A 56,386-nucleotide genomic window follows, 5' to 3' on the forward strand; every position below is an offset into this window, starting at 1 on the left:
TCGCCGCAGCCCTGACCGTGACCCTGCTGTGCACACCGCCCGTCCGACGGGTCTTCCGGTGTGTGACGGAGCCGAAGGCGGGGTGGGCGTTCAGGAGACAGGCCCCGGCGGGGGAGACGTAGATCACATTCTCCGGGGGGATGTCACACTCCGGGAGTCGGGATCCCTCTCAGTGCGGAATGCGTCCGCAACGGACCGCATCCGTGACGGGAGGCCCAGCGATGTCCCACTCTCCGCCAGATCCGCAGGCGGCTTTCGACGACCACCGTGAGCTGCTCTTCTCCATCGTGTACAACATGCTCGGCAGCGTCGCCGACACCGAGGACGTGCTGCAGGAGACATGGCTGGCGTGGGCGGCCAGGAACCGGGAGCCAGGCGCCGAGCCGACCGAGCACCCGCGCGCCGAGCCGATCGAGCACCCGCGCGCCTACCTGGTGCGGATCGCGGTGAACCGGGCCCTCGCCCACCGGGCTGCCGTCAGCCGCCGCCGTGAGACCTACGTCGGGCCGTGGCTGCCCGAGCCGCTCGTCGGTCCCCTCACGGACCCTCCCGTCGGCGCCGACGCGGCCGACGCGGCGGTGCACGCCGAGTCGGTGTCGATGGCGCTGCTGGTCGTCCTGGAGACGCTCACACCGCTGGAACGCGGAGTGTTCGTCCTGCACGAGGTCTTCGGCTACGCCCACACCGAGATCGCGGACATCCTCGGCCGCAGCCCCTCGGCGATCCGTCAGCTCGCCCACCGCGCCCGCGAGCACGTCCAGGCCCGGCGCCCCCGCTACGAGCCCGCCCCGCACGTCCGGCAGCAGGTGACCGAACGGTTCCTGGCCGCCGCGCTCGGCGGCGACCTGGACGCCCTCCTGCGGATCCTCGCGCCGGACGTGACCCTGTGGAGCGACGGCGGAGGGCGCACCCGGACGGCCAGCCTGCGTCCGGTCCACGGCCGGGACAAGGTCGCCCGCCTGTTCGCCGCGCTCGCCCCCCGCTCCGGCCAGAGCCTCGACGTCGTCTACCGCAAGGTCAACGGCGACCCGTCGGCGCTGCTGTTCGCCGGCGACACCCCTTACGCCGTCATGGTCCTCGACCTCACACCGGACGGCGATCAGGTGTGCGGGATCTACACCGTCGCCAACCCCGACAAGCTCGCTCACGTCAACTGAACACCGGGGGGATCCACATGATGCGGACAATGGCGTCCCTGCCCAGCGGCAGAGTGACGAAGTGGGTCGTCCTCGCCCTGTGGGCGGCCCTGCTGGTCCCGGCCGTCCTGCTGGCCGGCCGGCTCGGCGACGTCGAGGAGAACGACAACTCCGCCTGGCTGCCCGGCAACGCGGAGTCGACCGAGGTCGTCGAGCGGGCCGAGAGGTTCCGGCCCGACGACACCGTCCCCGCGATCGTGATCTACGACCGGCCCGGGGGCGTCACCCCGGCCGACCTGAGCAAGGCGCGGGCCGACGCCGAAGCCTTCAAGGGCGTCGAGAACGTCGTGGGGCAGCCGCAGGGCCCGGTGACGTCGCAGGACGGCGAGGCCGTCCAGACCGTGGTCCAGGTGCACAAGGACAGGACGGGCTGGGAAGGGATCGGCAAGGTCGTCGACGCGCTCACCGAGGTCGGTGAGAAGAACGCCGACGGCCTCGGGTTCCACGTCACCGGACCTGCCGGTCACGCCTCCGACTCGATCAAGGCCTTCAGCTCAGGAGGCAGCCTGACGGCGATCACCGCGTCCGTGGTGGTCGTCATCCTGCTGCTCACCTACCGCAGCCCGGTGCTGCCTCTGCTGCCGCTGCTGACCGTGGGCGGCGCTCTGGTCACCTCGGAGGCGGCGATCTACCTGCTGGCGAAGAACGCCGGACTCACCGTCAACAAACAGACCGGCTTCATCCTGACCGTGCTGGTGTTCGGCGCCGCCACCGACTACGCCCTGCTGCTCACCTCGCGCTACCGGGAGGAACTACGGCGGCACGCGGACCGGCACGAGGCGATGGCGCAGGCCCTGTACCGCTCCGGCCCGGCGATCCTCGCCAGCGCCGCGACCGTCGCCGTCAGCCTGACGCTGCTGATGCTGGCCACCCTCAACTCCACCCAGGGACTCGGTCCGGCCTGCGCCGTCGGCATCCTCGTCGGGTTCCTCGCCATGGTCACCCTGATGCCCGCCCTGCTGGTCATCTGCGGCCGTTGGATCTTCTGGCCCGTGAGACCGGCCCAAGGGGCGGCCGGCGAGGGCGCGGACGGCGCTGGCGGCGCGGACGGCGGTGTCTGGACCCGGGTCGGCACCGCTGTCTCCGGTCGGCCCCGACTCGTGTGGATCGGCGCCGCGCTCGCCCTGGGCGTCATGGCGGTCGGGGTGTTCGGGCTGAAGGCCGACGGGCTCTCCAGCAAGGACCAGTTCACCGGCACACCGCAGACGGCCGTCGGCGAGGAGATCCAGGCCAGGCACTTCCCGGCCGGGTCGGGCGACCCCGTTTACGTCGTGGCCAGGGCCGCGTCCGCGGAGCAGGCCGAGCGGGTGCGGGCCGCCCTCGCCGACGTCCCGGGAGTCGCCGCCGTCTCGACGCCGACGCTCAAGGACGGCGACGCCCTCATGCTGGGGGAGCTCGCGGACGATCCCAGCAGCACGGCCGCGATGCGCACCGTCGAGCAGGCCAGAACCGCCGTCCACGCGGTCGAGGGCGCGGACGCGCAGGTCGGCGGCACCACGGCGGTCGCGCTCGACACGCAGCAAGCGGCCGCCCGGGACTCCGAGGTGATCATCCCCATCGTGCTGCTCGTGGTGTTCCTGGTCCTGGCCCTGCTGTTGCGGGCGCTCGTCGCACCGCTGCTGCTCATGGCGACGGTGGTGCTGTCGTTCGGCGCGGCCCTCGGCGTCAGCAGCCTGATGTTCGACCACGTGTTCGGCTTCGCCGGGGCGGAAGCGTCGTTCCCGCTCCTGACGTTCGTGTTCCTGGTCGCCCTCGGCATCGACTACAACATCTTCCTCGTCACCCGGGTCCGCGAAGAGGCACTGCTGCACGGCACCCGGCGCGGCGCGCTGACCGGCCTGTCCGCGACCGGAGGCGTCATCACCTCGGCGGGGCTGGTCCTGGCCGGCACCTTCGCGGCGATGGCCTCACTCCCGCTGGTGTTCGCGGCCGAACTCGGCTTCGCGGTCGCGTTCGGAGTCCTGCTGGACACCTTGGTCGTCCGCTCGGTCCTGGTCACCGCGCTCACCCTGGACGTGGGCCGCTGGATGTGGTGGCCCAGCAGCCTGTTCCGCCGGCACGACGCCTACGCGGCGGAGCGCGCCACGAGCAGTGGCTGGAAAAAGCCCGTCTCCGACGGCGCCCGCCACTCGGGAGCCACGAATCCGGCCTCGGCCACGAGCCCGGCCAGCCGGTCCCGGCCGAGCGCCCAGTAGCTGGTCCGGCGGACCCGGACGCGCCAGTCCCCGTCCGCCGGCAACAGCTGGAAGTGCTCCAGGTCGTAGCGTTCGCCGTCCTCGTGCCAGTGCCAGAGCTGGAAGGTGACGGTTCGTTCCGTCCCGTCGGGGCTTCGGTGGACCTGCGGTGGCGTGGCAGCGGGGCGGTCGCGTAGCAGGTCGTCGTAGGGGCGGGTGCTGATCAGCAGCAGGCCGCCGGGGCGCAGCACCCGGCGCATCTCGGCCAGGGCGGTGCGGACGTCCCGCTCCGTGAGGAGGTGGGGCAGCGAGTTGTCCGCGCAGACGACGGCGTCGAACCCGGCGTCGGGAAAAGGGAGTTGACGCATGTCGGCGGCGGCCGTCGGCAGCGGGACATCGCGGTGGGCGGCCTCGCGGGCCGCGCGGGCGGCGGCGCGCGGGCTGAGGTCCGTGCCGGTGACGCGGTGCCCGTGCAGCGCCAGACCTACGGCCTGCGTGCCGATGCCGCAGGCGCAGTCCAGCACCGTCGCGCGGCCCGGGCCCAGCAGCGCGCCCAGGGCCGCGCCCTGCCGGCGCACGCTCGCGTCCCAGTCCGCGTAGACCAGGTGGTAGTCGTCGGCCAGCTCGTCGTAGAAACGCGTCACCGAGGTCTCGGACATGGACCGATGGTAGGGAGATCGGGCCGTGGCCGACGACGGTCCGTGGACGACGGCCTGTATACGGGGTCCGTCCACGACGGTCCGATGTCTACGGCGGTCCGATGTCTACGATGCTCTGACGCCGAGGACGTCGAGCATCGCGCGGGTGGCCGGGCTGGGGTTGAACCGGCTCCACGCCAGGTACTCGACGCGATGCGGCCCGTCGGTCACCGGGACCAGCGCCAGTTCGGGGTCGTCGGCGGCCAGCGGCCGGATGAACGCCGACGGCAGCAGTGCGATGCCGAGCCCGCGCGCGACCAGCCGGGTGATCAGCTCGACGACACCGGCCTCGTACGCGACGTCCCGGACCAGGCCCGCGGCGGCGAACGCCTGGTCGGACTGGGCCCGGGCCGGAGTCCCGCCCACGAAGTCCACGAACGTCTCCTCAGCGGTGTCCCGCAGCGCGACCCGGGCCGCGCCCGCCAGCCGATGCCCGGCCGGCACCACCAGGACGTGCTCGTCGTGATCGAGGACGACGGTCTCCACCCCGGGCGGCCGCCCGCCCTCCGGCAGGCCGAGGAAGGCGAGGTCCAGATCGCCGCTGCGGATCGCCGCCGCCAACTCGTCGCTGCGACCGGAGCGCAGCACCACCCGGACGTCCGGGTGCTGGGCGCGATACCGCTGCAGCAACTCGGGGACGTCGACGGCGGCCGTCGTCACGATCACGCCGACGGCGAGCCGGCCCCGCACCACGCCGGTCGCGGCAGCGGCGTCGGCGACCGCACGGTCGGCGGCGGCCAGACACTCCCGCGCGCCGACGAGGAACGCCGTTCCGGCGCTGGTCAGCTCGACGCGCCGGCTGGAGCGGGCGAACAGCCTCACCCCCAGCTCCCGTTCCAGGTCGGCGATCCGATGACTGAGCGACGACTGCACCACCGAGCAACGCTCCGCGGCGCGGGTGAAGTTGCTGGTCTCGGCCACGGCGACGACGTACCGCATCTGTTGAAGGTCCACGCGATCAATCGTTATGGTTCATGGCTGCCATGACAAGCATGCTTTGGATTCATGGCCGCGATTGCCGAGACTTCAGCACATGCCGAACACGCAGCGCATGCAGAAGATGCAGACCCTGACTCCGACCGGGAGTTCACCGCTGCGGGCCGCGTCCGGCCGGCGGGCGACGACCGTCGCGCTGACCGCACTCGCCCCCGCCTCCTGGGGCACCACGTACGCCGTGACCACCGAACTGCTGCCGGCCGGGCACCCGTTGTTCTCCGGGCTGATGCGTGCCCTGCCCGCCGGGCTGCTCGCCCTGGCGATCACCCGCGTCCTCCCGCGCGGGGACTGGTGGTGGAAGGCCGCCGTCCTCGGTGTGCTCAACATCGGTGCCCTGTACCCCCTGTTGTTCCTGGCGGCCGAACGACTCCCCGGCGGCGTCGCCGCCACCCTCGGCGCGGCCCAGCCGCTGCTGGTCGCCGGGCTGGCCGTCGCGGCGCTCCACGAGCGGCCGACGGTCTGGCGGCTCACCTGGGGTGTGATCGGCGTGGCCGGCGTCGGACTCGTGGTGCTCGGACCTCAGGCCCGGCTGGACGCAGTGGGGGTGCTGGCCGGCCTCGGCGGTACGGCGGCCATGGCCGCCGGCATCGTCCTCCTCAAACGCTGGGGGCGTCCCGCGGGGGTCGGACCCCTGACCCTGGCCGGCTGGCAACTGGCGTCCGGTGGGCTGCTGTTGCTCCCGCTGACCTTCGCGGTCGAGGGGGCGCCGCCGCGGCTCGACGCCGGAGCGGTCGGCGGCTACCTGTGGCTCGGCACCGTGGGAGGACTGATCGCGCACACCCTGTGGTCCCGGGGGATTGCCACGCTGCCGGTCGGCGCGTCCGCACCGCTGGTGCTGCTGTCGCCGCTGGTCGCCACGGTCGTGGGCATCGCGCTGGGCGAGTCGCTGAGCCTGCCGCAGAGCGTCGGTTTCGTTCTCGCCCTGGCCGCGTTGCTCGCGGCACAGCTCAACGCCCCGAATCTGAGAGGAACACGGAACCGATGAGGACAGGTACGGGTACGGGTACGGGTACGGGTACAGGTGCAGGTGCAGGGATGACGATCGCCGTGCTCGGCGCCACCGGGATGGTCGGCAGCCGGGTGGTCGCCGAGGCCCGCGCGCGCGGACACCGGGTGCAGGCCCTGTCCCGGAAGCCGGCGCGTGAGGACCCGGCCGTGACGCCGGTCGCGGTCGACGCCCGCGACCCACGCGCCGTACGCGAGGCGTTGTCGCGCCTTGCGGTGCATGCGCTGGAGAAAGGGGAAGGGGATGCGGTGGATGCGGTGGTGCTGACCGTGCGGACCGAGCCGGTCGACCAGGAGTTCCTGGTCGGCGTCACCCGTACCGTCCTGGACAGTGCGGCACGGCTCGGGACGCGCGTCCTCGTGGTCGGCGGCGCCGGCGCGTTGCGCAGCCCCGACGACCCCGACCTCCTGGTCGCCGACAATCCCGCTTACGTGCCCGCCGAGTTGAAGGCCGTGGCCGCCGCCGGGATGGCTCAGCTGCGGACCTGTCAGGCCCACCCCGACGCCGACTGGGTCTACGTCAGCCCGCCGGCCCTGCTCGAACCCGGTGAACGCACCGGCCGCTACCTGCGCGGTACGGACACCCTGCTCACGGCCGCCGACGGCCGCTCGTGGATCAGCGCCGAGGACCTGGCCGTCGCCGTCCTCGACGAACTGGAGACGCCCGCGCCCGGCCCCGACCGTCACATCACGGTCGTCCACGCGGATCCCGGGTCGCCGCGGCCTCGAACGCCCGGCATCTCGGCGGCCACCCGCTGACCGGCTCTGCCCACGCGAACGGCCCCGGACGGGGAGTCCGAGGCCGACAGATCAGCGGCTCAACGTCGAGACAACAGCTCAACTCGAGACAGCTGTTCAGCTCGAGACAGTGCTTCAGCTCGCGGTGCAGGAGACGGTGGGCCAGGTCCAGTTGCCGTTGGGCTGGATGGTGACGCCCCAGTTGTTGCCGCTGCCGTTGGGTTTGGCGGTGAGGACTTGGGTGTTGGGGTAGGCGGCGGTGATGTTCCAGGTGGAGAGGACTTTCGCGGGGGAGGGGAGGTTCATGGTGACGGTCCAGTTGCTGGAGCCGGTGACGGCGACGTTGAGGTTGTAGCGGTCGCCCCACTGCTGTCCCGCGGAAAGGGTCGCCGCACAACTGCTGCCGCCCCCGCCTCCGCCGCCGCCCCCACCTCCGCCGCCCCCGCTGTTGGGAGCCACCGCGCGGCCGGTCTGCGGGGAGATCATCCCGGCGCACAGGCCGCGGGCGGCCAGCCCCTGCGCGATGCGCGGGATCGCGGCGAGGGTGTTGGCGGGCCAGTCGTGCATGAGGATGACCTGGCCGTTGGTGAGCCGGCCGGCCGCCGCGACGATCGCGTCGGTGCCGGCGTTGTTCCAGTCCTGCGAGTCGACGTCCCAGATGATCTCGGTCAGCCCGTACTTGGCCTCGACCGACTTCACCGTCGCGTTGGTCTCGCCGTACGGCGGCCGGAACAGCACCGGGGTGCCGCCTCCCGCACCCGCGATGGCCTGCTGGGTCCGGGAGATCTCCGAGTCGATCGTGGCCTGGCTCTGCTGCGTCAGATGCGGATGGGTGTAGCTGTGGTTGCCCACCCACATGCCGGCGTTCACCTGGGCCCGCACGAGGGACGGGTTTGCGGCGGCGTACTGGCCCTCGTTGAACATCGTGGCCCGCAGCCCGTTCCGCGTGAGCGCGTTGAGCAGGGCGTTGGTGGTGCCGCCGGGGCCGTCGTCGAAGGTGAGACCGACGTACCCGTTGCAGACGGCGGCCTGAGCCGGGGCGGGGGCGCCGAGGGTGACGGTGCCCGCGGCGGCTGTGGCGACGGCCGCCAGGATCGTGAGACGCGGTCTGGCTTTCATGGGGGCGCTCCAGCCTGTGACTCGGGGTCAGGACGCGGTGCAGGAGACGGTGGGCCAGGTCCAGTTGCCGTTGGGCTGGATGGTGACGCCCCAGTTGTTGCCGCTGCCGTTGGGTTTGGCGGTGAGGACTTGGGTGTTGGGGTAGGCGGCGGTGATGTTCCAGGTGGAGAGGACTTTCGCGGGGGAGGGGATGTTCATGGTGACGGTCCAGTTGCTGGAGCCGGTGACGGCGACGTTGAGGTTGTAGCGGTCGCCCCACTGCTGTCCCGCGGAAAGGGTCGCCGCGCAACTGCTGCCGCCCCCGCCCCCACCTCCGCCGCCGCCTGAACCGGTCCCACCGACGGTGATGTTGGAGTTGCCGCTGCTCTGGTAGCCCTCCGTCGCCATGATCATGTAGTAGTTGAAGCTGCCCAGGGGCATCCCGGCCCGTGCCCACGCGTCGAAGTGGTTACCGGTGGTGATGGTTCCGCCGGTCCTCTTCGACTGCCGGACACTCCAGTACTGGTCGAAGGTGCGATTGCCCTCGACGGACGGGGCGTTGTACCGCGTCGTCTTGTAGATGTCGTACGTGCCGCCGTCGCTGGTGACGGTGCCCTTGTACGTTCCCGTGGGCCGGTAGGTGCCCCAGTTGTCGACGATGTAGTACTCGACGAGCGGGTTCGACGTCCACCCGTAGAGAGCCAGGTAGGCGTTGCCGGACGGGTTGAAGGTGCCCGAGTAGGTCACACTCCTGCGCCCGCCGTTGCTCCAGCCCTTGCCTGCGACGAAGTTCCCGGTGTTCCTCCAGGAGGTGCTGTAGTTGCCGCCGGAGCTCAGGTTCATGGAGACCGTGCCCGGTGAGTCCGTCCAGAACGAGTAGTAGTAGCCGTTGTCGGTGCCGGTCTGGTTCGTGGTGATGACCGTGTCGGCGTGGGCCGTGCCGGGCATGGTCATCGCGGCCACGGCGACCAGCACGGTGGCGCAGACACCGCTGACGAACAGCCTGAAACGGCTGAGCGGCCCGAAACGGGCGTGACTGCGGTTCGTGGGGTGTGTGGATGCGGGTGTGCGAGCGGATGCGGGTGCGTCGTTCATTTGCGTGCTTCCTCCTCGTCCTCGTGGGGCCGATGGGAGCCAACAGGCGCGACGGCACACAGTTTTGATATGGCCCTGCCAGCTGTCAATACTTTCGGCGATGATCCCGAAACATTCGCTTATTGAATGATCGACTTGGATGGGTGTATTGCCTGGTGGACAGGCCTGGGAGGGGAGCTGAATTGAGGATTGATCGCCAATGCCGCAGATATCGAGATCGCGTTTGAGGCTTTCCTATTCCGAATGTTTCGAAGGGTTTCCGATCGAATCGAATGGGAACGGGCGTGCCGGCAGGGCAGGAAGTCCCCAAGGGGCGAGAATGGATAGAGTGCTCCGGTTGCTACTTCGACCCCTCGGACCTGGTCCTGATCCACATGGCCAACCTCGGCGTCGTCAACGCCTGCCGCGACGCCGCTCCCGACGCCTGGCGCCGCGTCGTCGCCCTCCTGATCCAGTCCTTCGAGGCGCCGGCCCGCGGCCCCCTCCCCGCCTCACCCGAACACCACGCCCTCTACAAGGCCATGCTCCGGTCCAGTCCGACGAACGGAATGTGAGGAGGCGTTCCCGACCTCACACTTCGGTTCGCTGTTTCGTCGGACCGGTGAGGACACCTGCGACCGAGGGAGCCGTCCACGCCATGACCACCCCATCAGGGCCAGCAGCCAGTCCGTCCGACCCGGGCCTGAGTGTGCTCGAGAACGAGCGTCGTCAGCTGATCAGTCTCGCGTACCGGCTCCTCGGCTCGGTGGCCGAAGCCGAGGACGTCGTCCAGGAGACCTACGCCCGTTGGTACGCCATGACGCCACGACAGCGGGAGGACATCGCGTCCCCGGGCGGTTGGCTGACGACTGTCGCCAGTCGTATCTGCCTCGACCTGCTCGGCTCGGCACGGGCCAGGCGCGAGCGCTACGTCGGCGAATGGATCCCGGAACCGCTGCCCGACGGTACGGAGTGGATCAGTGGGCGGTGGGGCGGCGCCACCGTCGACCCGGCCGACCGGGTCACCCTCGACGAGTCGATCAACATGGCCTTCCTCGTCGTGCTCGACTCGATGACCCCGGCCGAGCGCGTGGCGTTCGTCCTGCACGACGTCTTCCGCTACTCCTTCGCCGAAGTGGCCGAGATCGTCGGCCGTACCCCGGCGGCATGCCGTCAACTCGCCTCGTCGGCCCGCCGCCGCCTTCACGCGTCGCAGCCCCGCACGACCCCGACGGCCCGACGCGCCGACCTCGTCAGAGCCTTCAAGCAGGCATGGGAGGCCCAGGACATCGACGCCCTCATCGGCCTGCTGGCACCCGACGCCACGGCGACCGGCGACGGCGGCGGACTCGTCCCCGCCTCACTCCGCCCGGTGGAGGGTGCCGAACAGATCGCACGCTTCCTCGCCGAACGCTCCCAAGCGGTCCCCGGCGTGACGATCCTGGAGACCACGGTCAACGGCCAACCCGGCCTGACGGCCCAACTGGACGGCAACATCATGTCGGTCCTGGCGTTCGACGTCGCGGACGACCGGATCACACGCATCTGGGCCGTACTGAACCCCGACAAACTCCGCCCTTGGACACGGACCTGACACCACACCCACTCCGGCAACTGCCGCCGACTGCCGGCAGCACATGGCCTTCTGCGCGTACCGTCAGCCGAACGAACTCGCGCAGGGGGCAAGGCCTTGGTGGGCTGAGGGGATGCGGGCCGGGGGCGGTCAGACATCTGCGGCTGCTGCAGGTGCCTGTTGGGCCTGACCCACGGGTGTGCCTGTTGGGCCGGGGCCTGGGCCTGACCCACGGGTGACCGTCGGCGTCAACTGCCGCCCTCAGCCACAGGCGTGGGCGTCCGACCACGCCCCTGACGCCGGCGCTGACCAGGCGAACGGCTTGTGCGGAGCGCGTGTCCCGCTCCTCGTCCACTGCCTCAGCTTCGCGGTGCGCTCGAGCCACTCCATGGCCCATGATCGTAGTGACGTTCTGCCGGCTGACCCCGAGCCGACCGCCTCAACTGCTTCCAGGGCCTGTTGCGAAGGTGGATCTTCTGTCAGACCTGCCTGGGATGCTCGGAGCATGGAGATGACAGTGCAGCTGACGATCGACTGTTCCGATCCGCAGGGGATGGTGACCTTCTGGGCCGAGGCCCTGGGCTATGTGCCTGAGCCTCCGCCGAGCGGGCACGCCACCTGGCGTGCCTACTGGGCGGCTATGGGAGTGCCCGAGGCAGAGCTGCCGGCCGGTGCGGGGGACATCCCGGAGTCGATCACCGATCCCGCGGGACGTGGACCGAGGGTGTGGTTCCAGGAGGTTCCGGAGCCGAAGATCGCCAAGAACCGGTGGCACTTCGACCTGAAGGTCGGTGGGGGCCGCGACGTCCCACTGGACGTCCGCACACAGCGGGTCAACGCTACGGTGGAGCGGCTGGTCAAAGCTGGTGCCACCGTGCTGCGGATCAAGGATGAGCCGAACATGGGGCTCTATGCCGCCGCCATGCAGGACCCCGAGGGCAACGAATTCGACGTCGTCTGAGGGCCGTTGCGCCGATGCTGGTCACAGCCACTCGTTCACGGCCGCGACCAGCGCAGTCGTCGCCGTCGATGTCACTTCTGAACCGGTGCCCCCGGCAGGATTCGAACCTGCGACGCCCGCTTCAGGAGTGGGCTCGAATCCTTGCACGGCGCTGCCCAGCCGGAGGCGATCAGGCCGTGACCGGCTGTACCTCCTGGGCGGCCCGCGCGTCGTAGGTGTCGCGGGCGTCCAGGACGGCATTGATGTTTGTCTCGGACCACGCGCGGATCGCGTGCATCAGCGCGGTGACGCTCTCGCCCAGCCCGGTGGCCGCGTATTCGACCTTTGGCGGAATGGTCGGGTACACCGTGCGGGTGACCAGGCCGTCCCGCTCCAGGGTGCGCAGGGTCTGCGTGAGCATCTTCTGGGTGATGCCGTCCAGGCGGCGCCGCAGCTCGCCAAAGCGCATCGGGCCGCCGGCCAGCGCGCCCATGACCAGCATCGTCCACTTGTTGGCGAGTACGTCCAGGATCTGGCGCGAGGGGCAGGCAGCCAGATAGGCATCCGCGCCGCCGTAGAAGCGCAGGTTGTCAGTAGTACCCATGAGGTACCTATATACCTTTGAAGTGCCTTCTGTTCAACGGGTACTACCCCGCCGAGGATAAGGACATCCCGAACGACTCCCCGAACAGGAGTGCATGACGATGCGCGCGATCACCCAGAAGACCTTCGGCGGCACCGAGGTGCTGGAGCTCGTCCACGACGCGCCCAAGCCGGCACCCGGACCGACGCAGGTGCTGGTCCGAGTGAAGGCGACCAGCGTCAACCCCGTGGAACTGTTTGTCCGCTCCGGCGCCTTCCCGCTCCTGGGCGAGCCGCCCTTCGTCCTGGGCTGGGACGTCTCCGGGGTAGTGGAGCAGGTCGACCCGGGTGTGCACCGGTTCAAGGTCGGCGACGAGGTCTACGGGATGCCGTACTTCCCGGTCGCGGCCGGAGCGAACGCCGAGTACCTGGTCGCCCCCGCACGGCAGTTGGCTCGCAAGCCCGCAGGGATCAGCCACGAGGAGGCCGCGGCGCTGCCGCTGGTCGGCCTGACCGCCTGGCATGCACTGGTGGAGATCGCGCGGTTGCGGCCTGGCCAACGGGTACTGATCCACGGTGCGGGGGGCGGGCTCGGGCACGTCGCGGTACAGCTGGCCAAGCACCTCGGCGCGGAGGTGGTTGGCACCGCGAGCGCGGCCAAGCACGACTTCCTGCGCGGCTTGGGCGCGGACCAGTTGGTCGACTACCGGACCCAGGACTACACAGAGGTACTCCGGGATGCGCCGGTGGACGTGGTGTTGGAGACCCTGGGCGGTGGGAACGCCGAGCGATCCTTCGGCGTGCTGCGGCAGGGCGGCGTGCTGGTGACGGCGGTGGAGCGGCTCAGTACCACCCTGCCGGAGCTGGCGGAGCGGTCCGGCGTGCGCTTCGCGGCGGTGGGCGTGGAGCCGGACCCGGCGGGCCTGGAGTCGCTGACCGAACTGGTCGAGGCGGGGAAGCTTCGGGTGCACCTGCAGCGGGTGTTCCCGCTGGAGAAGTTGGCGGAGGCGCACGAGGTGCTGGCTGCCGGCAACGTGCAGGGCAAGCTCGCGATCACGGTCTGAAGGATCGCGCAAGGAAGGGTGTGAATTCAGGCAGCGGCGTCCTCCCGTCGCCGGGCCAGGTCACCGTTGCATGCTTCAGCGGGCCTGGGACCGTGTGCTGGAGAAGAAGCCGGTTCTGCTGGTGCTCATCGGCTCCGACCTGTCGATGGTGGAGGCGCTGAACAGCTATGGACGCCGCTACCAGGCTCGGTTTTCGGCAAGCGCGGGGTCCTGGGCGGGGGTGTCGGTCGGGGCCGGGACGTCCTTCCCGGCGCTCTCCGGCGCGCCGAACCAGGCCACCGCAACCGCGCCCGAGACCGCCAGGACGAAGCCGGTCACCGCCAACCAGGCGAAGCCGGGGCGTGAGGCGTCCCCCAGCCACCAGACGCCGATCATGCCGGGCAGTACGGTCTCGCCGACCACCAGCGCCGCCGTCGCCCCGTTCACCGAGCCGATCTGCAGCGCGATGGTGTGCAGGTACATGCCGCCGAGTCCGGCGACGAGAATGGCGTACAGGGCCGGGTCGGTGAGCAGCGTGCCCAGGTCGAACGGATCGATCCCGTTCAGCACCCGCACGCCCACGCCGAGCGCGCCGAAGCCGAGACCGGAGAGCAGACCGGCCAGGATCGCGGCCCGGGCGCCGAGCAGCCGGACCAGGACCGTGCCGCCCGTCATCAGCAGCAGGGAGATCGCGAGGAGCCACCAGTGGGTGGTGATCGGCGTGTGCCCGCTGCCTTCAGGGCCCGCCGCGCTTGCGAGCAGCACCAGCGCCGAGCAGACGACTGCGATCGAGGTCCACTCCGCCCGGGTCAGCCGGATGCCGAGCAGCTTGACGCTCAGGACGGCCGTGATGATGAGGTTGGCGCTGATGACCGTCTGGGAGAGGAACAGCGGCAGCAGACGGGCGGCGAGCGCGCCGAGCCCGAAGCCGACGAAGTCCAGGACCGTGCCGACGACGAACTCCCAGGTCATCGCCGCCTGGGCGGTGGAGGAGAGACTGGGGCCGCCATGCGTGGTGACCTGTCCGGCGGTGTGCCCGCCGGCGGCCGCCTCGCGGCGGGCCGACTTGCGGGAGCCGACGGCCTGGAGGACGGAGCCCGTGCCGTAACAAATCGAGGCCGCAACGGCGGTCAGGAGGCCTATGAGCACCGAGCACTCCGTTCAGGGGGTGGTTCCTGGCTGTTCTCCCTGCCAGACGCGGGAACGACCGCCCGCGTTGCGCGGACCGGGTCTGCGTCGAGATGGACGTGAAGAAGGCCGCCGTCCGGCATCTGGTTCCTGTAGAGGCCTTCCGGGCTGGGTGAGGATGCCTTGGCTGCCGAGTCAGCCGAGCCAGCCGAGTCAGCCGAGTGTCGGCGGCGGCTGGACTCGGCCGTCGTCGAGACCGAGTCGGGAGCGGGTGACGTTCACCGTGGAATCAGCTTCATGGCGAGGGCCGAGTCGCTTACGCGGCACCCTGCCTTTCCTGCGGCCCTGACGGATCGACAGCTGTGAACGTGGAGAAACGGCAAGTCAAAGGACTGCTCAGCTACCCAAGGCCTGCCACTCCGGCGCCAGCACCGACCAGACCTCGGCGTCGTGGCGGACGTCGCGGTAGAGGTAGGTTTCGCGCAGGACGCCCTCACGGGTCATGCCGAGTCGCTTGGCCACGTTGATGCTGGGCGTGTTGTTCGGCGACACCAGCCACTGCACGCGGTGGATGCCGCGTTCGTTGAATGCCCAGTCGATGATCAGCCGTGCGGCACGTCCGACCAGGCCCCGGCCTGTGGCGGCAGGCTCCAGCCAGCAGCCTGCCTCGCAGATGCCGGCAGCTGCGTCGAATTTCGGGAAGGAGACGCCACCCACGAGGGTGCCGTCGAGCCAGATCCCGTACAGTCGGCCGGTGTCGGAGGCTGCCTTGTCGGCGTAAAGCTGGAGATAGCTGCGGGCGGAGTCCAGGTCTGCGGCGAGGTCGGGCAGTTCCATGTGCGCACCGATGAAGTCACGGCCTCGCTCCATGTGTGCGAGGAACTCCTCGGCCCGCCACGGCTCCAAAGGCCGCAGCTCGGCCCCGTCCCCCAGGGAAACCGCGAACATAGCCATCCTTCAAGGTGTGCTTATCCGACTGTTGGATCTTCGCACGCCCACCCGCTACGGACGGCGGCGTGGGCTTGCTGCGTTATCTCCGCCACGGCGCTCCGACGCCGGCCCAAGCGGCCGGGGCCGATCTGATGGACATCCAGGAAATGCTTGGCCACTCCTCGATCACCATCACGGCCGACACCTGTACGAGCCTGCCCCCCCCCGAAGCGGACTTGGCGATCGCCGAGGCCGCAGCCCGGCTCGTCCCGCGCGCCCGCGTCACCTCCGACGACACCGCCAGCGAATCGGAACCCGAGGCCGAATAGAACGGCTCCCCGAGGGAGAAACCCCAGTTCAGCGGCTCATGTGTGCCGAATCCGTTCCGGAGGTGCCTCGTGGCAGGGCGTCCGCGATTCGTTCCGCGGCCTCCAGCAACGGGATGCGGCCTACGCGGCACGTCCGGTGCGGTCCCCGCACGGGAGCGTGATCTCGGCACAAGGGGACTCGGGCGGCGGTAACCCCGCGCCGGGTATGTCATTCGGCAGGGGGTTACCGCGTGCCGGTGTGTCATTCGGCCCTGATGTCGTCCACGTACACGATGCCCTTGGTCGCCGCGCCGCTCCCATGGACGAGGTACAGATTGAACGCCGTCACCTTGGCGAGGTGAGCCGCGTCGAGCACGGCTCCGGCGTGTGCGGTGTCCCAGGGAGCGGGCGTGAACTCGCTGAAGAGTGCCCTGACCTCCTGCCCGCTCGTGTCGGTCAGCGGAACCTGGTACCAGAAATCGACTCCGCCGGCGACGATCTGGAGCGCGCCGCCGTTTGCGGAACCGTCGCCCCGCAGCCACAGCGCGAGGGACGTGAAGTCGGACCAGTCCGCGTCGACCGGCTTGCCTGTGCCGGTGTACTCGGCGACGGTGAAGTCGTACGCGTAGGCCAGTCCGTAGGAGCCCGAGGACTTGTGGTCGGCCGACAGGGTGAGGGTGTGGGAGTTGACATGGGTGTACGCCTCGCTCAGGGCGACATCGTCTCCGGCGTATCCCTCGAAGTCGTCGACCCAGCCGGCAGGCAGCGGTTGGACCTCGGCGAGGAGGACCACGGCCGAGTCGGTGAGCGTCTTGCCGTCCACCCGCGCGCTCACGGTGAGGGTCACCGAGCGGTTGTTCCGCGTGGCCGGGTCGATCGACCAGTCGCCCGAGTAGAAGCCGTCGGCGTCGAGGCGTAGCCGTCTGGCGCGTCCGCCGTTCACGGAATAGGTGACCCGGCTCGCCCTCGCGGGTGTGACACGCACCCGGACGGTGGTCTTGGAGGCCGTTACGCGCTGCCGGTCCGTAGGGGTCACGAGGTGCAGGAACGGGGCGTTCCTGACAGCGGTGGTGCGAGCGGAGTACACCCCCCGGAGATCGGCGGCGAACAGGGTGTAGGGGTCCTGGTGGTAGGCGACGAAGTCCGGCAGCAGGACGTGGCCCGGGTATGGGACATAAGCACGTTTGGTGCCCCCGAAGTTGGCCCAGGTGAGCATGTACGTCATCTGACGGGCCAGCGGGTCCGCCTGGATGGCCTGCGACAGCTGGGTGAACCACTGAAGGTTGCGGACCTCGGTGCCGCCCTCCCCGAACTCGGTGAAGGCCGGAGCCTTGCCTCGCTCGTTCGCCAGCCGGACCACCATCGCCAGATCCTTCACCACACCGTCCAGCCAGGGGGTCGGTCCGGCGTTTTCGTCGTAGGAGTCGTAGCCGAGGACATCGACGAAACGGTCGCCGGGGTAGGTCTTCAGGTAGCCGGCCGGGTCGCCTCCGAAACTCGAGTTGGGCGAGTAGGCGTAGAGCAGGTTGTGGACGCCCCTGGTGTCGCGCAGGTACTCGACGGTGTAGCGGAACAGCTCGATGAACTCGGCCGAGGTGGTGTGGCCGGCGCCCCACCAGAACCAGGCTCCGTTGTTCTCGTGGAAGGGGCGGAAGACGACCGGGATCGCGGTGCCGTCCGGCCGTCGTGCGCCCTTGACCGCCTTCGCGATGCGGTCGAGGAAGGCGTTGAAGTCCGCGTGTTTCGCGCCTCCGGGAAGGATCTGGCTGACCACTCGCCCCGTTGTGTCGTAGAAGTTCTCGCCGGTGACGAAGTTCGGCATGTGAGCGCTGAGGGTGTTGATCCCGCCGCGTGCGTCCCCCTGCCGGATGCACCGGCTGAGCGCGGCGATGTTCTCGGCTTCGGTCCCGCCCTCGACGCCGGGGCGTTCGTCGCCGTCGAGGATGAGCGTGTCCCAGCCGAAGACCGCGGGGTAGTCGTCCACCGCCGCCCTGGTGTCGGACGCCTTGCCGTCGGGGGTGGTGAAAGTGAAGCCATAGGTGAGGTCGTGCTGGTGACCGAACAGGATGCCTTTGCCCTGCTGCCGCTTCAGGTACGCGAACAGCGCGCGGGTGGCGGGGGTCGCCTTGACGTCGACGATCCGGACCGGCGCCGGCGCGCCGGCGAGCGCAGTCGGGGAGGTCGCCGCGGCGGCCACCGATCTCCGGGTGCCGGCTGCCGCGGCGACCGTGGCGCCGAGGAGGATGAACGTGCGACGGTTCAGGGGAGAGCTGGGCATGTGTGTCTCCGTTTGACGTGGCGATCTCTCGCCAGGGCGAGGTGACCCCCCCGGGGGGCCGGGGTGCCCCGCCCCGAGGGGTGTCGTGGTCCGCCCCCGTCGGCGGCGCCAGGCGTCGTCAGGCACGGCGCTTGTCGCCGTAGTCGTATGCCGGGCCGGGGGTACTCGGGTAGCTGTGGACAGGCGGCTGCTCGGCCTGCTCAGTCGGCCGTCGAACAGTCGTCGCACTCCGGGGGACGAGCCGTCTTCCACTCGCAGGTCTGCGACCCAGAGCCGTGACCCCGGCCCGGACTGCTTCGTGGCGCCTCGCGCGGACCCGTTGCAGGTGCAGCGCTGGAGGAAGAGGAACAGGAAGACGACGAGCGTGGGCACGATGCGAGGACTGTCTCGGCCGTGAGGTCATCCCCGTGGGCTCCGAAGGGGATGACGAGTCGGAGCGACACTGGTCGCCGCTGCCCTGAGCATCCAGGGTCTGTAGGTCACTTGTGGGGGGTCCTTCCCGTGACGCGGTCGGCTGCAGGTAGATGGGGTCCTGGTCAGGGACATCCGCAACGCACGACACACGTGTGCTTCAAGTGGCGCTATTCGACTAGAGGTTGGGGAAAAAAGAAAGGCTAAGCGGCTCGCGAGACTCAGGCGCACCCTCCCGGTGATCGGCGACACCACGCGGCGCTCCCCCCTGTAACTAACTTTAATGTTACTAACTGTGATGTTAGTATCTGTGGGGTTGCGTGGCACTGAGGAGGCGGCGGCATGGCAGATTTCGTGGGCAGGCGGCACGAACTCGAGACGCTGGATCGCGAGCTCGGCAAGGTGGCGGCCGGGGTCGGTGGGGAGCGGCCCGGGCGGTGCGTGATGCTTCGAGGGCGCCGCCGGGTGGGTAAGTCGCGGTTGGTGGAGCGGTTCGCCGAGAGGTCCGGTGCGCCGTTCCTCTTCTACGCCGCCACAGGGGCGTCGCCGGGGGCGGACCTGGAGCGGCTCAGCCAGGATGCCCAGTCGTCCAGCCTTCCGCTGGCGAATCTGCTGTCCGCGGCCCGCCCGGCGAGTTGGGATGCGGCCTTCGACGTACTGGCGGCGGCACTGCCGCACGACCGGGCGAGCGTGGTGGTCATGGACGAGGTGCCCTATTTGATGGATGCGGAGGGCGCCTTCGAGGGCATGCTTCAGCGGGCCTGGGACCGTGTGCTGGAGAAGAAGCCGGTTCTGCTCGTTCTCATCGGTTCCGACCTGTCGATGATGGAGGCGCTGAACAGCTATGGACGCCCGTTCCACCAGCGCGGACGGGAGATGGTGCTGGGTCCGCTCAACCCGGCGGAGGTGGGCGAGATGCTCGGCCTCGATCCTGCTTCGGCCTTCGACGCGGCCTTGATCACCGGTGGACTGCCTCTGCTCTGTGCGGAGTGGACGCACGGCGCCGGGATGTGGGAGTTCCTGCAGGCGGCGCTCAGCGATCCGGTCTCGGCCTTGCTGGTGTCGGCGGAGCGCTCGCTCGCCGCAGAGTTCCCCCAGCAGGTCCAGGCACGCACCGTTCTCTCGGCGATCGGCAGCGGTGAGCGGACGTTCTCCAATATCGCCCGCGCCGCCGGCGGGATCGGGGCGACCCCGCTCCAGCGGTCGCTGGGGATCCTCGCGGAGAAACGGGTGATCGCGGCGGAGCTTCCCGTGTCCACCCGGCCTTCGAAGGATCGTCGCTACCGGGTCGCGGATCCCTACCTCCGCTTCTGGCTGAAGCTCCTCGGGCCGGCGATGGAAGAGATCGAGCGGGGCCGGGGGGACCTGACACTGCGGCGCATCCGTGAAAACTGGACCAGCTGGCGCGGCAGGGCCATTGAACCTCTGGTGCGCGAGGCGCTGGCACGGCTGCTGCCTGACGCGAACCTCCCTGCCGCCCCCGCCATCGGCGGTTACTGGACCCGTACCAACGATGTGGAGATCGACATCGTGGGAGCGGACCGCGCGCCGATCGCCAAGGAACTGTTGTTCGTCGGCTCGGTGAAGTGGCTGGAGAACTCCCCGTTCGACCGGCACGATCTCGCGGCTCTGCACCGGCACCGCGCCGCGCTCACACCTGCTCCCGTGCCTGTGATTGCTGTCTCGCGCAGCGGGACCGACTGCACGGGGCTCGACGCTGCGTACGGCCCGGCGGAACTCCTCGCGGCGTGGTCCTCCTGAGCATGCCGGCACACGTGTGGGTGCCAGGTGTCTATGGCCTGTCGCCCCATTCGGATCGGCCGAGCCTCCGGCGCACCGCGCCGGTGACGTCCTTCCGCTCACGCAAACGGCCCCGGACGAAGAGTCCGAGGCCGAGCAAGAGCCTTCACTGGGGGACAAACCCCAGGTCAGAGCGGTAACGCGTGGTGCCCCCGGCAGGATTCGAACCTGCGACACCCGCTTTGGGAGTTTTCCCTGGGCGGGGCTGTGACCTGGGGGAACGCCGCCGGAGTGAGGTCAGCCGCGCCACTCCACCAGGAGCAGCGTCGCGTCATCCGTGGTGTGTCCGCCCCGCGCCCGCTTGAGCGTGTGGGACAGGGAGCGTGCCACCGCCCGGATTCCGCGGCCGGTTCTCTCCAACTGGTTCACCCACTCGATCATCTGCTCCTCCCCGAACTCCTCCTCCCCGGCACCGTGCTCCTCGACCAGCCCGTCGGTGAAGCACAGGAGGCGGTCCCCCGGCTCCAGTTTCATCTCGCTCGTCTGCGGCTGCGGACCCCCGAGGCCGACAGGGAGGGTCGTCGGACCGGTCAGCCGCAGTGTGACGCGGTGATCACGCACGAGCATCGGTGACGGGTGCCCGGCGTTGACCCACTGAAGATGTCCCGTCGTGGTGTCCAGCTGCAGCATCTGCGCGGTGACGAAGTGCTCGGGGCCGAACTGGTCCGCCACAGCGCGGTCCATGAAGGCGTAGATCTCCGGCAGCCCGGTGCCGGCGCGGCGGGCGTGGCGGTAGGAGCCGATGGCCACGGTCGCCATCGTGGCCGCGTCCAGTCCGTGCCCCATCGCGTCGATCATGGCCACGTGGAGGACGTCTCCGTTGAGGGCGTAGTCGAAGCTGTCACCCGCCACGTCATAGGTGGGTTCCAGGATCCCGGCCACGGCGACCCGAGGCATGATCATCGCCAGCGGTGGCAGCAGGGCCCACTGGATCTCGGCGGCGACGCTTATCGGTTCCCTGCGTCGGACACCGAAGAAGAGGTCGGAGTAGCCGTTCTTGGTCACGAGCAGGTCGGCCACGAGGCCGGCGATCCTGTGCAGGATGCGGCGGTCGTCGTCATCGATGCTGTCCAGCGTCACTGCCATGACCCCGACCTGGTCGCCGCCGTCCAGCAGCGGCAGGAAGATTCGCACGCCGTCGTCTTCGGGCAGCTCGACGGGGTGAGCGTCCAGAAAGCAGCGGCCTGCCTCGGAGACGTCGATCGCCTGCGGTTCGCCGTCCATGAGGCCGTCGCCAGGCAAGGGTACGAGCAGCAGTTGGTCGTAGTCCTGCAGCAGCACCTGCGGTCGGCGGCCCCCTAGCCGCTCCACCACGTCGGCGACCAAGGGCCCGATGAGATGGGGCGGCAGTTCATGCGCGCGATCGAGGACCTCTCCCAGCAGAGCTTCCCCGAAGCTCTCGGAGCGGTCCGCGCGCTGTCCGGCCGTCATCCCCTCACCCGCCATGGTCCTCACCCGCCATGGTCCGAGTCGATCGGAGCGGCGGGCTGGGACGGCGCAGGATCCACCAATGTCATCGCTCCATCGAGGGGTCGTAGGCGCCCCCGGGCGCCGGCCCCGTCACCCGGGCCCGTCCGGATCGGGCCTCTCACCGGAGTCCGGACCCTCCTTCCGACTCCCATGCGTCCTGTCCGTCGAGACCGCTCTCGGCGAGTGCCAGCAGGCGCGGAGCCGACAGGGGGTTTTCTGGATCGGCGGCAGCGGTCAGCAGCCGGGTGGCCGCACCAGCCGGCTCGTCCGGGGGGATCACCAGCAGTTCCCAGCGTCCCACGGTGCCGCACTCCACGGTGATGGCATGCGCCTCGGCGGCGAAATCGGTCAGGACCACCTCGATCACATGGCCGGGCGCCATTACCTCCTTCGGGGCATCGGGCCAGGCGGCGGTACCCACGGTCACGCGCGTGACGGTGCCGATGCTCGGATCCAAGGAGCCGACCAGCACGGGCAGCTCCAGTTCCAGTGCGTCGCAGCGCGGCCACCATGCGCCGTCCAGCGGGCCATGGCTGACGTCCGGCGTGAGGCGCAGCCGGGGCAAAGGCATCCGGTAGGAGTGTCCGTCACCTGGCGCCGTACCTTCGGCGGGCTCTGTGATGGCGTTCATCGTGCGATCCCATTCCGGGCGGTTTCCGGCTGCCCGTGCCTGTCACTCGCCGGGAACGGCGCCGCCGTGATCGTGCGCCCGACAGTTCTCGGTACCTGTCAGGCTACTCCCGGCCGTGGCAAGCGGCGTGGCGCGCAGCCATCGCGTGGAGAGGCAGACAGCCATCGCGTCGGGACACGTCCGTACGGTGGACGACGGGTGGCGTGACGGCCCTGGCCGGGTACGACCCGCCGGCTCATCGCTCCTCTGCCACATCATCGGCGTGCCGAGGGCTGCCCTTCGGAGGACAGGGTCAACACGCAGGGGGCGACGGGGCCGGGCAGCCCGACGACCTCGCCCATGTTCTGCCAGCCCCAGGACGAGAAGGCGGCTTGTCCTGCCTGGTCGGCAGGATGCAGCAGGGTGACCCCGAGGGAGGATCGCAGCTCTGTGAGCAGACGCTGTTGCAGGCGGCGGGCGACATCGCGGTGCTGAGCGTGCGGATGGGCCACGACCTGGGTGAGGACGACGAACCGTGCGCGGGAGGTGAGCCGCTGGATGAGCTCCTGGAGCGTTCCGTCGAACCCTCGGCGGCCGGAGCCGTCGGGGCCCACCGGAAAACCGAAGGCGCAACCGACCAGCACCGTCGTCTCGGCGACCAGCAGGGCGAAGCCGGGGCGATGGGCAGTGACCGCCAAGCGGTGCAGGAAGTCTCCGCGGTCGTGGTACGCCTCGCCGGCGGTGCCCGCGACGGACTCCGCAGCCAGGTCCACGATGTCCTCGCGCATGTCTTCTGCCTGCCAGCGGGTCAGCCGGCGAAGGCGAATCCCGTCCCTGAGGACCGGCTGATCCGGCCGACGAGCGGAGTCCTCGGGCGCCCGCGTCGCGGTACTCAGGAGGCCCCCGGATGCGGCGGGCGGCACGGGACTCAGGGGGGCCGTAAGGAGCAGCGAAGTCGATCCGGTGGCATCGAGGAGCCGGGAGATCTGCGCGCACGGATGTTGCAGCCGCAGCCGAGCGTGGACCCGGCTGGCGCGCCGTGATGCCGACAGGAGGACGTCCAAGCCCCTGGCGTCGCAGGAGCCGACCGTGGTCAGGTCGATGTCGATCACGGTGACACCGTCCAGCAGACACTGCTCCACTGCGGCCCGCAGCAGCGGCGTCGTGGCCGGCCCGATGTCGCCGGCAAGCGTGACGAGCGTCCGCTCTCCTCGGTTCCGCCGATGGATGTCCAGCCGGGAAAAGGCCATCACGCCTCCCCTCGGCATGGTTGCGGACCTGCACGGGTACTCAGCGCGGCCCCTGCCATGATGAGCTTGCGCGGAGTTGCTTCGACCGCGGCGGACATGACTGCCGACCCGCCTCCGCGCCGACCACTGGGGCGGCCCGGGGTTCGTCTCTCGCCGAGGACGACCCGGCGGGGCGGCCGGAGTGCGTGGTGCCCTCGGTACTTCAACCGTACGTCGGCCGCAACCGGAAGCGGTTGGAAGAAGACTGTGCTCAGAGGGGGCAGGATGGCCGCGTCTCGTTCTCGTCAAGGAAGAACCTCATGCAGCGCGACCGCCGATCTGCACGACCTCCTGGTGGAAGTCTGACCCTGCGGCAACTTGCCCTGCTGTTCGGCATCTCGAAATCCGCAGCCGACCGCGTCATCGCGCATCTCGGGCCGCTCCGGCCCCGCAAGCGGTTCCGCAAGGACGCAGTCCTCATCATGGACGGAACCCTGGTGCCCACCCGCGACCACACGGTCGCCGAACAGTCCAAGAATTACCGGTACTCCACCAACCACCAGGTCGTCATCGACGCGGACAGCAGGCTGGTCGTCGTGATCGGCCGACCGCTTCCGGGTAACCGTGCAGACTGCAAGGCATGGGAGGAATCCGGGGCCAAGGCCGCAGTCGGCCACACCATGACGATCGCAGACGGCGGTTATCCCAGCACCGGCCTCGTGATGCCCTGCCCCACCGGCGACGAAAGGGAGAGGAACTCCTGACTGGAAGCAGGCCAACAACAGGTCGCACAAACAGGTCCGCGCGCCTGTCGAGCACGCCCTCGCCCGCATGAAGGCTTCAGGTTCCCCCGGAGAGGACGCCGAGCGGACGTAGTGGCACGCGTGGGGCACGGCGCCTGAAACGGCTAAGGGCCGGCCTGGGAGGAAACCCCTCCTGAGCTGACCCTTATCCGTGTGCCCCCGGCAGGATTCGAACCTGCGACACCCGCTTTAGGAGTTTTCCCTGGGCGAGGCTGTGACCTGCGTAAATGTAGCCTCCAGTGCACCTGACCTGCGAAATCACTCCTCCACGGTTCTCGCGTGTTCCCAGCCATTCCCGGCCTCATGTGTGCCGAATCCGTTCCGGCCGGCCACTTGGTTGGGGGCGGTACCTGTTGACGAGGACGACCAGGCGGACGCCGTAAGAACTGCCGCTGTCGCTCGGCGGCCAGGCTGACGGATGCCCCGCTCTCGTCCCAAAGTTGTGAGCGCTGCAGGCGGAAACCCGTAGCCTGGCTGGGACCAGCAGTACGCAGCCCGATGCATGCGGAGGGGATGCCGATGACCACAGTTCCGAGCGGTGTGCCTCAGCCGCCGCGCCTGTCGTCGCATCCGCTGCGGACCATCCGTGACATCCGGGAGTCCCTGCCTGAGGACCAGCGTCGGCACTTCGACGCAGAGCTCGCCGACACGGAGATCGAGGCTCTGCCCGAGATGCTGCACCGCTGGGTGACGCTGAGCAACGACGGCTTCGAGGAATTCCTGCTCTCCCGGCCCTTCGAGGGTCTGGAGTTCGGCGCCCGCTCCTACGATGCGCAGACGGACGCCGAGTGATCTACCTGTTCGACACCAATGTCGTTGCCGAGCTGACGACCCGGGCGAAGCCCGACCCGCGCGTCCTGCCCTGGTTCCGGTCCATGGCCCGTCCCAACCGCTTCTTGAGCGTGATCACCGTGGCCGAGATCGAGGCTGGCGTTGCCGCCGCCCCGGATCCTGTAAGGCAGCCCGCTACGCACAAGCCCTCGCTGCGGTACGGCACGAATTCCGTGACCGCATCGCACCTATCGGCGAACCGGAAGCGGCCGCCTACCTCACCATCCACAAGACGCTCAAGGCCGCCGGCACCAGCATCGACCCACCGGACGCCCTGATCGCCGCCACTGCCCTGGCCAACGGCTGGACGGTGGCCACACGCAACATCAAGCACATGGCCCGAACCGGGGCTCTGGTGGTCAATCCGTGGGAGCAGCAACTGTAGGTGGCCGCGGCGTCGGTGCCGTACGTGTGCTGCAACCGCAGAGGCCCTCCCGTCCGATGGACGGAAGGGCCTTTGACCAGGTGTTTCTCTGTGCCCCCGGCAGGATTCGAACCTGCGACACCCGCTTTAGGAGAGCGGTGCTCTATCCCCTGAGCTACGAAGGCGGGGCTTGGGCGAAACCTTGCGGGACTCGGTGTACGAGTCGTGGCCCGGTCTCTTGGTCGAGCTCTGAGCGACCTGAGGCGGCAACTGCGGTGAGGGGGCGGACCGAGCCCGCGTGATACGCCGCAGCGCCCGCCGGGGCGCTCGATCCACAGGGTACCGGATCGGGGCTCGGGCGGGCGCTGGTGTCTCCGAGTGGAGTGAGTGGAGTGGAGTGGAGCGGGGACGGGCTGGGCGGTCGCGTCGAGGCGCTCCTTACTCCCTGACGCGGACGGCCGAGACCTGGGGCCTCGGGGTCCGCAGTTGCCGTGGGGCGTGGAGGGTGTCGCCTGTCGCTGTGGCGGTTCGGGACACGGGGACGTCGGTCGGTGCGGGGCCCGGCCTTCGAGCTGGAGGAAGGTTTCGGCGACCCTGAGCGGGCTGTAGTGGCTCAGCGGCACCGTGCCGGAGTGACCGCCAGGGCGATGGAATTTTCGCCCGGCAGGTCCTCGGCGACTTCGTCCGGGCCCTGGTCGGCCTGCGGTCCGTCGGTAAAGGCCGCGATGCGCGCCCGGCTGGAGGGAACGGGCGTGCAGGTGAGCAGCGGGACGGTCGCGGGAGCGAGGGGATTTCCCTGCTCGTGCCGGGTTATGCGGCGGAGGCGGAGTGGAGGATCAGGCGGTGGGCGCCGGATTCGAGGGGGTCGGTTTGGGTGGTGCAACGCCAGCCTTCGGGCGCGCTGAACCGTCCGGTCGTGCCGGGTGGCAGTGTGACGTCCACCGTGAGCGTGGTGCCGTTGAGCGACCAGTCGACCGATGCCGTGCCGTAGGGGGTGGCGAGGGAGGCCCCGGCCGAGGTGAGCCGCGCGGATACCGGCTCCGCCGGGAGGTCGAACTCCCGGCGGAGCAGCGGTGCCGGGCCGGGGGAGGAGCGGCCCCGGTCACTGGGGACATGGACGGACGGGGGCTCGGCCGGCCACGGGTGATCCGTCACCACGTCCGACTCGATCTGTCCGCTGGAGACGACCTCTACGCCGGACGCGGCCTCTACGTCAGATACGGCCTCTACGTGAGATACGGCCTCTACGTCAGATACGGCCTCTACGCCGGACGCGGCGGCGGTGAAGGACGGGGCGGGCACCGTGCGCGTCCTCCCGTCGGCCTGATCACGGCGTTCAGTGCGCGTCGGCGCCGGTGACCCGCCGCACCAGATCCACCCAGGCGCTCTGCAGCCGCGCGGTGCCGGCCTGACGCTCTCCTCGCAGGTAGTCCATGGTCTCCAGGTCGGTGAAGGCGAGCATGGCGTGCGCGAGCATGTCGTGATCGCCCTCGACGCCCGCCTCCTCCAGGAGCGAGGAGACATGGCGATGGAACGCCCTGCCGTAGTGCGAGGTCCGGCGGCGTTCGACGGGGATCTGGCGTCCCAGTGCCGGACCCAGGTCCGTGGGGTCGGCGACCCGCTCGATCAACGCCCAGCCGAATGCCGTCAGCCGGTCCTTCGCCGGCGCTCCCGGCCCCAGCGGAGGGGGACCGAAGGTGTACGCATCATGGAATTCCCCCTCTACGTCGTCCAGCAGGGCCAGCAGGAGCCCGTTGCGGTCGCCGAACCGGCGGAAGAGCGTGCCCTTGCCCACGCAGGCCAACTGCGCGACCTCGTGCATCGTCACGTGTTCGGCGCCCCGCTCGGCCACCAGCCAGGCGGCCGCCTCCAACAGCCGGGTCCGGTTGCGGGCGGCATCGGCGCGCTCCTCGGCCGGATCGTCCGGCGGCTGCGTCACCGGCCGACCCCGCGGTGCCAGGCGCGCATGTACGCAGCCGTCCTCGATCTGCACCGGATGCGGCCGGCACTCGACCGTACAGCCGTCTGTCTCGCCGTCCGTCTCGCCCTCCGAGAGCGAGACGGCGCCGTGTAACCGCTGCTGGGCATCGCTCTCCTCGGGTACGTCCATGGCGCAGGGGGGCCGGGGCCGGGGGTCGGGGCTGATGGCTGGTCGCCAACGCTAGCGACGCGGCCCGGGACGGGGACCCGACCGCAGCCCGAATCGCACTCGGCTGATGGACCTAAGCCGCTCTCACTCCTCTCACACTCAGGTCAGGGGGACGGTGGTGAAGCGGGAGGCTGTGTGGAGGTCCGTCTCGATGCGGGAGGCGGTGGACATCAGGGCGGGGAGGATGTCGTGGACGCAGCTCTCGGCCGTGCGGCGGGCCACGTGGGTCGCCGCGTTGAGGGCTGCGACCACCCGGCCCGTCCGGTCGCGGATCGGGACGGCGATCGCGCGCACGCCCTGTTCCAGTTCCTCGTCGACCAGGGCGTAGGACGACGGTGCGGGCGACGGCGGCGCGTCCGTGTGCTGCGGCAGCAGTACCCGGCCCATCGACGTTCCGCTCGCCGGCAGCCTCGTCCCCACCGTGATGTCCACGCTCATGACGTGGCTCGCGGGCACCTGGGCCGTGAACTGGATCTCGTCGCCCCGCTCGGTCAGGATCGCCAGGGAGGTCGTCTCCTGGATCTGCGCCGCCAGCGCCGCCATGTGGGGGGTCGCGATCCGCGGAAGGGATGTGCGGGAGAGGGGCGGGAAGCCGAGCGCGAGGACTCCGGGGGTGAGGGCGAACGCACGGTGCGGGGTCGGGGTCACCAGGCCCAGGTGCTCGTACGTGATCAGTGCGCGGCGGGCCGTCGCTCTCGCCAGGCCCGTCGCCTTCGCGACCTCCGTGAGGGTCAGTTCCGCCCTGCCCTCGCCGAACGCGGTCAGGACGGTCAGGCCCCGGGCCAGGGACTCGATGAACTCCCGGCCGAGTTCCTGTTTCGACGCGCCCGTCCAGATCGCCAGGCCTGCGGGGGGCGGTCCGGGGTGCGGGGGCGGGGCGTGGCGCAGATCGTCCTCCATCGCCGACACGGCCGCCCGAAGGCGCGGGAGCAGCGTTTCGCGCAGGTCCGCCGCCGTGTGCCGGCTGGTGTGGCTGACGACGCTCGCCACGCACGCGATCCGGGCGGTACGCGGATCCCGTACGGGTACGGAGACCGCCACCAGCCCCGGTTCGATCAGCTGGTCGTCCAGGGCGTGGTGCGCGGACGCCGCTTCCGCCGTCCTTCGCACGAAGTCGATGTCGATGTCGATGTCGACGTCGACAGCCTTGTCCTTGTCGTCGGGCTCGTCCCCCGGGGTGTGGTGGGGGAGTGGCGGTACCGTCGGGAAGTCCCGGTTCTCGGGGTCCCTGGTGCGGCGGGTGCGCCAGGTCTGCCAGTCCTCGTCCGTCCACTCGGTGGCGAACAGCGGGCCGGGGGCGGTGCGTTCGGCCGGGAGGAGGTCGCCGATGCGGAAGCTCAGGGACATCGCGCGGCGGCGGGTCGCCTGGTGGATGAAGCGGATGCCGTCGCGGTCGGCGACCGCCAGGGAGACCGACTCGTCGAGTTCGTCGGCGAGGGCGTCCGCGCGGGCGTCCAGCAGGGCGGGCAGGCGCAGGGCGGCCAGATAGGCGTTGCCCAGTTCCATGACGCGGGGGGTCAGGATCGCGTCCCGGCCGTCCAGTCGGACGTATCCCATGCGGGCAAGTGTCGCCACGATCCGGTCGACGGTCGAGCGGGCCAGGCCCGTGGCGCGTTCGAGCGCGCTGAGGCTCAGCCCGCCGTTCGCCTCGGTGAGCCGGTGCAGCACAGCGACGCCCCGCATCAACGGCGCCACCGCCTCGGCGGGGGTACTGGTGTCGCTGGAGGCAGCGGCGTCGATGGGGGACGTCGTGGCGGCGTGGGGCAGTGGCATGGGTGGTGTGTGCTCCCCGTGGAGGGTGTTCGGGACACCGTAACGGGGGGCGACGGATGTCAGGGCTTGGGCAGGGTGTTCACGTAGTGGCTCCGGTCGGCGGTGAGGCCGGCAGCGGCCTGGGGGCGTGCGCGGCGCTCGCCGGCTGACTCGGGTTCTCCGCACCTGCTACGTCCTGGTGACCCGCACCCGGTAGTCCCCCTCCGGATCCGCCCCCGCCCTCGCCCCTGCCCTCGCCCCTGCCTCGGCCTCTGTGCCCGTCACCCTCCCCGTCCCCGTCCCCGTCCCCGTCCCCGTCCCTGTCCCCGTCCCTGTCCCCGTCCCTGTCCCCGTCCCCGCCCCCGTCACCGAGATTCGGATGCCGCGTTTGGGGTCCTTGAACGTCTCGCCCGGGTTGAAGGGGGCGTCGGAGAGTTCGGCGTGGACGTTGGGGCTGCGGGTGCAGCCGCCGCTGGCGGTGTGGGAGTCGTAGACGGTCACCGGGCCCATGCCGGTGTCGACGTCGGCGTCGATCTTGTAGATGAGGACGCCGGGGCGGCACACCGCCTCGTCGTTGCCGCCGGGGGCGCGCAGTTCGACGGCGTATCCGGTGCGGCCGTCGATCGGGACGAAGACCAGCTTCGGGCCGCCCGCGCGGGAGAGCGGGGTCAGTGGGTACTCCCTTGTGCCGCGGGTCGCCGCGCAGGCGATCTGGGAGGCGTCCAGCCAGCCCAGCTTCCACTTGTGCCAGCCGAGCAGGTCGTTGTTGGCCCCCCAGTCCTCGCTCATGATGTCCCAGTGGCCGACCGCGCCCCCGCCCTCCTGGGTGTAGAGGTCGGGCAGGCCGAAGACATGGCCGTTCTCGTGCGGGAGGACGCGGTAGCCGGTGCGGTCGTAGGAGCCGGAGCCGTCGTCCTGGCGGGAGTAGACGAAGGACGCGTTCGCCACCGACACCCCGTCGGCGACCGGCGCCTCGGTGTTGCCGGCGAACGTCACCGACAGGACCGTGTCCAGCGCGGAGGGGCCCGCGTTCGGGGTGACCAGCACGTTCAGGAGGTCGTACGCGCGGAAGTCCACCGTCGGGTCGGCGGCGGCCACGATGTCCTGGACGAGTTCGCGGTAGCCGGGGTCGAAGGGCGCGCCGCGCTCTATGCCGTACGCGCGAAACGACTTGGGCATGCGCAGCCAGTGCGGGATCGGGGTCTCGGCGTGGTAGGCGAGGCGGCCGTAGGACGCCGTGCGGAACCATTGCTCGGTCTTCGGGAAGAACTCGCGGTAGCGGCTCAGCGCGCTGCCCCGGCCGGGCGCGTCCGAGAAGTCGATCATCAGGGTGAGGGCGCGGACGGTCCCGGTGGAGCGTGCGTAGCCGCCGGTGGTCGGGACCCCCTCGGACATCTGGACGGACGAGCGTCCGCTGATCATGCAGGGCGCGAGCGCGGAGGACCGGGCCAGGGAGATCGGGCCCGCGCCGGCCGCAGCCGAGCCGGGGAACGGCCGGAGGTGTCCCGTGCCGGCCGACGTGCTGACGGCCAGGGTCAGGGCGGTGACCGAGGCGAGGGCGGCGGCGCGGCGCGGGCGTATCCGACGGCGGAGCGGCTCGCCTGTGCGGGCCGGGGCGGTGCGCACGGGCTGCGGCTGCATGCGGGGGCCTCTCGCTCCGGGCAGCCGCCGGTCACCGGCTGCACCCTTGCGATCACCCTGTGCCGGGGCGCACGCGGGCGCGCGCTGGAGGAGACCGATCGTGGATTACCGGGTGGTAGTCGCTTCCCCGGTGGTGTGGCTCAGGTCACATCGAGAAAATCTCCGGTCCGGGAAATAACCGGGGACCTCTTCCCCGTTTAGTCAGGTGTCCGAGTGAAACGGGGACTTCATCCCCGGATCGCAACCCGTCGCAGAACTCAGCAGGAGTACGCCGTGCAGACCGCCACCCCCACCGCGCGTAAGGTGACCCGGCCCCGCGCCGACGCCCTGCGCAACCGGGAGCGGATCGTCACCGCCGCCCGCGAGATGTTCGTCGAGTTCGGCCCCGATGTGCCGCTCGACGACATCGCCCGCCGGGCCGGCGTCGGCAACGCCACGGTGTACCGCAACTTCCCCGACCGGGACGCGCTGGTCCGTGAGGTCGTCTGCTCGGTGCTGGACCGTACGGTCCGCGCCGGACAGGTCGCCCTCGCCGAGACCGGTGACGCGTTCGGGGCGCTGGAGCGGTTCGTGCACGTCTCCGCCGACGAGCGGATCAGCGCGCTCTGCCCGATGATCTCCAGCACCTTCGACCAGCACCACCCCGACCTCGAAGCCGCGCGTGAACGGGTCGAGCGGATCATCGAGGAGGTCATGGACCGAGCGAAGGCGGCCGGGCAGCTCAGGCCCGACGTCGGCGTGGGGGACGTCATGATCGCGGTGGCCCAGCTCAGCCGGCCCCCGGCCGGCACCGGATGCCTGAGCGCCGACCGCTTCGTCCACCGCCACCTCCAGCTGTTCCTGGACGGGCTGCGGGCTCCGGCCCCCTCCGTCCTGCCAGGTGCGGCCGTGACCATGGAGGACCTGCGCCAGTCCTGAGCGATTAGTCCGCGGCGTCGCGGAAGTCAGCACACAGAACTCAGCACACAGAACTCGGCAGCACACAGAACTCGGCAGCACACAGAACTCAGCACACGGAACTCGGAACTCGGCAGACAGAACACAGACGTTGTGCCCGAACGGCCGTCATCGACGACGAGCCGCCCCCTTTTCTCACCTTTTTTCCGTCACGAAGTCCCGAAGCGGGTATCCCCATGTCTCAAACAGCCCAGAAGGCCCCCGGTAAGACGGGCGCCGCACCGGACGCCAACCGGTGGAAAGCGCTGGCCTTCATCGCCCTCGCCCAGCTGATGGTCGTCCTCGACGCGACCATCGTGAACATCGCCATGCCCTCCGCCCAGCAGGACCTGGGTATCTCCGACGGCAACCGGCAGTGGATCGTCACCGCCTATGCCCTCGCCTTCGGCGGTCTGCTGCTTTTCGGCGGCCGCATAGCCGACCTGTGGGGCCGTAAGCGCGCCTTCGTCGTCGGCCTCGGCGGCTTCGCTGCGGCCTCCGCGCTCGGTGGGGCGGCCGCCAACGAGGCGATGATGTTCGGTGCCCGTGCCCTGCAGGGCGCCTTCGGTGCGCTGCTCGCGCCCGCCGCGCTGTCGCTGCTCGCCGTGATGTTCACGGACGCGAAGGAGCGCGCCAAGGCGTTCGGCATCTACGGCGCGATCGCCGGTGGTGGCGGCGCCGTCGGTCTGATCCTCGGCGGCTTCCTCACCGAGTACCTGGACTGGCGCTGGACGTTCTTCGTCAACATCCCGTTCGCGATCATCGCCGCGGCCGGCGCCTACTTCGTCATCCGTGAGCCCGAGGGCGGCCGCAACCGCTCCGCGCTCGACATCCCGGGCGTCATCCTCTCCACCCTGGGCCTGGTCGCGCTGGTCTACGGCTTCACCCGCGCCGAGTCCGAGGGCTGGAGCGACTCGCTGACGATCGGCATGTTCGCCGCGTCCGCCGTGCTGCTGTTCGCCTTCGTGGTCGTCGAGTCGAAGGTCAAGGCTCCGCTGCTGCCGCTGCGCGTGATCACCGAGCGCAACCGCGGCGGTGTCTACCTCTCCCTCGGCCTCGCGATCATCGCGATGTTCGGCCTGTTCCTCTTCCTGACCTACTACCTGCAGATCGTGAAGGGCTACTCGCCGGTCAAGACCGGCTTCGCCTTCCTCCCGATGATCGCGGGCATGATCACCGGCTCCACCCAGATCGGCACCCGTCTGATGACCCGGGTCGCTCCGCGCCTGCTGATGGGCCCGGGCTTCCTGGTCGCCGCACTCGGCATGCTGCTGCTGACCCAGCTGAAGGTCGACACCTCGTACGCGGCCGTGCTGCTGCCGGGGATGCTGCTGCTCGGCCTCGGCATGGGCACGGCGTTCATGCCGGCCATGTCCCTGGCCACCCTGGGCGTCGAGCCGCGGGACGCCGGTGTCGCCTCCGCGATGGTCAACACCTCGCAGCAGGTGGGCGGCGCCATCGGCACCGCGCTGCTGAACACGATCGCCGCATCCGCGACGACCTCGTACATCAAGGACCACGTCGCCGGTGCCACCTCCAAGCCCCAGCAGCAGCTGGTGCAGCTGGAGGGCATGGTGCACGGCTACACCAGCGCCATCTGGTTCGCCGTCGGCATCCTGGTCGCCGCCGCCACGATCGCCCTGACCCTCGTCAACACCGGCAAGCCGGACATGGGCGCGGTCGCGGGCTCGGGGGCCAAGGACGCCGAGGACGCGGTGCCGGTGATGGTCCACTGACGCGCGTAGCTCTGGCGCGCCCGGCCTTCGGGGGCTGTTAGCGCAGCCAGGGCAGGTCGGCACCCGCTTCGTTGGGCTGAAGGCCCTCGGCGATGATCTGCATGATCTCGCCGAGGGACTTCTGCTGTTCGGGGGTGAGCCGGTCGAACACCGCGTTGCGGACGATGGCGACGTGGCCCGGTGCGGCCTGCCGGAGCATCTCCAGGCCCTGGTCGGTCAGGACGGCGAACTGGCCGCGCTTGTCGGAGGGGCAGTCCTCGCGCCGGACCCAGCCGTTCTTCTCCAGGCGGGCGATGGCGTGCGAGAGACGGGAACGGGTGATCTTCGCGTGCATGGCCAGCTCGGTCATCCGCAGTCGCCGCTGGGCGGACTCGGCGAGCTTGACCAGGAGTCCGTAATAGACATGTGGCATGCCCGCGTCACGCTGGAGCTGGCGGTCCATATGGTCCTCCAGGAGAGTCGTGGCGTGCACGTAGGAACGCCAGATGAGCTGCTCCTCGGCGGTGAGCCAGTGGGGCTCGTCAGCTTCAGTGGGTGCGGATGCCTTCGTCATGCGCTCCACTGTAAACGCCTTCTCCTTGAAATTTAAATCAAATGGGAATATGCTCGCAGCTCTTGACGTTTTATGTTTCAATCAACCGAGCCTGACGATCCAGGAGCGCCAGGAGGTGCCAGGAGCGCCAGGAGTGAGGGGCTGAGGTCCCGGAAGGAGTCACCGCCATGACCGCCGTACCCCAGGAGCGATCCCTTCCCCGGGAGCGCATGCCCGCGCTCTACCTCAGTCACGGCGCCCCGCCGCTCGCCGACGACCCGATCTGGCCCGGCGAACTCGCCGCCTGGTCCGCCGACCTGCCGCGCCCCAAGGCGATCCTCATGGTCTCCGCCCACTGGGAGGAGGCCCCGCTCGCCCTCGGCGCCGTCGACCCCGTCCCCCTGGTCTACGACTTCTGGGGCTTCCCCGAGCACTACTACCGGGTGACGTACGACGCCCCCGGCGCACCGGAGCTCGCCGAGAGCGTACGCAAGCTGCTGCGCGCCCCGGGTATCCCCGTACAGGACATCCCCGACCGCGGCCTCGACCACGGCGCGTACGTCCCGCTCGTCGAGATGTTCCCGACCGCCGACATCCCCGTCCTGCAGATCTCCATGCCGACCCTCGACCCCGTCAAGCTCATGGAGATCGGCCGCAAACTGGCGCCCCTGCGCGACGAGGGCGTCCTGATCGTCGGCTCAGGCTTCTTCACCCACAACCTGGCCGCGCTACGGCACACAGGCCCGGGCGTGCCGACCTGGTCCTCCGAGTTCGACGACTGGGGCAGGCGCGCACTGGAGGCCCGCGACTGGGACGGCCTGCTGGACTTCCTCCACAAGGCCCCGGCCGGCCGGTACGCCCACCCGCGCACCGAGCACTTCGCCCCGCTCTTCGTGACCATGGGCGCGGCGGAGGTGTCCGGTGAGCTGGACGCGCAGAAGTCGGTGATCGACGGGTTCTGGATGGGAATGGCGAAGCGGTCGGTGCAGTTCGGCTGAGGCACGGCGGCCGACGGGTCCTGCCTAGAGGTCCTTCTCGTACCAGGCGACGTCCCAGTAGCGGCCGAACTTGCGGCCCACCTCCCGGTAGGTGCCGACGTGCCGGAAACCGAAGCGTTCGTGCAGCCGCGCGGACGCTTCGTTCGGTTGTGCGATGCCCGCGTACGCCCGGTGCACGTCCTCGCCGGCCAGCGCCTCGAAGAGTGCCTCGTACAGGAGCGTGCCGATGCCGCGCCGGCCGGCGTGCGGGGCGACGTAGACCGTCACCTCCACCGAGGTGGAGTACGCCGCCTTCGGCCGGTAAGGGCTGGATGTGGCGTAGCCGAGGATTTCCTGTGAGGTCCCCCGGATGTCCTGTGAGTCCGCCTCTGTGGCAACCATCAGGCGGTACGGCCCGTCTTCAGGGTGGGAGAGCAGCCAAGGACGTCGCTCTTCCGGAGTGAAAACCGCGGTGTCGAATGTGATGGACGTCTCACGTACGTAGTGGTTGTAGAGGCGCGTGAGGGCGTCGAGATCACCTTCGACTCCCGGTCTGACCTGCACCTCTTTAGGTCCTGACGGCATCGCACCTCCCCGCGTGGTCGGACAGGGTACTGCATGATCATAAAAATCGGGGTGCGGGTTGGGAATTCTGTCCTGATTCCAGTCGTTGTTTCCATCGGATGCAGGGCACACGAGGAGAGTTCCGAGAGTTTCCAGGCTTCAGTTCCAGGGCTTCCGAAACCTCCGAGACGCCGAGCGTCCGAAGGCCACCCGCTGAACCTCCATCGCAAGGGAGCACGCATGGCAACCCGTGCCGTCGCCCGTCGCAAGTCCGCCACTGGCGGGACGACCGACGCGGCCCGCAGTGTTCGCGCCCATGGCGGCGAGATCGCCGACCGCGACCTGGTCGGCATGTACCTCGACGAGATCGCGCGTACACCGCTGCTCGACGCTGCCAAGGAAGTCGAGTTGTCCCAGATCATCGAGGCGGGCGTCTTCGCGCAGCAGGTCCTCGACGGCGAGGAGGAGTCCAAGGCGGACGCCTCCCGTGCGGAGCTCGAGGCCCTGGTCGCCGACAGCGAGCGGGCCAAGGACATCTTCATCCGATCCAACCTCCGCCTGGTCGTCGCGGTCGCCCGCCGCTACCCCCGCAGCGGTCTGCCCCTCCTCGACCTCATCCAGGAGGGCAACGCCGGTCTGGTCCGTGCGGTCGAGAAGTTCGACTACCGCAAGGGCTTCAAGTTCTCCACGTACGCGACCTGGTGGATCCGTCAGGCCATCACCCGCTCGATAGCGGACCAGTCGCGCACGATCCGCCTGCCCGTCCACCTCGTGGAGGAGCTGGGCCGGATCCGGCGCGTGCAGCGCGAGTTCAACCGGGAGAACGGCCGCGACCCGGAGCCCGCCGAGATCGCGACCGAGCTCGGCTCCACACCGGAGCGCGTCACGGACGTCCTGGACTGGGCCCGTGACCCGGTCTCGCTGAACATGTCGGTCGACGACGACGGCGACACCCAGTTCGGCGACCTGCTGGAGGACACCTCCGCGGTCTCGCCCGAACAGTCCGTCCTGACCCTGCTGCGCAGCGAGGAACTGGACGGCCTGATCGACCGCCTCGACCCGCGCACGGCCTCCATCATCAAGATGCGGTACGGCATCGACGACGGCCGCGAGCGCACCCTCACCGAGGTCGGCAAGGAACACGGCCTGACCAGGGAACGCATCCGCCAGATCGAGAAGCACGCGCTCCTGGAACTGAAGAAACTCGCCCGCGACACCGGCTTCGAAGCAGCGGCGTAACGCACGGCCGCGCCTCGCTCCGCCGGGTCGGCCTGAACCGGCGGGCTCGGACCGGGCTGGGTGACTGGGCCGGACTGGGCTGGACTGACTGGGCTGGCCGTCGCGGGCCGGGCTGGGCGGCTGTTGGGTCGGGCTGGGCGGGGCTCAGCGTGCGGCTCGGGCGTGCTTGATGTCCGGACGGGCGGAGTGGCCCAGGCGGTCGGGCTGGGCTGATGCACGGCCCGGCGGCAGGCCCGTGCGGCCGGCTGGGGCCGGGGCTGGGGTGAGTGGGCCTCGGGCGTTGCCTGGTGCTGGGTTTCCGCCCGCGTACGCCGGGTGGTGGAGGGCCGCGCAAACATGGCGTGGGAACGCCGCTTCAACCAGGAGGAGTGCGGGAACAAGACTTCAGAGCACGGGAGTTCAGGTCGGCACAGGAGTTCGGGTCGACCGGACCCTGCAGCTTCCTCCGAGATCTTCGTCCTACGTGAGCCAAGTCCCGACGCACATCCCCCCGGCGCCGGGACTCTCCCTGAGCCGGGCTTCGGCGCCTCTCCCCCCAGGCGCCGGGGCCCGGCTCCCTTGCGCCCCCTGGGTTCGTCCCCCGAGTTCGTCCCGCGAGTTCGTCCCCTGAGTTCGTCCCCCGAGTTCGTCCCGCGAGTGGGGATCGTGGTCCCGGGCGGGGGATTGCGGGCGCACACGCCCGATGGGGCTTACCGAAAGCGGGCGGGCACGCCGGAAGGGCGGGACACCCCGTACCTGAACCACGGGGCGGCCCGCCCGAATGGCAGATTGTGCCACATGGGCATAGCCTGCCGAGGTGATCAGCTCCACCTCCCCCTCCGCCCAGGCTTCGCTGACCGAGCGGCGCAAAGCGGCGACCCGCATGGAGATCGCCCGGGCGGCGGCCGGCCTCTTCGTCAGCCGCGGCCTGAAGGCCACCCGCGCCGAGGACATCGCCCAGGCCGCAGGCATCGCCCCACGCACCTTCTACCGGTACTTCGCGACGAAGGAGGAAGCCGTCACCCCGCTCTACGCGGCGGGCGCCCAGCGCTGGGCGGAGGCGGTGCGCGACGCCCCCGCCGAACTGCCCGTCCCGGAGGCGCTGGAGCACGCCGTACGACACACCCTCGTCCCCGGTCGTGGAGTGTCGGCGGCGTCCTGGGAGTGGGTCCGCACGCTGATCCGGCTGGCCGGAACGAGTCCCGCGCTCGGCAAGGTCTGGGCGGAGGTCTGCCACACCTCGGAGACCACGCTCGCGGAGGTGCTGGCGGAGCGGGTGCAGGCCGCCTCCACAGCGCCCACAGCCGCCTCGTCGCCCAGCCTCGCCCCCGACAACGTTGCCTCACCGCACCAGCGCTTCACCGCAGCGGTGGCCAGTGCCACCGTCCGGGTCGCGGTCGAGAGCTGGGCCGCGAGCAACACCCCGCCCAGCGGCCCCGAGGGCCCGGCCGAACTGGCCCTGCACAACCTGCGGTCCCTGCGGGGGTTCACATGGGAAGACGGGCGCGCGGAAGGGTCGCCGGAGGGCCCCGGGGAAAGGCCGACGGAGCGCCCGACGCAGGGGCCGGTGCAAGGGCCGGAGTAGGGGCCGGAGTAGGGGCCGACGCAGGGCCTGACGCAAGGGCAGGCGTAGGGGCGGGCGGAGAGGCCGGCAGAAAGGGCCGACGCAGGGGCCGGCGGACAGGCCGGCAGGAAACATGACCGACGGAGAGGTCGCCAGGGCGGCGGCTGGCGAAGCGCCGACGGAGCCGCCTCAACAGCCTTGACCCGGCTGCGCTTTGACCCAGCCAGCTCACCTCACGCGGCTCACCGGCCCCCGCGCTCACCCACACTCGCCCCGGCCGCCCGCCCGCCCGCCCGCCCGCTCACCTGCCCGTCTGCCCGCTTACCCGCCTGTCTGCCCGGCGGGGTGCCTGCTCACCCGGCGGGGTGCCCGCTCAGCCACCCGCCGCCCGCCCCAACCGTCCGCCCAACTCCCGTACGGACTGCACCAGTTCCGCCGATCCCCGGACCGAGAACTCGCAGCCCAGCATGGCCAGTCGTACCGCCACCCACTCCACCGGGTCACTGGTCGAGCCGCGCAGGCGGCAGCCGTTCTCGCCGTTCTCCGACGGGTGGGCGACCGGCGTTCCCAGCGAGGCCGACAGCCGCGTCACCACGAACTCGGCCGGCGCGTCGAAGGTGACGTCGAGTTCGTACTCGCCCGTGTCCGGGCGTCGTTGGATGGACCGCCGGAGGTATTCCGCGGCGCTGCCCGTCGGCAGTTCCCGCGGTGTGAAGCGGGCGCCGGTCGCGAACGGGTCCTGGATCCGGTCGACGCGGAAGGTCCGCCAGTCGTCGCGGTCGAGGTCGTACGCCACGAGGTACCACCGTCGGCCCGTGGACACGAGCTTGTGGGGCTCGGTCAGGCGGCGCGTCTGCGTGCCGTCCTTCGCGCAGTAGGCGAACCGCAACCGCTCCTGCCCGGCCACCGTGGACGCGATGACGGTCAGCGTCTCGGGTGCGATGCTCGCGCCGTCTCCGCTGGTCAGCGGTGTGGTCGCGGCCTGGAGGACGGACACGCGGTGACGCAGCCGGGCCGGCAGCACCTGCTCCAGCTTGGCCAGGGCCCGTACGGACGCCTCGTCGACCCCCTCCAGTGCGTGCCCGGCGCCCGCCCGCAGCCCGACCGCGATCGCCACCGCCTCCTCGTCGTCGAGCACGAGCGGCGGCATCGCCTTGCCCGCGACCAGCCGGTACCCGCCGTCCGAGCCCTTGGACGCCTGTACGGGATACCCCAGTTCGCGCAGCCGGTCGACGTCCCGCCGGACCGTGCGGCGGGACACCCCGAGCCGGTCGGCGAGTTCGCCGCCGGGCCATTCGCGGGGCGTCTGGAGGAGGGAGAGGAGCTGCAGCAGCCGAGCCGGAGTGTCCGTCGTCATGCATCCGAGGATGCCGCACCACTAGGACACGATCTGACCTAATGCGGTCCTACTGTCACACCATGACCTCCACGGAGACCTCCACCGACGAGCAGTCGGCCCCTTCCAACCCCGAGAAGACGCCGGGTGACCGCCGCCGCTGGTTCGCACTCGCCATCGTGATGACCGCGGCCTTCATGGACCTCGTCGACGTCACGATCGTCAACATCGCCATCCCCTCCATCCAGCAGGACGCGGGCGCCTCCTGGAGCCAGATCCAGTGGATCACCGCCGGTTATGCCCTCGCCTTCGCCGCGGGACTCATCACCGGCGGCCGGCTCGGCGACATCCACGGCCGCAAGCGGCTGTTCCTCGTCGGCATCGGCGGCTTCACCCTCGCCTCCGCGCTGTGCGGCCTCGCCGCGAACCCGGAGATGCTTGTCGCCTCCCGCATCCTGCAGGGCGGCATGGCGGCCATGATGGTCCCGCAGGTGCTGTCGATCGTGCACGCCACGTTTCCGGCGCACGAGCGCGGGAAGGTGTTCGGGCTCTTCGGCGCGGTCGTGGGACTGGGGGCCGTCTCGGGACCGCTGCTCGGCGCGCTGCTGACGGAGTGGAACCTGTTCGGTCTCGAGTGGCGGCCGATCTTCCTCATCAACCTGCCGGTCGGCATCGCCGGACTGATCCTCGGCAGCCGCTTCATCACGGAGTCCAAGGCCCCGAAGGCGCTGAAGCTGGACCTCGTCGGAGTCGTCCTGGTCGTCGTCGGGCTGCTCATGCTGCTCTACCCGCTCACCCGCGGACGTGAGCTGGGCTGGCCGGTGTGGGGGTATGTGTCGATGGCCGGCTCGCTCGCGGTCTTCGGGGCGCTCGTCGCCTATGAGCGGCGCAAGGGCGCGCGGGACGGCTCGCCGCTGATCGAGCTCTCCCTCTTCCGGGTGAAGAGCTTCGCGGCCGGCATCGCCGTGCAGACCGTCTTCGGGATCGGCCTCGGTGTGTTCTTCCTGGTCTGGACGCTGTACATGCAGACCGGCCTGGGCTGGAGCCCGCTGAAGGCCGGCCTGACCGGGGTGCCGTTCTCGATCGCCGTCTCGCTGGCCGCCGGGCTGTCCGTCCAGCAGTTGGTCCCGCGCTTCGGACGCAAGGTGCTCCAGACGGGCGCCCTGGCCATGGGCGCCGGTGTGCTCCTGTACATCTGGGAGTCCGAGCGCTACGGCCTCGCCATCGCCCCGTGGCAGATGGCGCTCCCGCTGGTCGTGATGGGCCTCGGCATGGGCCTGATCGTCGCCCCGCTGACGGACGCGGTGCTGTCGGAGGTGCCGCGCGAGCACGCCGGATCGGCGTCAGGGCTCATCAACACCGTCCAGCAGATGGGCAACGCGCTCGGCCTCGGCCTCGTCGCGGTCGTCTTCTTCGGTGAGATCGGCGACCGGCTGACGCCGGTCCAGGTGCGTCCCGCTTTCGTGAACGCCTTCCAGCACGCCCTGGGCTGGGTGGCCCTGGTGATGTTCGCGATCTTCCTGCTGATGTTCGCCCTGCCGAAGCGTCCGGCACAGCACGTGGAGGGCGCGATCGAGGACGCCTCCCGTGGCGAGGACACCTCCCGTCGCGGGGAGCGCGAGCGGGAGACGGAGCTTGTGGGCTGACCTGACCCACGCACTCTCCAGGCGAAGGGCCCGGCACCCCAGGTGCGGGGCCCTTCGCCGTGCCGTCTGCCGTCTGCCGTCTGCCGTCTGCCGTCTGCCGCCTGCCGCCTTGACAGAAGTCCGTTCATGTCCGAATCAGGTCCGAACCTGTTTACTTTCCAGAAATCCGGGCGTAGCCTCCGTGACGAAACCACAAGTTCGGGCATAAATCTGGTGAGGGTCGGAGGCGAACGGACATGTACGCACCGGAGCGGCAGCAGGAGATCCTGCGGCTCGCCCGTGACGGCGGCCGGGTGGACGTCCTGTCGCTGGCCGAGGAGTTCCAGGTCACGGCGGAGACGATCCGCCGCGATCTGAAGGCCCTCGACCGTGCGGGCCTGGTGCGTCGCGTGCACGGCGGCGCCATACCGGTCGGACGCCTCGACTTCGAGCCGGACCTCGCCGAACGCGAGGGCACCTCCGCCGACGAGAAGGACCGCATCGCCAAGGCGGCCCTCACGGAACTGCCGTCCGAGGGCACGATGATCCTCGACGCCGGCACCACGGTCGCCCGCCTGGCCGCCGCCCTCCCGCTGGAGGCCGAGCTCACCGTCGTCACGCACAGCCTGCCCATCGCGGCCCGCCTCGCGGACCACCCGGGCATGCAGCTCCACCTCGTCGGGGGGCGCGTACGGCACCGGACGCGCGCCGCCGTGGACGCCTGGGCGCTGCGGGCATACGGCGAGATCCGCGCCGACGTCCTGTTCATCGCCGCCAACGGCTTCTCCGCCGAGCACGGGCTGACCACCCCCGACCTAGCCGAGGCCGCGGTGAAGCGGGCGGCCGTCGCCGCCGCGCGCCGCGTGGTGCTGCTCGCCGACTCCTCCAAGCACGGCCAGGAGCACTTCGCCCGTTTCGGCGACCTGAGCGACGTGGACCTGCTGATCACCGACAGCGGGCTGAGCCCCGACGACGCGACCGCGATCGAGCGCGGCGGCACGGAAGTAGTACGCGCATGAGCAGCACGAGTGGCACGAGCCCGAGCGGCACCGGCATGAACAACCCGGGCCTGAACAAGGCGGGCCTGAACAAGGCGGGCCTGAGCGACGAGGGTCTGAGCAACCCGGGCCTGAACAAGGCGGACCGGAGCAACGCGGACCGGAGCCACCCGGGCGTGATCCTCACCGTCACCCCCAACCCGTCCCTCGACCGTACCTACGAGGTCCCCTCCCTGGACCGCGGCGAAGTCATCCGCGCCACCGGCGAGCGGATGGACCCGGGCGGCAAGGGCGTGAACGTCTCGCGCGCCGTATCCGCTGCCGGACGGCGCACAGTCGCCGTGCTGCCCCTGGGTGGTGCGCCCGGCGCACTCGTCGCCGACCTCCTCGACGCCCAGGGCATCGAGGTCGCGCCGGTCCCGGTCGCCGGAGCCACCCGATCCAACATCGCGCTCGCGGAGTCGGACGGCGTCCTGACGAAGATCAACGCGCCCGGGCCCGAGCTGTCCTCCGAGGAACAGGAACTGCTCCTGGAGACGGTCCGCGAGCAGTCGCGCGACGCCGACTGGATCGCCTGCTGCGGCAGCCTGCCCCGCGGGCTCGCGCCCTCCTGGTACGCCGAGGTGGTCGCGCGGGCGCACGCCGGTGGTGCGCGCATCGCGCTGGACACCTCGGGGCGCGCGCTCCTCGAAGCGCTGCGCGAGCGGCCCGACGTGGTGAAGCCCAATGCCGAGGAGCTCGCGGAAGCCGTCGGCCGCCCCCTGGCGACCGTGGGCGACGCGGTGAAGGCGGCCGAGGAACTGCGCGAGATGGGCGCCCGCGCCGTGCTCGCGAGCCTGGGCGCCGACGGGCAACTGCTCGTGGAGGACACGGGTACCTGGTTCGCGAGCGCACGCGTCGACGTCGTACGCAGCAACGTGGGAGCGGGTGACTCCTCCCTCGCCGGTTTCCTGATCGCCGGCGGCAGCGGTCCGGCGGCGCTCGCCTCCGCCGTCGCGCACGGCGCCGCCGCCGTCCAGCTGCCCGGCAGCGTGATGCCGACCCCGGCCGACCTGGACCCGGCGGCGGTGACGGTCACGGCCGAGGTACCGGTGGACCGCGAACTGAAGGAGCCGGTGTCATGACCCGCTTGACGTCGCCCGAGATGTTCACATCAGCGGCCGGGATGCGGCGAGGCTCCTCGTTACTCGCCGTCCACGACGGGCAGCGGGGCACCCTGAGCCGCCCCGCTGACCAGGGGACGCAGGCCTCGAACCCGCCTGCGGCCCCCCGGAGGCGGGGTTTCCCCGGCCCCGCCTCCGCCCCCCGCTTCACCTCAGTCCCCGTCCCCACCCCCGCCCACCACCCCACGCCCCGGGCGATACGCGTGCGAAGGAGCCCGCGATGAGCGACATGATCACCGCGGACCTGGTCGACCTCGACCTGTCCGCCTCAACGAAGGAAGCGGCGGCGCGATCCCTCGCCGAGCGCATGGTGTCCCTGGGCCGGGTGACCGACCTGGAGGGCTTCCTCGCCGACGTCGCCGCCCGCGAGGCCCAGATGCCCACCGGCCTCGACGGCGGCATCGGTATCCCGCACTGCCGCAGCGAACACGTCACCGAGCCGACGCTCGCCTTCGGGCGCAGCGCCGCCGGCATCGACTTCGGCGCGGCGGACGGCCCCGCCGACCTGATCTTCCTGATCGCCGCCCCGGCCGGCGCGGACGACGCCCACCTGACGATCCTGTCGTCGCTGGCCCGTCAGCTGATGAACGCCGAGTTCACCGACGCACTGCGCTCGGCCGGCGGCGCGGCCGCCGCGGCGGCGCTCATCCGCGGCGAGGAAGCCCCGGCGGCATCGGCCGAGGCCGCCTCAGCCCCGGCGTCCGTTCCGGCGGCCGTTCCGGCCTCAGCTCCGGCGTCCGTTCCGGCGGCCGTTCCGGCCTCAGCTCCGGCGTCCGCGTCCACCTCCGAAGACTCCGTGTCGGCGTCGGCGGCGGCCTCCGCCGACGCCGACACGGCCACCACCACCCAGGGCCAGGGCCAGGCCCAGGACCCGGCCCCCGCATCCGAGAGCCCCTTCCGGATCGTCGCCGTCACCTCCTGCCCGACCGGCATCGCCCACACCTACATGGCGGCCGAGTCCCTGGAGAACGCGGGCCGCGACGCGGGCGTCGAGCTGGTCGTCGAGACGCAGGGCTCGGCCGGCTTCACCCGCCTCGACCCGGCCGTCATCGCCGCCGCCGACGGCGTGATCTTCGCCCACGACGTCCCCGTACGCGACAAGGACCGCTTCGCCGGCAAGCCCACCGTGGACGTCGGCGTGAAGGCGGGCATCAACCGCCCCGCCGAACTGATCACCGAGGTGCGCGGGAAAGCGGCGCGCGGTGAGGTCAGTGCGGCGGCCAAGGGCGGCACGCCGGTCGAGCGGACCGGCGAGTCCGGCGACAGCTACGGCACCAAGCTGCGCAAGTGGCTGATGACCGGCGTGAGCTACATGGTCCCGTTCGTCGCCGCGGGCGGTCTGCTGATCGCTCTCGGATTCGCGATCGGCGGCTGGCAGATCAACAAGGCGCCCTCGGTCATGGAGCACTTCTCCTGGACCCAGGTCGACAGCTGGGGCGCCCTGCTGTTCCAGATCGGCGGAGTCGCCTTCGGCTTCCTCATCCCGGTCCTCGCCGGTTACATCGCCTACGGCATGGCCGACCGCCCCGGACTCGTCCCCGGCTTCGTCGGCGGCATGATCGCCTCCAACATCGCCGCCGGCTTCCTCGGCGGTCTGGCCGCCGGTCTGCTGGCGGGCGGCACCGTCCTCGCGATCCAGCGGATCAAGATCCCGCCGGTGCTGCGCGGCATCATGCCGGTCGTGGTGATCCCGCTGATCTCCTCGCTGGTCGTCGGCTTCCTGATGTTCGTCGTGATCGGCAAGCCCATCGCCGAGGCCCAGAAGGGCATGACGGACTGGCTGTCGGGCCTCTCCGGCACCAACGCCATCCTGCTCGGCGTCCTGCTCGGCCTGATGATGTGCTTCGACCTCGGCGGCCCCGTCAACAAGGTCGCGTACGCCTTCGCCACGGCCGGTATCGCCGTCCAGGACCCCAGCGACTCCGCGATGAAGGTCATGGCCGCCGTGATGGCCGCGGGCATGGTCCCGCCGCTGGGCATGGCACTCGCGACGACCGTCCGCAAGAAGCTCTTCACCCCGACCGAGCGCGAGAACGGCAAGGCCGCCTGGGTCCTGGGCGCCTCCTTCATCTCCGAGGGCGCGATCCCGTTCGCCGCGGGCGACCCGCTGCGCGTCATCCCGGCCTCGATGGCGGGCGGCGCGGTCACCGGCGCCCTTTCGATGGCGTTCGGCGCCACGCTCCGCGCTCCGCACGGCGGCGTCTTCGTGATCCCGCTGATCGGCAACGCCTTCCTCTACCTGGTCGCCATCGCGGCGGGCGTGTGCGTGACGACGGCCGTGGTCGTCGTCCTCAAGGGGCTGCGCAAGCCGGCCCCCGGGGCCGCCGAACCCGGGACGACGGAGGAGACCGCGACCGCCACAGCGGCGGAGACGAAGCAGCCGGTGGCCGCGTAAGGGGCTCGGTGCTCGGCGTCGCTCTCCATGGCTGTCTGCGGTGATCCGTAACTCTGTGCACTGAAAAGGCCTTTAGCGCGATGTGCGTGGCCTGCGAGATACGTCACGGTCCGGGACCAACGTCCCGGACCGTGGTGTGTACTGGGCGGTATGCCTGTGCATTTCACGCCCACTCAGCTGACGGCCCTGACCGTCCTCGCCGTGGCGTCCGTCGCCTGGCTGCTCGTCCTGACCCGGATCCTGCGCCGTATCCGCTCCGGTGCCGGCAACCGTCCGGCGCTCCCCACCCGCCCTGACCTGCCGGCCCTCCCGGGCCAACGGCAGACCGGCCCCCACCTGGAAAGCGTCGAACTGACCCCCGCGGAGCGGGACGCCTTCGCGGGCCTCGTACAGCGACTCGACGGCGGCCGCTGACGCCCACACGCGTCCACACCGCTCAGGCGACCTGCCCCAGCCCAGACGACCCGCCCACCCCGCTGAGGCGATCCGCCCGCCCCTGCTCAGGAGACCTGTGCCGCCCGGCGTTCCATCGCGTCCCGGGCCGCCGTCTCGGACGGATACACCTCGCACATGTGCCGCCCGTCGGGCGTCGCCGTGTGCTCGACCTCCCACAGGGAGATCTCCCGGCCGTCGCGCAGCAGGAACGCATGCTCGTAGAGCGAGTAGCCCAGGCCGATACGACCCGCCCGGCAGGGGCGCCCGAAGGCCTGGGTGATCTGGTGCGCGAACGCCGACGTCAGCAGCGCGGCCGTGTCCGTGCCGGGCCGGTCAGGGTTCTCCGCGCGGCGCAACAGCCGGCGCGCATGATCCGCCGAGTCGTCCGGCACATACACATGCCGGGGTGCGCTGACCGGCGCCAGCTGCACCAGTACCGGCAGCTCGAAGTCCGGCGCGTCCGCCGGCAGCGGCAGCCGGGCCGTGGCGGTGCCCAGCTCCTCCTCGTCGACATACACCTCGTGCTGCGGCTCGCTGCCCGGCGCGGTGTTGTGCACGAGCTCCCACAGCGTGAGCGCGCAGCCGTCGGCCAGCAGCCAGGTGTGCCGGTACGTCTCCCGGTGCAGACCCGCGCTGTGGTGCGCGGAGTGCAGCGAGCTGTCGTGAGCCAGGGCGCAGTCGAGCCGCCGCAGGGCTTCGTCGGGCAGCTCGAACGAGTTCAGGGCGCGACCGAGCAGTCGCGCGAGGTGCTCCTCCGGAGACTCGGGCGACTCGGCTGGTTCGTACGCTGTTGTCTCGTACGGAACGCTCAAGGTTTCTCCCGGCGTTGCTGCATGTCACCTTGTGGGTGCATACCGTAGCCCCTCGGTCGGACATCATGTCCGGGAACCGAGAAAACGTACGCCGGGAAAACGCGGAGGCCGCGCGAAAAGTTCCCGCGCGGCCCGGCGACCTGACAGAAACCGCCGGTCAGACGGCGTTCCCGGCGATCTCCGCCCACCAGGAGCTCAGCCCGCGCTCCCGGCGCTGCCCGCGCTCCCCGCCGTCCACTCGGCCCACGACATGTTCCAGCCGTTCAGCCCGTTGTCCGGGGCCACCGTCTTGTCCGGGGAGTTCTTGACGATCACGACATCGCCGATCAGCGAGTTGTCGTAGAACCACTTGGCGGGCGTGTCGCCCTGCGCGCCCCGCACGTCCGCGAGCCCGACGCAGCCGTGGCTGGTGCCGGTGCGACCGAAGGGCGGATTGCCCTTGTTGTACCAGTAGTTGCCGTGGATGAACGTGCCGGACGTCGTCAGACGCATCGCGTGCGGCACGTCCGGGATGTCATACTCGCCGCCCAAGTTGACCGTCCGGCTGTTCATGCGGGTCTGCGTGAACTTCTCGGAGATCACCATCTGCCCGTTGTACGTGGTGTGCTCCGGGCTGCCCGACGAGATCGGAATCGTCTTCAGGGTCTGCCCGTCCCGCACCACGGTCATGGTCTGCGTGTTCACGTCGACCGTGGACACCTGGGAGCGCCCGACGGTGAACGTGACCGTCTTCTTCTGCACCCCGAAGACACCGTTCGCGCCCTCGACGCCATCCAGGTCGATCTTCATCGTGACCTTGGAGCCGGCCTTCCAGTACTCCTCGGGCCGGAAGTCGAGCCGCTGCGCCCCGAACCAGTGCCCCACCACCTGCTGACCGCTGCTGGAGGTGACCGTGATGTGCGACTGCACGGCCTTCTTGTCGCCGATGGCCTTGTCGAAGGTGAACGACACCGGCATCCCCACGCCGACCGTCGTGCCGTTGTCCGGCGTGTACGTCCCGATGAAGCTCTTGGCCGAAGTGACCGTGGTGAAGATGGAGTTGGCGGCGGCGGTCTTGCCGCTCGCGTCCTTCGCGATCGCCGATATCTGGTACTTCGTCCCGCGCTCCAACTGCTCCTTCGGCTTCCAGCTGCTGCCGTCGGCCGACAGGGAGCCCTCGACGGCCTGTCCCGACCCGGCCACCGTCATCTTCACCTCGGTGAGCCGGCCGTCGCTCACCTTCACGCCGGTCGCGTTGATCGACGCGCCCGTCGAGCCGTCCTGCGCCGAGATGACGATCTTCGCCGTGGACGTCTTGGTGGAGCTCTTGCCGTCCTTGCCGCCGTCGTCCTTGGCGGTGGCGCTGCCCCCGCAGGCGGTCAGGGTCAGGGCGCCGACCACCAGGACGGCACAGGCTCCCAGTACGCGCCGCGCTGCTTTGTCCGCCGTCGTCACGGGCTGCTCCAGCTTCATGTGAGGTGAGTGATCCGCTCCGGTACGTGGAGTACGTGGAGTACGTGGACAAGGAGGGACCCGACCGCCCGTGAGGTTCCCCTCCACTGGCCCTTGGCACCATCACGTGACAGAACCGGGACAATCCCCCTTCCCGCCCGCCTTCCTGCCCCCTTCGCGAGTCGGAGTCGCCCCGGACCCGCCGCACGTCACCGGCCCCCGTACAACTCCTCGTAGGAGGGCCACAGGCCGCCCGGTCCGTCCACCGACTCGGCGGCACGGACGGCTCGTACGATCGCGCGGGTCACCATGTCCGCACCTGCCGCGAGGATGTCGTTCAGGGCGAGCGGATGGGCGGGATCGAGTGGGCGGGCGCCCGTCGCCAGGGAGAACACCGTGTCCCCGTCATTGAGCATGTGGACGGGCCGCACGGCGCGTGCGATCCCGTCATGCGCTGTGCCCGCGAGCTTATGCGCCTGCGCCTTCGACAGGTCCGCGTCGGTGGCGACCACCGCGAGCGTGGTGTTGAGCAGCGGCGACGCGTTCCTCGCCGCGCTCTCGGCAAGCCGCCGGCGCGCGGCCTCGTGCACCTGCGTCTCCGGGTATGTCACGCGCCCCTGGAACAACTCCCCGTACAGCACCCCTGTTTCGGGATCCAGCACCGACCCCACGGCATTGGCCACCACCAGCGCGGCCACCGTGATCCCCGAGTCGAGGAGGACGGCGGCGGTGCCGACCCCGCCCTTCATCGGGCCGACCGCCGCCCCCGTCCCGGCTCCCACGCATCCTTCCCGCACCCGCGCGCCAGGCTTGCTCGCCGCGGCCGCCTCGACCGCCGCCCGGCCGGTGGCCGCGTCCGGCCGGGCCCGGAAGTCGCCGCCCCGGCCCAGGTCGAAGACGCAGGCGGCGGGCACCACCGGCACGACGTGCGTGGGGTCGGGCCCCACGGGCACCCCGCGCCCCTGCTCCTCCAGCCAGGCCATCACCCCGGACGCCGCGTCGAGCCCGTAGGCGCTGCCCCCGGTCAGCACGACCGCCTCGACCCGCTGCACCAGGTTGCGTGGATCCAGGGCGTCGGTCTCCTTCGTGCCGGGACCGCCGCCGCGTACGTCCACGGCGGCCACGGCGCCACCCTCCGGCGCGAGGACGACCGTGGTGCCGGTGAGCCAACCGTCGCCGGTGCGCGTGGCGTGTCCCACGCGCAAGCCGACGACGTCTGTCAGAACGTCAACTGTCATGGCAGCCAGTCTCGCCCAGCGCACGCCGGGTGCGCCGGCGGTGTCACGCCGCGTCACACCGCCGCGTTGGAATCGCGCTCAGGGTCGTTCCCCGCATCCCGGACTTGCCGGGCTTCCCGCGTCTCCCGCACTTCCCGCGTCTCAGGGGCCTCCCGTGCGATCGTGCGCGCGGTCAGGGTCGCCCCGGTCGCCACCGCCAGTGCCGCCACCAGGCCGGCCGCGAGGACCGCCCAGTTGCCCAGGAAGGTGCAGCAGATCACCAGCAGCGCGGTGACGGGCAGCACCAGCTGCTGGGCCAGGCCCACCTTGAAGTGGCGTGCGTGCAACGCCCAGACCGTCAGCAGGTACAGCGCCGTCGGCAGGGTGACGGCCGCCGACGCGACCAGTGCGGAGACGTGGGCCTTGCCGACCGCCTGCTCCACCGCCACCTCCAGGCCCGCACCGATCGCGGCGGCCGAGGCGAAGACGACGTAGTGCCCATAGCCCCACACGAACGCCTGCCTGCTGGAACGCAGATACCCATGGATGGGCACCACGAAGTAGATCCACCAGGCGGCGAAGACGATCAACAAGCCGCCCACCGCGATCGGCAGCAGCTCGCCGAGCGCTTCGTTCTCGTCGATGCCGGTCTTCACGGCTACCGTGGCCGCCGCGATCGTCTCGCCCAGCACGATGATCGTGAACAGCCCGTACCGCTCCGAGATGTGATGCGGATGCCACGAGGTCGGGTGGTCCTTCTCCGCGAAGAGCGGTACGCACAGCTCCATCAGTGCCACCACCAGGAACAGCCACCCCCTGCCGCCCTCGGGCAGGATCAACAGCCCCAACCAGCCGACCTGGCAGAGCAGGACGCCCCCGGTGTACCGCAGGGCCATCGTCCGCTCCGCCCCCTCGGCGGACGACGCGACGCGCAGCCACTGCGAGCTCAACGCGAACCTCATGATCGCGTAGCCCAACCAGACGGCCACGAACTCGTGGTCCTCGAACGCCTGAGACACCCCGGCCGCGAGCACCAGAACCCCGGCGATCTGGATCAGCGTGACGACCCGGTAGAGCGCGTCGTCGTTGTCGTAGGCCGAGGCGAACCAGGTGAAGTTCATCCACGCCCACCAGATGGCGAAGAAGACCATCGCGTAGTTGAGGATTCCCTCGCCCGCGTGGGACTCCGCCACGGCGTGCACCAGCTGGACGCCCGCCTGGGCGATGGCCACCACGAAGCACAGGTCGAAGAAGAGCTCGAGCGGGGAGGCGACCCGGTGCGCCTCGCCCCGCCCGCGCGCGGTGAGCCTGCGCAGCGGTTTCGCGTGAGTCGGGGCAGGGCTGGGGGTCGGGGCTCCGGAAGGAGAGGCCGACGGGGTCGGAGTGGGCGTCATGGGTCCCAGCACAGCAGATATCCGCCGGAAAATCCTGTGCGGGACTTTCCCCCGGAGGCGGCTGGGCCGACGGGCCGCCGGGAGCGACCGTACGGCCCCGATCCGGGCTGGTCCCAGGGCCGTACCCTGGAGGCATGAGCACCTCCGCCGCCCCCGAGCCGCGCGCGCCGAAGGCCGCGCTGATCTTCGACGACCCGCTGGACCGGCAGTCCTCGGACGACACCGACCGCGGGTGGGGCGAGCGCCCTGCCTCCGACGGCGACAGCGCCGCCGACCTGAGGCGCTTCCTCGACGAGAAGCCGCCCCACCACATCTGAACCCGGCGGGCCGTCCGGCGCAGTACCGTCCGCAGCGTCGCTACCGCTCGCTGTGGCCCGAGCCCCGCTGGGCGACCAGCGCGTCGCGGATCTCCTTGAGGACCTCCAGCTCGGTCACCTCGATGACCTCCTGCGTGCCCTCCTTGGCCTTCCTGCGGGCCTCCACCGTCGCCAGGTACTTCGACATCGGCAGCACCATCAGGAAGTAGACGACCGCCGCGGTGATCACGAACGTGAGCGTCGCGCCGAGGACGGAGCCCCACAGGATCCGCACTCCCGTCGCACTGTCGCCCGTGCCCGTGCAGGGGCCCTTGAGGCAGGAGCTGTAGCTGTCCAGGTTCTTGGTGCCGACCGCTCCGATGACCGGGTTGATGACCCCCTTCACCACCGAGTTGACGATGTTCGTGAAGGCCGCGCCGATCACCACCGCAACTGCCAGATCGACTACGTTCCCGCGCATCAGGAAGGTCTTGAAACCCTGCCAGACGCTTGCCTTCTTTTCGCTCACCTCGGGAACACTCCTCACATGTACAGGTTGTGGAACAAACAGCTCCGCAACCTACGTCAGTCGGACGCGCCCGTGTCTCCGTGGGTAGCTCGAACGACGAACTTGACTTCACCACAGAGTCACCGCCAGCCGAGCCGTCGCGCTCGCACCCGCCAGGCGCGCCGCAGTGGACCGGGGCACCGAGAGGACGACCAGCGCGCCGCCGTCGGCGGCGCCCGCCGACGTGTCCACAGGCTCCGGCACCTTCGTCACGAGCGCCCCGCGCGCGACCACATGGGCGTCGCCGCCCACGCCATCGCCCATGCCCCCACCGCTGTCCGACGCCGTGTGCTCGGCGACGGCGAGGACGTCGACCCGGTCACCGGGCCGCAGGAGCCCGACGGTGGCCGCGTCGGCGATCCGCACCGGCGCCGTCACCTTCTCCACGGCGCGCGGATCAGGCACAGGGGCGCGCACCGGCGTCTGCGCGCGGGCATACGAGCCCCGGCTCGCCTCCCCGCTCCCGCCCGCGCCCTTGCCTGAATGTCCGCTCGCCGGACCGCCGACCCGTGGGCCGGTCGCCACGAGGGCGGCGGCGGTGACGGCGAGACCTACCGCGAGGGCCCGCCGCCGGCTCCGCACGAGCCGTTGCAGCCGGTACCGTCCGCCGCGGACCCGCACGGGGGCGAAGGACGGCACCTCGCACGTGGCCGGAGCGTCCGCACCGGGAGGGTACGCCGTGGACGCGCGCGGAAGAGGCGGCTGCGGAGCGAGGGGAGAGGGACGACTGTGAGGAGTGGGAGGAGGGAGTGGAGCGGGAGGAGCGAGTGGAGTGGGGGGAGGGAGTGGAGACGGGCGGGCGGGGGAGAGGTCGGACATGGGATCACCACCTGCGACGAGGGACGGACTTGCGAAGCCACGATGAGGCTTCGCGCCGCCGCTCGCCGGAGCCGGTGGACTACCGACGGGTTGTGGACAACTCCTTCACTCGAACGAGGAGTTCCGCCTATGGCAGCTCGAACCCCGGGTTCAGTCCGCCCAGCGCGTTCGTGCACAGGCAGTCCCGCTCCTCGTTCGAGGGCAGTGCGGCCACCGCGTCGAACAGGACGCCTCGCAGCCGGTCCACGTTGGCCGCGAACACCTGCAGGACCTCCTCGTGGGACACGCCCTCACCGCTCTCGGCACCCGCGTCCAGATCGGTGACCAGGGTCAACGACGTGTAGCAGAGCTCGAGTTCTCGGGCGAGCGCGGCCTCCGGATGGCCCGTCATACCCACCACCGACCAGCCCTGCGCCTGATGCCACAGCGATTCGGCGCGGGTCGAGAACCGCGGCCCCTCGATCACGACGAGTGTCCCGCCGTCCACCGGCTCCCACTCCCGTCCGCGCGCCGCCTTCAGCGCAGCCGAGCGTCCGGCGGGGCAGTAGGGGTCGGCCAGGGACACGTGCACCACGTTGGGCACTGTGCCGTCGGGCAGGGGCAGCCCGTCGAAGTATGTTCCGACCCGCGACTTCGTGCGGTCCACCAGCTGATCGGGCACGAGCAGCGTGCCGGGTCCGTACTCGGGGCGCAGGCCGCCCACCGCGCACGGACCGAGGACCTGGCGCACCCCGAGCGAACGCAGCGCCCACAGGTTGGCCCGGTAGTTGATCCGGTGGGGCGGCAGATGGTGGCCACGCCCGTGCCGGGGCAGGAAGGCGACCCGTCGGTCGGCGATCTTGCCGAGGAAGAGGGAGTCGCTGGGCGGCCCGTAGGGGGTGTCGACCTGGATTTCGGTCACGTCGTCGAGGAACGCGTAGAAGCCGGACCCGCCGATCACGCCGATCTCAGCGTTCGCCTCGATCGCTGCGCTCGCCCCGAAGTCTGTGTTCGCCCCGGGCTCCGTGCTCGCCTTGTTCTCCATGTTCCGCACCCTAACTGCCGTCGAGAACACCGAAGACCCCGCCGTCGGTTGACGACAGGGTCCCGTAAGAAGTGGCCTTACGCGGCGGAGCTGTTGCCGGTCGAGGTGCCGGTGCTCGACGACTTCGAGTCCGAAGAGGTCGAGGACGACGAGGTCGAGCTCGACGACTTCGCGTCGGAACCGGACGTTGACGACTTCGACGCGGACGACGCCGGCGAGCTGCTCGACGAGGAGCCGCGGCTGTCGTTGCGGTAGAAACCGGAGCCCTTGAAGACGATGCCGACCGCGGAGAACACCTTCTTGAGGCGGCCACCGCAGTTGGGGCACTCGGTCAGGGCGTCGTCGGTGAACTTCTGCACCGCCTCGAGGCCCTCGCCGCACTCGGTGCACTGGTACTGGTAGGTCGGCACTTGTCTTCCTCCTGGCACTCTCACTCAGTGAGTGCTAACGACGGTCTATCTTGACGCATTCCCGAGCATCAGTCCACTGTCACCGGCACGCGGTGACCGACGCCACGTGCGACGGTACGCGCGCGCGGCCGCGTCTCCAGCCGCGAACGCAGCGCCATGAGGACCGTCAGCGCCGCCGCTGTGCCGCCCATCGGCACCAGGAAGCCGGCGCCGCCCCAGAAGCGGTCCTCCAGCTGTCCGGCGATCGTGACGGCCGCAGCCTGCCCCAGCGCCACCGCGCCCGTCAGCCAGGTGAACGCCTCCGTGCGGGCCCCGGCCGGGACCAGACCCTCGACCAGGGTGTAGCCGGTGATCAGTGCGGGCGCGATGCACATGCCGACCAGGAGGCCGAGGCCCGCCAGCACAAGCACCGAGTGTGCGGCCCACAGGCCGGAGGCGACGAGGGCCAGCGCGGCGTAGGCGACGACGAGGCGTCGCCGCGGGGAGGCCTTCCAGGCGATCGCGCCGCAGACCAGGCCGGAGAGCATGTTGCCGGCGGCGAAGGTGCCGTAGAGGACGCCGTTCAGGCCGGGCTCGCCGATCGACTCTGTGAACGCGGCCAGCGAGACCTGCATGCCGCCGAAGACGGAACCGATGCCCAGGAAGACCGCGATCAGCACGCGCACCCCGGGGACGCGCAGCGCCGAGGCGTGCTCCATGCGCGCGTGCCCGACGGCGGCCTGGGGCTGCGTGCTGTTCTGCGCGGCGAACAGCAGACCGCCGAACAGGGTCAGCGAGGCCTCGGTGATCAGACCGGCGGCCGGGTTCACGGCGGTGCACAGAGCGGTCGCCAGCAGCGGGCCGAAGACGAAGGTGAGCTCGTCGGTGACGGACTCGAAGGCCGCCGCCGTGGTCATCAGGGGCGAGTCCTTCAGCTTCACGCCCCAGCGGGCCCGCACCATCGGCCCGATCTGCGGCACGGACGCGCCTGTGGGCACGGCCGCCGCGAACAGCGCCCACAGGGGCGCGTGAGCGAGGGCGAGGGACGTGAGGGCGAGGCCGGACAGCGTGTGCACGAGCACGCCTGGGACAAGTACGGCGCGCTGGCCGTAGCGGTCGGCGAGACGGCCGCTGTAGGGGGCGCACAGCGCCATGGAGACGCCGGTGACGGCCGCGGCGGCGCCGGCCGCGCCGTAGGAGCCGGTGGTGTGTTGCACCAGCAGCACGATGGAGATGGTGAGCATCGCGAACGGCTGGCGTGCCGCGAAGCCGGGGAGCAGGAACGTCCAGGCGCCGCGGGTGCGCAGCAGCCGTCCGTATCCCGGGCGGGAGGTGACCGTGGATGCCACGGCCCGTGCCTTTCTGCCGCCTGGTAGCGCGGCCCACATGGGGCCGGGGCGCCGAGAGCTGTCCTCTTGCGCGGACTGCGGTAGATGCCGGCCCCACTGCGGAGGGCTTCTCGGCCGCCATACGGTCGCGCCAGCACTGCGTCAGGCAGAGTTGGTCGATCAGAATGCGCCTTCATCGTACAGGGATCAACGCCTGGTGTACCTGTGAAAACGAGCACCACGCGCGCGTTCACCTGCATTTGGCGGGAGGGTGAACCGTTCGAAACATGCCCTTAACGGGTGCCGGTGCTGCCCGTCCCGAGCCACCCGGCCAGCTTGCCGCCGTGGCCCACCGCGCGCAGCCGTTGTTCCGCGGCGTCCCGGACGGGATCGGTGGCGACGACGAGCAGTTCGTCCCCGTGCCGCAGTACCGTCGCAGGCAGAGGGACAAACGATTTTCCATCCCGTACGACGAGGGTCACGGCAGCCCCGGCCGGCAGCCGCAGCTCGTTGACTTCGACGCCGTGCATCTTCGACCCCTCGGGGATCGCGACCGACAGCAGGTGCCCGCGCAGCCGCTCCAGGGGCGCCGACTCGACGCCCAGGTCTGCCGCCTCGGGCTCCCCGCCCAGCCGCAGCTTGCGTGCCAGCCAGGGCAGCGTCGGCCCCTGGACCAGGGTGTAGACGACGACCAGGACGAAGACGATGTTGAAGATGCGGCGGCTTTCCTCCACGCCGTTCACCATGGGGATCGTCGCCAGGATGATGGGCACGGCGCCGCGCAGCCCGGCCCAGGACATCAGTGTCT

At 70.4% G+C, this 56,386-nt stretch carries 51 protein-coding genes, 1 tRNA gene and 2 pseudogenes (2 of these 54 cut by a window edge); 25 read left to right on the plus strand and 29 right to left on the minus strand.

Annotated elements, in window-relative coordinates:
• The 3 genes and pseudogenes from B5557_RS25580 to B5557_RS25590 all read left to right on the plus strand — a co-directional run.
• A protein-coding gene (locus B5557_RS25580) for an acyltransferase family protein (protein WP_079661652.1) crosses the window boundary here: on the plus strand, positions 1–122 show its 3' portion. It extends 976 nt beyond the left edge of the window; the window shows 122 of its 1,098 coding nt (coding positions 977–1,098); the start codon falls outside the window, past its left edge; its stop codon occupies positions 120–122.
• Positions 123–221: 99 nt separating this feature from the next.
• Positions 222–1,157: an RNA polymerase sigma factor SigJ gene (sigJ, locus tag B5557_RS25585; RefSeq protein WP_079661653.1), complete on the plus strand. Its 936-nt coding sequence runs from the start codon at positions 222–224 to the stop codon at positions 1,155–1,157.
• 17 nt (positions 1,158–1,174) lie between these two features.
• A pseudogene (locus B5557_RS25590) lies at positions 1,175–3,259 on the plus strand (MMPL family transporter); the annotation flags it as partial.
• Between the two features lie 2 nt (positions 3,260–3,261).
• On the opposite strand, the gene B5557_RS25595 reads toward B5557_RS25590, so the two are convergent.
• Together B5557_RS25595 and B5557_RS25600 are read right to left on the minus strand one after the other, a co-directional pair.
• Entirely contained in the window at positions 3,262–4,029 is a 768-nt protein-coding gene (locus B5557_RS25595; protein ID WP_079661654.1) for a class I SAM-dependent methyltransferase, read from the minus strand.
• A 105-nt stretch (positions 4,030–4,134) separates the two neighbouring features.
• On the minus strand, positions 4,135–5,022 hold the full coding sequence (locus B5557_RS25600; RefSeq protein WP_079661655.1) for a LysR family transcriptional regulator: 888 nt from the start codon (positions 5,020–5,022) through the stop codon (positions 4,135–4,137).
• A 106-nt stretch (positions 5,023–5,128) separates the two neighbouring features.
• On the opposite strand from B5557_RS25600, the gene B5557_RS25605 reads away from it, so the two are divergent.
• Positions 5,129–6,049 carry an EamA family transporter gene (locus tag B5557_RS25605; RefSeq protein WP_079664996.1) on the plus strand — a complete coding sequence of 307 codons (921 nt, stop codon included), beginning with the start codon at positions 5,129–5,131 and terminating at the stop codon, positions 6,047–6,049.
• Positions 6,050–6,099: 50 nt separating this feature from the next.
• Positions 6,100–6,828 (plus strand): NAD(P)-dependent oxidoreductase, encoded by a 729-nt coding sequence (locus B5557_RS25610; RefSeq protein WP_079661656.1) that lies wholly within the window; start codon positions 6,100–6,102, stop codon positions 6,826–6,828.
• A 114-nt stretch (positions 6,829–6,942) separates the two neighbouring features.
• Here B5557_RS25610 and B5557_RS25615 read toward each other — a convergent pair whose 3' ends face one another.
• Both B5557_RS25615 and B5557_RS25620 read right to left on the minus strand, forming a co-directional pair.
• Positions 6,943–7,926: a polysaccharide deacetylase family protein gene (locus B5557_RS25615; protein ID WP_079661657.1), complete on the minus strand. Its 984-nt coding sequence runs from the start codon at positions 7,924–7,926 to the stop codon at positions 6,943–6,945.
• 27 nt (positions 7,927–7,953) lie between these two features.
• Positions 7,954–8,859, minus strand: coding sequence for a glycoside hydrolase family 11 protein (locus B5557_RS25620; protein WP_159424510.1), 906 nt, complete (start codon positions 8,857–8,859; stop codon positions 7,954–7,956).
• Between the two features lie 425 nt (positions 8,860–9,284).
• Here B5557_RS25620 and B5557_RS25625 point away from each other — a divergent pair, with 425 nt between their 5' ends.
• The 3 genes from B5557_RS25625 (at position 9,285) to B5557_RS25635 (ending at position 11,513) form a co-directional block, all read left to right on the plus strand.
• Positions 9,285–9,554, plus strand: coding sequence for a hypothetical protein (locus tag B5557_RS25625; protein ID WP_231976035.1), 270 nt, complete (start codon positions 9,285–9,287; stop codon positions 9,552–9,554).
• 83 nt (positions 9,555–9,637) lie between these two features.
• Positions 9,638–10,573, plus strand: a complete 936-nt coding sequence (sigJ, locus tag B5557_RS25630; protein WP_079661659.1) for an RNA polymerase sigma factor SigJ — start codon at positions 9,638–9,640, stop codon at positions 10,571–10,573.
• Between the two features lie 484 nt (positions 10,574–11,057).
• Positions 11,058–11,513, plus strand: coding sequence for a VOC family protein (locus B5557_RS25635; protein WP_079661660.1), 456 nt, complete (start codon positions 11,058–11,060; stop codon positions 11,511–11,513).
• A 169-nt stretch (positions 11,514–11,682) separates the two neighbouring features.
• Here the strand turns inward: B5557_RS25635 and B5557_RS25640 are convergent, their stop codons facing one another.
• Positions 11,683–12,096, minus strand: coding sequence for a winged helix-turn-helix transcriptional regulator (locus tag B5557_RS25640; protein WP_079661661.1), 414 nt, complete (start codon positions 12,094–12,096; stop codon positions 11,683–11,685).
• Positions 12,097–12,196: 100 nt separating this feature from the next.
• On the opposite strand from B5557_RS25640, the gene B5557_RS25645 reads away from it, so the two are divergent.
• On the plus strand, positions 12,197–13,138 hold the full coding sequence (locus B5557_RS25645) for an NADP-dependent oxidoreductase (RefSeq protein WP_079664997.1): 942 nt from the start codon (positions 12,197–12,199) through the stop codon (positions 13,136–13,138).
• Positions 13,139–13,315: 177 nt separating this feature from the next.
• Here the strand turns inward: B5557_RS25645 and B5557_RS25650 are convergent, their stop codons facing one another.
• Together B5557_RS25650 and B5557_RS25655 are read right to left on the minus strand one after the other, a co-directional pair.
• Positions 13,316–14,266 (minus strand): hypothetical protein, encoded by a 951-nt coding sequence (locus B5557_RS25650; protein ID WP_079661662.1) that lies wholly within the window; start codon positions 14,264–14,266, stop codon positions 13,316–13,318.
• Positions 14,267–14,641: 375 nt separating this feature from the next.
• Positions 14,642–15,193 (minus strand): GNAT family N-acetyltransferase, encoded by a 552-nt coding sequence (locus B5557_RS25655; protein ID WP_079661663.1) that lies wholly within the window; start codon positions 15,191–15,193, stop codon positions 14,642–14,644.
• Positions 15,194–15,261: 68 nt separating this feature from the next.
• Here B5557_RS25655 and B5557_RS25660 point away from each other — a divergent pair, with 68 nt between their 5' ends.
• Positions 15,262–15,504 carry a hypothetical protein gene (locus tag B5557_RS25660; RefSeq protein ID WP_231976036.1) on the plus strand — a complete coding sequence of 81 codons (243 nt, stop codon included), beginning with the start codon at positions 15,262–15,264 and terminating at the stop codon, positions 15,502–15,504.
• 241 nt (positions 15,505–15,745) lie between these two features.
• Here the strand turns inward: B5557_RS25660 and B5557_RS25665 are convergent, their stop codons facing one another.
• Positions 15,746–17,761, minus strand: coding sequence for a glycosyl hydrolase (locus B5557_RS25665; RefSeq protein ID WP_079661664.1), 2,016 nt, complete (start codon positions 17,759–17,761; stop codon positions 15,746–15,748).
• 753 nt (positions 17,762–18,514) lie between these two features.
• On the opposite strand from B5557_RS25665, the gene B5557_RS25670 reads away from it, so the two are divergent.
• On the plus strand, positions 18,515–19,933 hold the full coding sequence (locus B5557_RS25670) for an ATP-binding protein (RefSeq protein ID WP_079661665.1): 1,419 nt from the start codon (positions 18,515–18,517) through the stop codon (positions 19,931–19,933).
• 276 nt (positions 19,934–20,209) lie between these two features.
• Here B5557_RS25670 and B5557_RS25675 read toward each other — a convergent pair whose 3' ends face one another.
• From B5557_RS25675 to B5557_RS25685, 3 genes are all read right to left on the minus strand, one after another.
• Positions 20,210–21,403 carry a PP2C family protein-serine/threonine phosphatase gene (locus B5557_RS25675; protein ID WP_079661666.1) on the minus strand — a complete coding sequence of 398 codons (1,194 nt, stop codon included), beginning with the start codon at positions 21,401–21,403 and terminating at the stop codon, positions 20,210–20,212.
• 157 nt (positions 21,404–21,560) lie between these two features.
• The gene (locus B5557_RS25680; protein WP_079664998.1) at positions 21,561–22,013 is read right to left on the minus strand and encodes a DUF5994 family protein; all 453 of its coding nucleotides are present in this window, start codon (positions 22,011–22,013) and stop codon (positions 21,561–21,563) included.
• Positions 22,014–22,327: 314 nt separating this feature from the next.
• Positions 22,328–23,302: an STAS domain-containing protein gene (locus B5557_RS25685; RefSeq protein WP_079661667.1), complete on the minus strand. Its 975-nt coding sequence runs from the start codon at positions 23,300–23,302 to the stop codon at positions 22,328–22,330.
• Between the two features lie 341 nt (positions 23,303–23,643).
• Between B5557_RS25685 and B5557_RS25690 the strand changes: the two are divergent.
• The 3 genes and pseudogenes from B5557_RS25690 to B5557_RS25700 form a co-directional block, all read left to right on the plus strand.
• A pseudogene (locus tag B5557_RS25690) lies at positions 23,644–24,118 on the plus strand (transposase); the annotation flags it as partial.
• Between the two features lie 485 nt (positions 24,119–24,603).
• Complete coding sequence (locus tag B5557_RS25695; protein WP_079664999.1) at positions 24,604–24,876, plus strand: hypothetical protein; 273 nt, start codon at positions 24,604–24,606, stop codon at positions 24,874–24,876.
• Positions 24,854–25,300 carry a PIN domain-containing protein gene (locus B5557_RS25700; protein WP_231976037.1) on the plus strand — a complete coding sequence of 149 codons (447 nt, stop codon included), beginning with the start codon at positions 24,854–24,856 and terminating at the stop codon, positions 25,298–25,300. The genes B5557_RS25695 and B5557_RS25700 overlap by 23 nt, the downstream gene beginning before the upstream one ends.
• Before the next feature lie 91 nt (positions 25,301–25,391).
• Here B5557_RS25700 and B5557_RS25705 read toward each other — a convergent pair.
• The 5 genes from B5557_RS25705 to B5557_RS25725 form a co-directional block, all read right to left on the minus strand.
• Positions 25,392–25,464: transfer RNA gene (locus tag B5557_RS25705), tRNA-Arg, on the minus strand.
• 625 nt (positions 25,465–26,089) lie between these two features.
• Positions 26,090–26,581: an alpha-L-rhamnosidase C-terminal domain-containing protein gene (locus B5557_RS43875; protein ID WP_173877733.1), complete on the minus strand. Its 492-nt coding sequence runs from the start codon at positions 26,579–26,581 to the stop codon at positions 26,090–26,092.
• Between the two features lie 34 nt (positions 26,582–26,615).
• The gene (locus B5557_RS25715; protein ID WP_107472629.1) at positions 26,616–27,389 is read right to left on the minus strand and encodes a TetR/AcrR family transcriptional regulator; all 774 of its coding nucleotides are present in this window, start codon (positions 27,387–27,389) and stop codon (positions 26,616–26,618) included.
• A 138-nt stretch (positions 27,390–27,527) separates the two neighbouring features.
• Complete coding sequence (locus tag B5557_RS25720; protein WP_079661669.1) at positions 27,528–29,201, minus strand: IclR family transcriptional regulator domain-containing protein; 1,674 nt, start codon at positions 29,199–29,201, stop codon at positions 27,528–27,530.
• A 168-nt stretch (positions 29,202–29,369) separates the two neighbouring features.
• On the minus strand, positions 29,370–30,821 hold the full coding sequence (locus tag B5557_RS25725; protein WP_079661670.1) for a M6 family metalloprotease domain-containing protein: 1,452 nt from the start codon (positions 30,819–30,821) through the stop codon (positions 29,370–29,372).
• Between the two features lie 273 nt (positions 30,822–31,094).
• On the opposite strand from B5557_RS25725, the gene B5557_RS25730 reads away from it, so the two are divergent.
• Positions 31,095–31,739 (plus strand): TetR/AcrR family transcriptional regulator, encoded by a 645-nt coding sequence (locus B5557_RS25730; RefSeq protein ID WP_173877734.1) that lies wholly within the window; start codon positions 31,095–31,097, stop codon positions 31,737–31,739.
• Positions 31,740–31,954: 215 nt separating this feature from the next.
• Complete coding sequence (locus B5557_RS25735; RefSeq protein ID WP_079661671.1) at positions 31,955–33,493, plus strand: MFS transporter; 1,539 nt, start codon at positions 31,955–31,957, stop codon at positions 33,491–33,493.
• Positions 33,494–33,530: 37 nt separating this feature from the next.
• Here the strand turns inward: B5557_RS25735 and B5557_RS25740 are convergent, their stop codons facing one another.
• Positions 33,531–34,046, minus strand: a complete 516-nt coding sequence (locus tag B5557_RS25740) for a MarR family winged helix-turn-helix transcriptional regulator (RefSeq protein WP_079665002.1) — start codon at positions 34,044–34,046, stop codon at positions 33,531–33,533.
• 167 nt (positions 34,047–34,213) lie between these two features.
• On the opposite strand from B5557_RS25740, the gene B5557_RS25745 reads away from it, so the two are divergent.
• The gene (locus B5557_RS25745) at positions 34,214–35,023 is read left to right on the plus strand and encodes a dioxygenase family protein (protein WP_079661672.1); all 810 of its coding nucleotides are present in this window, start codon (positions 34,214–34,216) and stop codon (positions 35,021–35,023) included.
• Between the two features lie 24 nt (positions 35,024–35,047).
• Here B5557_RS25745 and B5557_RS25750 read toward each other — a convergent pair whose 3' ends face one another.
• Positions 35,048–35,587: a GNAT family N-acetyltransferase gene (locus tag B5557_RS25750; protein ID WP_079661673.1), complete on the minus strand. Its 540-nt coding sequence runs from the start codon at positions 35,585–35,587 to the stop codon at positions 35,048–35,050.
• 219 nt (positions 35,588–35,806) lie between these two features.
• Here B5557_RS25750 and B5557_RS25755 point away from each other — a divergent pair, with 219 nt between their 5' ends.
• A complete protein-coding gene (locus B5557_RS25755; RefSeq protein ID WP_079661674.1) occupies positions 35,807–36,805 on the plus strand; it encodes a sigma-70 family RNA polymerase sigma factor in 999 nt (332 codons plus the stop codon).
• An 862-nt stretch (positions 36,806–37,667) separates the two neighbouring features.
• Positions 37,668–38,369: a TetR/AcrR family transcriptional regulator gene (locus B5557_RS25760; protein ID WP_079665003.1), complete on the plus strand. Its 702-nt coding sequence runs from the start codon at positions 37,668–37,670 to the stop codon at positions 38,367–38,369.
• Between the two features lie 352 nt (positions 38,370–38,721).
• On the opposite strand, the gene B5557_RS25770 is transcribed toward B5557_RS25760, so the two are convergent.
• Positions 38,722–39,705 (minus strand): helix-turn-helix transcriptional regulator, encoded by a 984-nt coding sequence (locus tag B5557_RS25770; protein ID WP_173877735.1) that lies wholly within the window; start codon positions 39,703–39,705, stop codon positions 38,722–38,724.
• A 62-nt stretch (positions 39,706–39,767) separates the two neighbouring features.
• On the opposite strand from B5557_RS25770, the gene B5557_RS25775 reads away from it, so the two are divergent.
• From B5557_RS25775 to B5557_RS25795, 5 genes are all read left to right on the plus strand, one after another.
• Entirely contained in the window at positions 39,768–41,330 is a 1,563-nt protein-coding gene (locus B5557_RS25775; RefSeq protein WP_231976038.1) for an MFS transporter, read from the plus strand.
• Between the two features lie 236 nt (positions 41,331–41,566).
• On the plus strand, positions 41,567–42,328 hold the full coding sequence (locus B5557_RS25780) for a DeoR/GlpR family DNA-binding transcription regulator (protein ID WP_079661678.1): 762 nt from the start codon (positions 41,567–41,569) through the stop codon (positions 42,326–42,328).
• A 155-nt stretch (positions 42,329–42,483) separates the two neighbouring features.
• Positions 42,484–43,431 carry a 1-phosphofructokinase gene (pfkB, locus tag B5557_RS25785; protein ID WP_079665004.1) on the plus strand — a complete coding sequence of 316 codons (948 nt, stop codon included), beginning with the start codon at positions 42,484–42,486 and terminating at the stop codon, positions 43,429–43,431.
• Between the two features lie 259 nt (positions 43,432–43,690).
• A complete protein-coding gene (locus B5557_RS25790) occupies positions 43,691–45,865 on the plus strand; it encodes a PTS fructose transporter subunit IIABC (protein WP_079661679.1) in 2,175 nt (724 codons plus the stop codon).
• A 150-nt stretch (positions 45,866–46,015) separates the two neighbouring features.
• Positions 46,016–46,279, plus strand: coding sequence for a hypothetical protein (locus B5557_RS25795; protein ID WP_079661680.1), 264 nt, complete (start codon positions 46,016–46,018; stop codon positions 46,277–46,279).
• A gap of 86 nt (positions 46,280–46,365) precedes the next feature.
• Here B5557_RS25795 and B5557_RS25800 read toward each other — a convergent pair whose 3' ends face one another.
• The 4 genes from B5557_RS25800 to B5557_RS25815 form a co-directional block, all read right to left on the minus strand.
• The gene (locus tag B5557_RS25800; protein WP_079661681.1) at positions 46,366–47,112 is read right to left on the minus strand and encodes a DUF6227 family protein; all 747 of its coding nucleotides are present in this window, start codon (positions 47,110–47,112) and stop codon (positions 46,366–46,368) included.
• Between the two features lie 195 nt (positions 47,113–47,307).
• On the minus strand, positions 47,308–48,564 hold the full coding sequence (locus B5557_RS25805; RefSeq protein ID WP_443031271.1) for an Ig-like domain-containing protein: 1,257 nt from the start codon (positions 48,562–48,564) through the stop codon (positions 47,308–47,310).
• Between the two features lie 188 nt (positions 48,565–48,752).
• Entirely contained in the window at positions 48,753–49,781 is a 1,029-nt protein-coding gene (locus B5557_RS25810) for a P1 family peptidase (RefSeq protein WP_079665006.1), read from the minus strand.
• Between the two features lie 53 nt (positions 49,782–49,834).
• The gene (locus B5557_RS25815; RefSeq protein ID WP_079661682.1) at positions 49,835–51,154 is read right to left on the minus strand and encodes a low temperature requirement protein A; all 1,320 of its coding nucleotides are present in this window, start codon (positions 51,152–51,154) and stop codon (positions 49,835–49,837) included.
• A 134-nt stretch (positions 51,155–51,288) separates the two neighbouring features.
• On the opposite strand from B5557_RS25815, the gene B5557_RS25820 reads away from it, so the two are divergent.
• Positions 51,289–51,471: a hypothetical protein gene (locus tag B5557_RS25820; protein ID WP_079661683.1), complete on the plus strand. Its 183-nt coding sequence runs from the start codon at positions 51,289–51,291 to the stop codon at positions 51,469–51,471.
• Between the two features lie 40 nt (positions 51,472–51,511).
• Here the strand turns inward: B5557_RS25820 and mscL are convergent, their stop codons facing one another.
• From mscL to B5557_RS25855, 6 genes are all read right to left on the minus strand, one after another.
• Positions 51,512–51,979 carry a large conductance mechanosensitive channel protein MscL gene (gene mscL / locus B5557_RS25825; protein WP_079661684.1) on the minus strand — a complete coding sequence of 156 codons (468 nt, stop codon included), beginning with the start codon at positions 51,977–51,979 and terminating at the stop codon, positions 51,512–51,514.
• Positions 51,980–52,087: 108 nt separating this feature from the next.
• On the minus strand, positions 52,088–52,657 hold the full coding sequence (locus B5557_RS25830; protein WP_079661685.1) for an RcpC/CpaB family pilus assembly protein: 570 nt from the start codon (positions 52,655–52,657) through the stop codon (positions 52,088–52,090).
• Positions 52,658–52,964: 307 nt separating this feature from the next.
• Positions 52,965–53,861, minus strand: coding sequence for an S-methyl-5'-thioadenosine phosphorylase (locus B5557_RS25835; RefSeq protein ID WP_231976039.1), 897 nt, complete (start codon positions 53,859–53,861; stop codon positions 52,965–52,967).
• Between the two features lie 77 nt (positions 53,862–53,938).
• A complete protein-coding gene (locus B5557_RS25840) occupies positions 53,939–54,271 on the minus strand; it encodes an FmdB family zinc ribbon protein (RefSeq protein ID WP_079661686.1) in 333 nt (110 codons plus the stop codon).
• 68 nt (positions 54,272–54,339) lie between these two features.
• The gene (locus tag B5557_RS25845; RefSeq protein ID WP_079661687.1) at positions 54,340–55,599 is read right to left on the minus strand and encodes an MFS transporter; all 1,260 of its coding nucleotides are present in this window, start codon (positions 55,597–55,599) and stop codon (positions 54,340–54,342) included.
• A gap of 272 nt (positions 55,600–55,871) precedes the next feature.
• Positions 55,872–56,386: the final stretch of a potassium/proton antiporter gene (locus B5557_RS25855; RefSeq protein WP_099936670.1), read on the minus strand. It continues 988 nt past the right edge of the window; 515 of the gene's 1,503 nt are visible here — the last part of the coding sequence; the start codon falls outside the window, past its right edge; it ends in the stop codon at positions 55,872–55,874.

Origin of the sequence: Streptomyces sp. 3214.6 (genome assembly GCF_900129855.1) — a bacterium.
GTDB classification, from domain to species: Bacteria; Actinomycetota; Actinomycetes; order Streptomycetales; family Streptomycetaceae; genus Streptomyces; species Streptomyces soliscabiei.

Excerpts from the sequence above, each read along its gene's own strand:
- sigJ (WP_079661653.1), top strand. The coding sequence starts at position 222 with ATGTCCCACTCTCCGCCAGATCCGCAGGCGGCTTTCGACGACCACCGT.
- B5557_RS25595 (WP_079661654.1), bottom strand. The coding sequence starts at position 4,029 with ATGTCCGAGACCTCGGTGACGCGTTTCTACGACGAGCTGGCCGACGAC.
- B5557_RS25605 (WP_079664996.1), top strand. The coding sequence starts at position 5,129 with ATGCAGACCCTGACTCCGACCGGGAGTTCACCGCTGCGGGCCGCGTCC.
- B5557_RS25610 (WP_079661656.1), top strand. The coding sequence starts at position 6,100 with ATGACGATCGCCGTGCTCGGCGCCACCGGGATGGTCGGCAGCCGGGTG.
- B5557_RS25615 (WP_079661657.1), bottom strand. The coding sequence starts at position 7,926 with ATGAAAGCCAGACCGCGTCTCACGATCCTGGCGGCCGTCGCCACAGCC.
- B5557_RS25620 (WP_159424510.1), bottom strand. The coding sequence starts at position 8,859 with ATGACCATGCCCGGCACGGCCCACGCCGACACGGTCATCACCACGAAC.
- sigJ (WP_079661659.1), top strand. The coding sequence starts at position 9,638 with ATGACCACCCCATCAGGGCCAGCAGCCAGTCCGTCCGACCCGGGCCTG.
- B5557_RS25635 (WP_079661660.1), top strand. The coding sequence starts at position 11,058 with ATGGAGATGACAGTGCAGCTGACGATCGACTGTTCCGATCCGCAGGGG.
- B5557_RS25640 (WP_079661661.1), bottom strand. The coding sequence starts at position 12,096 with ATGGGTACTACTGACAACCTGCGCTTCTACGGCGGCGCGGATGCCTAT.
- B5557_RS25645 (WP_079664997.1), top strand. The coding sequence starts at position 12,197 with ATGCGCGCGATCACCCAGAAGACCTTCGGCGGCACCGAGGTGCTGGAG.
- B5557_RS25655 (WP_079661663.1), bottom strand. The coding sequence starts at position 15,193 with ATGTTCGCGGTTTCCCTGGGGGACGGGGCCGAGCTGCGGCCTTTGGAG.
- B5557_RS25665 (WP_079661664.1), bottom strand. The coding sequence starts at position 17,761 with ATGCCCAGCTCTCCCCTGAACCGTCGCACGTTCATCCTCCTCGGCGCC.
- B5557_RS25670 (WP_079661665.1), top strand. The coding sequence starts at position 18,515 with ATGGCAGATTTCGTGGGCAGGCGGCACGAACTCGAGACGCTGGATCGC.
- B5557_RS25675 (WP_079661666.1), bottom strand. The coding sequence starts at position 21,403 with ATGACGGCCGGACAGCGCGCGGACCGCTCCGAGAGCTTCGGGGAAGCT.
- B5557_RS25680 (WP_079664998.1), bottom strand. The coding sequence starts at position 22,013 with ATGCCTTTGCCCCGGCTGCGCCTCACGCCGGACGTCAGCCATGGCCCG.
- B5557_RS25685 (WP_079661667.1), bottom strand. The coding sequence starts at position 23,302 with ATGGCCTTTTCCCGGCTGGACATCCATCGGCGGAACCGAGGAGAGCGG.
- B5557_RS25695 (WP_079664999.1), top strand. The coding sequence starts at position 24,604 with ATGACCACAGTTCCGAGCGGTGTGCCTCAGCCGCCGCGCCTGTCGTCG.
- B5557_RS25700 (WP_231976037.1), top strand. The coding sequence starts at position 24,854 with ATGCGCAGACGGACGCCGAGTGATCTACCTGTTCGACACCAATGTCGT.
- B5557_RS25715 (WP_107472629.1), bottom strand. The coding sequence starts at position 27,389 with ATGGACGTACCCGAGGAGAGCGATGCCCAGCAGCGGTTACACGGCGCC.
- B5557_RS25720 (WP_079661669.1), bottom strand. The coding sequence starts at position 29,201 with ATGCCACTGCCCCACGCCGCCACGACGTCCCCCATCGACGCCGCTGCC.
- B5557_RS25725 (WP_079661670.1), bottom strand. The coding sequence starts at position 30,821 with ATGCAGCCGCAGCCCGTGCGCACCGCCCCGGCCCGCACAGGCGAGCCG.
- B5557_RS25735 (WP_079661671.1), top strand. The coding sequence starts at position 31,955 with ATGTCTCAAACAGCCCAGAAGGCCCCCGGTAAGACGGGCGCCGCACCG.
- B5557_RS25740 (WP_079665002.1), bottom strand. The coding sequence starts at position 34,046 with ATGACGAAGGCATCCGCACCCACTGAAGCTGACGAGCCCCACTGGCTC.
- B5557_RS25745 (WP_079661672.1), top strand. The coding sequence starts at position 34,214 with ATGACCGCCGTACCCCAGGAGCGATCCCTTCCCCGGGAGCGCATGCCC.
- B5557_RS25750 (WP_079661673.1), bottom strand. The coding sequence starts at position 35,587 with ATGCCGTCAGGACCTAAAGAGGTGCAGGTCAGACCGGGAGTCGAAGGT.
- B5557_RS25755 (WP_079661674.1), top strand. The coding sequence starts at position 35,807 with ATGGCAACCCGTGCCGTCGCCCGTCGCAAGTCCGCCACTGGCGGGACG.
- B5557_RS25760 (WP_079665003.1), top strand. The coding sequence starts at position 37,668 with ATGGAGATCGCCCGGGCGGCGGCCGGCCTCTTCGTCAGCCGCGGCCTG.
- B5557_RS25770 (WP_173877735.1), bottom strand. The coding sequence starts at position 39,705 with ATGACGACGGACACTCCGGCTCGGCTGCTGCAGCTCCTCTCCCTCCTC.
- B5557_RS25775 (WP_231976038.1), top strand. The coding sequence starts at position 39,768 with ATGACCTCCACGGAGACCTCCACCGACGAGCAGTCGGCCCCTTCCAAC.
- B5557_RS25780 (WP_079661678.1), top strand. The coding sequence starts at position 41,567 with ATGTACGCACCGGAGCGGCAGCAGGAGATCCTGCGGCTCGCCCGTGAC.
- B5557_RS25790 (WP_079661679.1), top strand. The coding sequence starts at position 43,691 with ATGAGCGACATGATCACCGCGGACCTGGTCGACCTCGACCTGTCCGCC.
- B5557_RS25795 (WP_079661680.1), top strand. The coding sequence starts at position 46,016 with ATGCCTGTGCATTTCACGCCCACTCAGCTGACGGCCCTGACCGTCCTC.
- B5557_RS25805 (WP_443031271.1), bottom strand. The coding sequence starts at position 48,564 with ATGAAGCTGGAGCAGCCCGTGACGACGGCGGACAAAGCAGCGCGGCGC.
- B5557_RS25810 (WP_079665006.1), bottom strand. The coding sequence starts at position 49,781 with ATGACAGTTGACGTTCTGACAGACGTCGTCGGCTTGCGCGTGGGACAC.
- B5557_RS25815 (WP_079661682.1), bottom strand. The coding sequence starts at position 51,154 with ATGACGCCCACTCCGACCCCGTCGGCCTCTCCTTCCGGAGCCCCGACC.
- B5557_RS25820 (WP_079661683.1), top strand. The coding sequence starts at position 51,289 with ATGAGCACCTCCGCCGCCCCCGAGCCGCGCGCGCCGAAGGCCGCGCTG.
- B5557_RS25835 (WP_231976039.1), bottom strand. The coding sequence starts at position 53,861 with ATGGAGAACAAGGCGAGCACGGAGCCCGGGGCGAACACAGACTTCGGG.